This is a genomic window from Thiovibrio sp. Mzg5, assembly GCF_055379285.1.
The window spans coordinates 169162-226832 of the sequence record NZ_AP022872.1 but is presented as its reverse complement, the minus strand read 5'-3'; the positions used below and the strand labels follow the sequence as shown (position 1 = coordinate 226832).

The following is a 57671-nucleotide window of genomic DNA, read 5'->3' as shown; positions in this document are numbered from 1 at the left end:
TCTAACCTTGCAGATCCACGACATCTTCGGTGTCGATGGATTTGTAGTTCCGATAGACGGCGATGATTATGCTCAGGGCAATGGCACACTCGGCAGCGGCAATGGCCATGATGAACAGGGTAAAGACCTGGCCCACCGTGGGGTCGGGCGCCAGAAAACGGTTAAAGGCCATGAAGTTAAGGGAGGCCCCGCTCAAGATCAGCTCCGCGGAGATCAACATCCCGATAAAGGTCTGGCGCTGCACCAGACCGTAAAAGCCGATGCCGAAAAGCAGGGCGCCGATTACCAGATAGGTGTGCAGACTGTTACTGAGCACCAGAATCTCCATTATTTATCCCTCCCAGCCCGGGCCAGAACCAGCGAGCCGACCACCGCCACCAGCAAGACCACGGAAATCAATTCAAAGCTCATGCTGTATGTGGTGAGCAAAGACTGGCCAAGATCCTCAACCGTGCCGCGATTGACCAGGCAGGGGGCCGCAAGCCATTCTGTTTTCAAGGCCAACCCAGCCAGGGCAAAAACCAGAAGCCCGCTGACCAGAAAGGCCAGGGGGCCGACCAGCACGTTGCGCCGGGTCACCTGCTTGAGCTCGGAAGACTCGGCCAGCATCACGGCAAAGATGATGGTGACGCAGACGGCGCCGACATAGATGAGGATCTGCATCAGGGCGACAAAGGGGCTGTTGAGATAGTAGTAGAGCCCGGCCACCCCGAGAAAGGAGAGGGCCAGCCCAGCCACGCTGCGGATCAGGCTGCGGGCGGAGGTGGCAATCAGGGCCCCGGCCAGGGTGATGCCGATAAAAGCGAAAAATAAGAGGCCGGACAGGCCTTCCATCGAGAACAGGGACACCATCAGTTCTTTGCCTCCAAACGTTTTTTGAGATCAAAGATGTACGCTTCCTTTCTGACGCCCGCGAGGCTGTAATCCTTGGAAAAGGTGATTGCCGCGGTCGGACAGCTTTCGACACAGAGCCCGCACAGACTGCATTTGGTGAAATCCAGGGTGTACTCGGTCAACACCTTGCCCTTGACCCCTTCCCGCTTTTCGCCATTCACCGTAATGCAGTTCGAGGGACAGGCCTTCTGGCACATGCCGCAGACAATGCACTTGGTCTCGCCGGTTTCCTCGTCCTTGACCAGCTCGATATGGCCCCGAAAGCGCGGGGTCATGGGCAAGGTCTGGTGCGGATACTGCACCGTCACCACCGGCTGAAAAAAATACCGGATGGTAATCCCCAGGCCGACAAACAGGCTCCAGGTCCCGCTGATAATCTCTCTGAGATAGTCGATCATGGTTAAAACACCTTCAACATGGCACTGGTAAGAATCAGGTTAAAAAAGGAGATCGGGATCAAAATCTTCCAGGAAAGATTGAGCAGCCCATAAAAGGTTGTTCGAGGAAAGGTCCAACGGATCCAGATGACGGTGAAGATCAGGAAATACATCTTGATCAGGAACCAGTGCACCCCCGGAAAAAGCCCGAAGGGGCAATCCCAGCCGCCCAGGAAAAGGATGGTCGCCACACTGGCGCCGATGACGATATTGGCATACTCGCCCATGAAAAAGACGCCAAAGCCCATGCCCGAGTACTCGGTAAAGGCGCCGGCCACCAGCTCGCTCTCCGCCTCGGCCATGTCGAAGGGGGCGCGGTTGGTCTCGGCCAGCATGCAGACAAAGAAGATCAGGAAGGCTACCGGCATCAGGGGGCTGGCGGAAAGGTTGAGGATGTTCCAGTGCCAGAAGCCGCCCATCTGCAGGGTGACAATCTTACTGAGATTCATGGTGCCGCTGATCATCACCAGGGTCACCACCGTGACCAGCATGGGAATCTCGTAGGCCACGTTCTGGGAAACCACACGGGCCGCGGAGATAACCGCGTACTTGTTGCGCGAACCCCAGGCGCCAAGAAGGAGGCCGAGGACGTTCACCGAGGCAAAGGCAAAGATGGCAAGCAGGCCGATGTCGAGATTCCTGGCCACCAGGGTGTCGCTGAAGGGGATGGTGACAAAGCTCATGATCGCCGGGACCATGACCAGGATCGGGGCAATCTTGAACAGGACGGGATCAACCCCGGCCGGAACAATGAGCTGCTTGGTCATCAGCTTGATGCCGTCGACCAGAGGCTGGAACAGGCCAAAGGGACCAACCTCCTTGGGACCGATCCTCCGCTGGATGTGCGCGGCCTCTTTCCGTTCCAGCCAGACCAGGTAGGCGGCGTTCAGGGCGGCAAAGGCGATGACTCCAATAAGGAATGCCAGCAGCCGTATTATTTCAGGATCCACATACATAACGAAGCTCCTTACCTGTCTATCTCGGGGATGACCAAATCCAGGCTTCCCATCAGGGCAAGGGCGTCAGGCAACAGCATACCCCGACAGGCCTCGCCGAAAAGGCTCAAATTGGAAAAGGTTGGGGAACGGAGTTTCAGGCGATAGGGGGTGTTGCTCCCGTCGCTGACCACCCGCACGCCGAATGAGCCGCGCGCCGTTTCCACGGCATGGTAATAATCGCCCTTGGCAGGCTTGAGGATCTTGGGAACCTTCTCCGCCATGACCGGGCCTTCGGGCAGTTTATCCAGCGCCTGTTCCACAATGCGCAGACTCTGCTCGATCTCGTCCATCCGCACCATGTAGCGGGCCATGGAATCGCCCTGCTCGTACACCGGCACCTCAAAGTCCATTTCCGGGTAGATGGAATAGGGCTCGTGCTTGCGCACATCAAAGTTGATGCCCGAGCCCCGGCACACCGGGCCGGTTGCCCCGTATTTGCGGCACATCTCCACAGAAATCGGGCCGACCTCCTGGAGTCGTTTCATCAGGATGATGTTCTTGGTCACCAGATTATGGTACATGGGCATCCGCTCACGCAACCGCTTGATAAAGGCGCGGGCTCCGGCGACAAAATTTTCATCGATGTCGTTGTACACCCCGCCGAAGCGGAAATAACAATAGGTGAGGCGGGAACCGGTCACCGATTCCAACAGGTCCAGGATATGTTCCCTGTCGTCAAAGGCGTAGAGCAGCGGGGAAAACCCGCCCAAATCCAGGATGAAGGCGCCAAACCAGAGGAGATGGCTGGAAACCCTGTTCAGTTCGGAGGTGATCACCCGCAGGTATTCAGCCCGCTCCGGCACCTCAATGCCTGCAGCCCGTTCCACCACCGCGACATAGCCATGATTGAAGGCCAGGGCGTGGAGATAGTCCATCCGGCCGGTGTTGGGCAGGAACTGAGCCCAGGTCCGGTTCTCCCCCATCTTCTCGTGCATGCGGTGGATGTAACCCAGAACCGGCTCCGCCTCGACGATGTACTCGCCGTCCATGGTCAGCTTGACCCGCAAAACCCCATGGGTGGCAGGATGCTGCGGACCGAGGTTTAAGACAAATGTTTCACGGGCTTGACTTTCGGCAAAGGGACTCATGGGCGGAAATCCTTCAGCAGGGGATGATAATCAGCATCTTCCGGCAACAGCAATGGCACTAGATAGGGGTGGCCGACAAAGGTGATTCCGAAAAAATCATGGGTTTCCCGCTCATGCCAGTTGGCCCCGGGATAGACCTGCGAAATGGTGGGGACCTCCGGCTTGCTGCGGGGCACCCGGGTTCTGATCGTCACCCGGCAAAGCGATTCGTAATGATTGAAATCGTACACCGCCTCCAGCGCGTCTTCAGGAAGCTCGCTCTGTTCGGCTGGCACTGCGGCTGGGGCCGGTTCTTCTCCCGCAGCTGCGGCGGCCTCAGCTTTGGCCTTGGCCTCGGCTGCGGCTTTTGCCTCCGCATCTTTGCGCAGGGCAGCCTGCTCACCCAACCAGTCCACGCCGGTAACAGCCTCGATGAAAAATCCTTCCGCGTCCAGCACCGAGACTGCGGCGACAAGCTGATGGGGGGCAACCTGCACGTCCAGAGCAAAGCCTTTGCGGGCATACTCCGTTTCGGTTATTGCTTCAGCCCCAATGACGGCCAGTTTCTGTTTGATCGCACCACAGTTCATGATCAACCCACCTCCACTCTTGGCCATCTGCGGGAACCCGTCACCTTTTCTTCAAGCTCTAAAATCCCCTCGATCAAGGCCTCGGGCCGGGGTGGGCAGCCGGGGATGAAGACATCCACCGGAAACAATTTATCCGCGCCCTCGACAATGCCGTACTGGCCTTCAAAAACAAAAGGGCCGCCGGAGATGGCGCAGTTGCCCATGGCGATGACCCATTTGGGTTCGGGCATCTGGTCGTAGAGGGTTTCCACGGCAGGGGCCATCTTCTTGCTGATGGTGCCGGCGACAATCATCACGTCGCACTGACGGGGGGAGGGCCGAAACACCTCAGCGCCGAACCGGGCCAGATCAAAGCGGGAGGCGCCGGTGGCCATCATCTCGATGGCGCAGCAGGCAAGACCGAAGGTCATGGGCCAGAGAGAATTGGCTCTTCCCAGGGCAAGCAGTTTGTCAAGCTGGGCAAACTGAACTATCGCGGGTTGTATATTTTGCGTTCCCACTTGAACACTCCCTTTTTCCAAGCATAGATGATTATCAATGACAGGATTCCGACAAAGATCAGGATCTCGAGAAAAGCCCGGAGGTCGCCGATATTGAACCCGGCCTGCCCTGCCCTGTTATAGACGAGCGCCACCGGAAACAAAAAGAGGATGTCCACGGCAAAGGCCACAAACATCAGGGCATAGAGATAATAGACAATGCCGAAACGAATCCAGGCGTCGCCGATGGGCTCCATGCCGCATTCAATAAGCTGTTTTGTTTTCCCCTGGGTGTTTCTGGTGGACCGGGGGGCAAGGAGGAGGGCGATAATAAACGGCCCCACCGCAAAGCCCAGGCCGCCCAAGAAAAAGGCTGCCACATAGAGAAGATCAAGAGTTGCCTGCTGTTCCACGACTGTATGCTCCTTAGGTTGAAGCGCATTATGCGAATAGCTTCCGGTCTAAATAGCCCTATCAAAAATCGATGTCAAGCAAATACTGAATGGGTATTCAGAAAAAGCAAGGCGCCAAAAAACAAGGCGGAAAAGCCCTATTTTTTCCATTTTTTCAAGAAGTTAAAAGCAGAGATTCAGGCCTGGATTTCTTCTGGGCCTGCGGGAGGAAAGGACTGGAAATAGACACAAATTCAAATCGTTAGCCAAGGTATAAATACTGTGGCGACAACTACCTAGCCCGCGCTTTTTTTATCGTTTTTTTTACATCCGTGCGGGAACAGTCCGACCCAGCAACTCGAGAAGCCGCTGATGGATGTTGTCAAACCCGCCATTGGACATGATGACCACCACGTCGCCCTCGCGGGCGCTGCCATCAAGATAGGAAAGGACCTCTTCGGTAGTGGAAAAATACCTGGCGCCCAGGCCGCGGCTTGCCAGATCCTCCACCAAATGGCGGGAGGAAAACCGGTCGGCCTCCGGGATATTGGCAAGGGGGGCTGGCTCGCGCACCAAAACCTCTGTCGCGGCATCAAAGGCAGAGGCGTAGGCCTCCTGAAAGACCTTGCGTCGGCTGGAGTTGGTTCGGGGCTCGAAAACAGCCAGCAGACGACGGCCGGCATAGGCAGCAGCCAGAGCAGCCAGGGTTTCCCGGACTGCCGTCGGATGATGGGCAAAATCGTCGATCACCGTCACCCCCCGCGCCACGCCACGCACCTCCTGCCGCCGCCGTACCCCTTGAAACTTTCGCAAGCCCTGGGCCACGTCCTGTTGGGCAAAACCCAGGATATCAAGAACTGCAATCACGGCCAGGGCGTTGAGCGCATTGTGGCGCCCGGGCAGGACATTCTCAAAACCGCCAAAGGGGACGCCATGCTTGCTGACCTGAAACGAGGTAGATTCCGGGCGAACCAGCAGATCAGTCACCCGCCAGTCGCATTCTTCGGAACAGCCGTAGCCGACCACCGTACACCCGGCCCCCTGGCAAACCTCCCGAACAACCGGGTCATCCCAGCAGGCCACCAGAAAACCATCCGGGGGCATACTGGCGACGAGCTTGGCAAAGGAGGTCTTGATGGCGGCAAGATCCGCGTAGATATCGGCGTGGTCAAACTCGATGCTGGTGAGGATGGCGATCTGCGGCCGATAATGGAGAAACTTGGGCCCCTTGTCGAAAAAGGCCGTGTCATACTCATCGCCTTCGGCAACAAAATATCTCCCCTCAGCCACATTGAAATTCCGGCCAAAGGCCTGGACCAGACCACCGATCATAAAACTCGGCTCCGCCCCGATCTCGCGAAGCAGGCTGGCTAAGAGTGAAGAAGTTGTGGTCTTGCCATGGGTTCCGGCAACAACCAAAGAGGTCTTGTCGCGGATAAAGAAATGGCTCAGGGCCTGGGGAAAGGAAACATAGGGGATACACCGCTCGGCCAAGGCCTGGGCTTCCGGATTTTCCCGCCGGATGACATTGCCGACCACCACCAGATCCGGACGCGGCTCAAGGTTGTCCGGGGAGTAGCCGGACTGCACACCAATACCCTGGCCGGCCAGGAAATCACTCATAGGGGGATAGACCTGCTGATCCGAGCCGGTCACGGTAAAGCCCGCGCTTTTCAGCATGCCGGCCAGAGCGCCCACCCCGGTGCCGCAAATGCCCATGAGGTGGATGTGCTTGATTGTTTCAGGGAAGCGGTTGAGGGCAGGATCGAGACCCACCGGGGAAACGGACATCATCAGGACCGGACCGTATTCCGCACCGATTGGTAAATGGCGCGGAACATCTCGTCAAAATTGCCCGGCGCAAGCCGACCCACCTCGATAAACTTCACCACGATCTCCTTGGAAACCTTGAGAATGGCGTCCTCGGAAACAGGCTTCAGCGCAGGCTCGGGCGTTTTAGCGGATTGAGTCATAAGAATTCTCGGAGGAGAGGGACACCAAGGGGGGAAATCAAGAAAAAACCTCTGCCATACACGAAGAAGGCCAATTCTTAAGGCTGGCAGAGGCTGACCCGTTGAGAAAAACCGGATAAGCCCTTCCCAAGGGTGCATTTGCGGAAAAAAATGGTGGAGCTACGCGGGATCGAACCGCGGACCTCTTGCATGCCATGCAAGCGCTCTCCCAGCTGAGCTACAGCCCCACATTGTCTTAAAGAAGTGCCGGGCAACGAAAACCCGCCGGACACGCTGGTTCAAATACCACCCGCCGTATTGGATGTCAAGCGTTTTCTCCCTAAAAATCCCCGCCATTTTTCTTGCCAAGGCCAGATGAGTCTGTTACAGTCTGGAAGATTTTTTTCGATGGCCATAACTCTCTGGAAATTAAAGGCATTCTAATAAAACGTAGAGGTAACTGAATTATGTTCTCACCCTTTGACTCGCTGTTCGGATGGCTCTCCAACGATCTGGCCATTGACCTGGGAACTGCCAACACTCTGGTTTTCGTAAAAGGCAAAGGCATTGTCTTACGGGAGCCCTCGGTGGTTGCCATCCGCAAGGATGCCCGCACCAACAAGGTTCTGGCCGTGGGTAAAGAGGCGAAGATGATGCTGGGCCGCACCCCCGGCAATATTGTTGCGGTCAGGCCGATCAAGGACGGCGTCATCGCCGACTTTGAAGTCACCGAGGCCATGTTGCGCTACTTCATTAATAAGGTCCACAATCGCCGCACCCTGGTGCATCCCCGCATCATCATCAGCGTTCCCTCCGGTATCACCCAGGTTGAAAAGAGGGCGGTCAAGGAATCCGCTGAATCGGCGGGCGCCCGCGAAGTGTACCTCATCGAAGAGCCAATGGCTGCGGCCATCGGCGCAGGTCTGCCCATTACCGAGCCAACCGCCAATATGGTGGTCGACATCGGCGGCGGCACCACCGAGGTGGCGGTGATTTCCCTGGCCGGCATTGTCTATTCCAGCTCCCTGCGGGTGGCCGGCGACAAGATGGACGAAGCCATCCTCCATTACATCAAACGCAAACATAACCTGGCCATCGGCGAACACACCGCCGAAGTCATTAAAACCACCATCGGCGATGTCATGCCCGAGCCGCCCTACGACACCATGCAGGTCAAGGGCCGCGATCTTGTTTCCGGTGTACCGAAAACCCTGACCATTACCTCGGAAGAAATCCGCATCGCCATCACCGAACAGGTTGATGCCATCATCGAGGCGGTCAAAATGGCCCTTGAACTCACCCCGCCGGAACTTTCCGCCGATATCGTCGATCAGGGCATTGTCCTCACCGGCGGCGGCGCCTTGCTGCGCAATCTGGACAAAAGGCTCTCCGAGGAAACCGGCCTGCCGATCATTATTGCGGAAGACCCTCTTTCCTCCGTGGTGCTTGGCTCAGGCAAGGCCCTGGAACACATCGAGCTGCTCAGAGAGGTAATGACTCTCTAAGATGAGAGCCCTTCCAGGCCCGTGACCCTGGTTTTTTTATTGCTCAAAAGCAATAGGCGCAGCTTTCCTCCCTTTCATTTTGAGAAAAATATGGCGACATACAATTATTTCCAGAGTCCGAGATGAGGAAAAAAAACAAACGCGCCAGGCAGATCAGACTCTTTCTTTTTTTCGGCCTTCTCCTCACCCTGTTCATTATTTTGATTGTCTCTACGGTGGGCCGTCAGGAGTTTAACGCCCCCCATAAATTAGCCCTTGAAGTCATCGGCACGGCCCAGTATGGCATAACCCGGATAACCGGGAGTTTCAAAAACGGCTGGCATAACTATTCCGCGCTGATCAATGTCCGGGAGGAAAACGCCCGCTTGCGGGAAGAGCTGCAGAAACACAAGGCGGTGAACAACGAATACCGGGAAGCCGTGGCAACCAATGTCCGGCTGGCAAAACTTCTCGAGATGAAAGAAACCCTCCCGACCCCCACCCTTACCGCCGAAATTATCGGGGTGGACCCTTCCCAGTGGTTCAAGACCATCATTATTGACCGCGGCAGCAGCGATGGAGTCCAGGCAGGCATGCCCGCAGTAACGGTGGAAGGCGTTGTAGGTCAGGTCACAAACACCTCTCCCCATTTTGCCAAGATCCTGCTGGCAACCGACCCCAATAGCGCCCTCGACGGCCTAGTTCAGGGGACCAGGGTTCAGGGAATCATCAAGGGAGGCGGTGCGGGCTTCCACATGGAGTATGTGCTCAAAAACAACGAGGTGGCGAAAGGCGACAGAATCGTCACTTCCGGGATCGGCGGCGTTTTCCCGAAAGGTGTGCCCATCGGCACGGTATCAAAGGTCGAAAAGGCAGGCCGGGGAATGTTTCAGGAAATTGAGATAGAGCCCTCCGCGGACTTCTCCCAGCTTGAATATCTGATTATTGTCATGAAAAAGGATCCGCTGGCCAAATAATGCTGCACACCCACCCAAATCACCCAAAAATGACCCTTTCCATGCAGGACACGGCGCGATCCTTCGCAACCCCGGCCCTGCTCCAGGCGAAATCAGGTCCTTTGTTTCCTCCAACCAAAACCCAGACCTTTGCCCAATGGTTCTAAGTTTTCTTTTTCTCTCAGGGACCATCCTCCTCATCCTGCAGACCACTCTGCTCCATTCCTTGCCGGAATGGTTTGGCCGGCCCAACCTGTTGTTTTTGTTTATCGTTTTTCTCGGCACCTACCTCGATGTCTACAAGGGTGCGGTGCTGGCCCTGCTGTTTGGCCTGATCATGGATATCTTCTCCGGGGTTTTTCTCGGTCTCCACCCGGTGATCTACCTCGTGCTCTTCTTTGTTCTCCAGGTTATCTCCAGACACCTGGCCATCAATGAGTCGATTCATCAAATCCCGCTGGTTGCCTTAAGCTATCTTTTTACCGCCAGCAGCATTTTTATCTTCACCTCGATCCTGTCGCCGGAGAACAGACTGTACTGGGCTTGGGGCAATGAAATCCTGCAGGTCCTCATTCTTTCGGTTATCTGCATCCCTTTTTTCAATTTTTTCCATTGGCTCACCACGGTTTTTGACAGCAAGAATGCGAACAATCCATTTCGCCGTGCAAAAACAGGAAATCGCTACCGGATGTAGCCAGGAGCCCTCTCAAAAACCATGCCGCCACGTCCCCTTGCCAAAATAAACAAGATCGATCCCGCCGAGCTGAAGATGCTCAAAAAACGGATCGATATCGCCATGGCTGTGATTATCTTTTCCGCCGCCCTGCTCTTGACCAGGCTCTGGTATCTCCAGATCTACCGTGGCGATGATTTCGCGAAACTTTCAGAGATCAACCGCATCCGTATCCAAACTATCGCCGCCCCCCGCGGCAATATCCTAGACCGGACCGGCCAGCCGATTATCACCAACCGCCCCCGTTTCAATGTAGTCTGGAGCCGGGAAGACGCGCCCAACCCCGATGCGGTTATCAAGGATCTCGCCAAAATCCTCAAGGAAGATGTTTCCGTGCTGCTGGACAGAATCCGGGCCGCCACCGAAAATCCCCGCTACATGCCCACCAGACTCAAGGAAGATATCGACTGGGAAACCCTGGTCACCATAGAGAACAAACATCTCTTGCTTCCCGGGGTCCACATCGAGGTCATGCCTTCCCGGGACTATCTCTACGGCGACTTTGCCTCCCATTTCGTCGGCTACCTTGGCGAAATAAGTCCGGCGGAGCTGGAGGAAAAACGCTACGCCAAGTACCAAAGCGGCGATCAGGTCGGCAAACAGGGGATTGAAAAGGTCTTTGAAGAGTTTCTCAAGGGCGAAAAAGGCCGCAACTACCTGGAGGTTGACGTCCACGGCTTTGAACAGCGCCAAATGCAGTTGCAGGAGCCTTTCCCAGGCAATGACCTGCACCTGACCCTCGATATCGAGCTGCAACGCGCGGCGGAAGAAGCCATGGGAGACAAGGCCGGAGCCGTGGTGGTCATGGAGGTGAACACCGGCAATCTGCTGGTCATGTGCAGCACCCCACCGCTGCACCTCCAGGAATTTGTCGGTGGTATTTCGACCTCTGCTTGGAACAAGCTGCTCAACGACCCGCTCAACCCCTTGCTCAACAAAACCATCCAGGGGCAATATCCGCCCGGCTCGACCTTCAAGATCATCACCGCCCTGGCGGCTATCTCCGAAGGAGTTATCACCCCTGACGCCACCTTCTTCTGCGGCGGCTCCCTGAACTTCGGCAACCGGAGGTACGGCTGCTGGAAGAAAGGCGGCCACGGGACGGTGGATTTCCACCGAGCCCTGGTCGAATCATGCGATGTCTATTTTTATTCGGTTGGAATGCGGCTGGGGGTCGACAATATCGCCAAGTACGCACACAGCTTGGGCTTGGGCAAGAAAACCGGGATCGAGCTCGAACATGAAAAAGGCGGAATGATTCCTTCAACCGCATGGAAACAGGAACGCTACAAGGAAAAATGGCAGGAAGGGGAAACCCTTTCGGTCGCCATCGGTCAGGGCTATGTGCTGACCACCCCCCTGCAGCTCTGTCGGATGACCGCCGCCGTGGTCAATGGCGGCACCCTCTATCGGCCCCAGATGGTGCATAACATCACGGCTCCGGACGGCAGAGTCCTCAAAACCTTTGCCCCGATCAGCGATGGCAAGATTCTCGGTTCCGCCCACTCCCTGGCGCTCATCAAGGACGCCCTGGTCGGGGTGGTAAATTCTCCGGGCGGCACCGCCAAGGTTGTGGCACTCCCGGATGTGCTCATCGGCGGCAAGACCGGCACAGCCCAGGTAGTGCGTCTCGCCCAGAACGAAGGCTTGAGCGGGAATAACATCCCCTACAAATACCGGGACCATGCCTGGTTTACCTCGTTTGCCCCCGCGGAAAAACCGGAGATCGCCGTAACCGTCCTGGTGGAGCACGGCCAGCACGGCGGTTCCGCAGCCGGCCCTGTCGCCAAGGCCGTGTTCAAAAAATATTTCGATCTAAAAAACGGGAAGAAGACTGCGACGGAGGAAGCCCCGCCCCCGGTTGCCAAGGATGAAAAGGAAGAATAACATGGTACGCTTTGACCGCCGCCTGCTGCTTAATGTCGACTGGGTTCTGATCGGGGCCGTGCTTGTTGTCGCCCTCATCGGCTTGGCCAACATTTACAGCTCCACCCATCTCTACACCAATGTGGGCGCCCCGCTCTACCTGAAGGAACTCACCTATTACCTGTTCGGCGCAGCCATCCTCCTGCTCATCGTCAGCATCGACTACCGGGTGCTGCTCACCCTGAATTACCCGTTGTATGTCGGAATGATCCTTCTGCTCCTTTTCGCTCTGGTCTTCGGCAGAACCATTGCTGGCGCCCAGCGCTGGATCAATCTCGGTTTTTTCCGCCTCCAGCCCTCAGAACCGGCCAAGCTCATCCTGGTTATCACCCTGGCCAGCTATTATTATCGCAAAGAAACCGGGAAAGGCTTCGGCCTGCTTGACCTGGCCGTCCCGGCCCTGCTGACCGGCCTGCCCTTCATCCTCATCGCCAAACAGCCCGATCTCGGCACCGGTCTTTTGCTGGGGTTCATCTTTATTTCCATGACCCTGTTTGTCAAACTCCGCTGGACCACCCTGGCGACCCTCTTGTGCGGCGGGCTTTCCATCATCCCCATCGCCTGGAAATTCTTCCTAAAACCCTACCAGCGCCAACGGGTTGAAACCTTTCTCAATCCGGAAAACGACCCCCTGGGCACAGGCTACCATATCATCCAGTCAAAAATCGCCGTGGGCAGCGGTTTGATCTTCGGAAAGGGATATCTGAAAGGAACCCAGGGCCAGCTCGATTTTCTGCCGGAACGGCACACCGACTTCGCCTTTTCGGTCTGGGCCGAGGAGTGGGGTTTTTTCGGCTCTGCCCTTCTGGTGGTCTGCTATTTTTTCATGATCCTCTGGGGGCTGAACATCGCCATCTCCGCCAGGGATAAATTCGGGGTGCTGCTTGCCTTTGGCGTGGTCTCGCTCATCTTCTGGCAGGCATTCATCAACCTGGCCATGGTCATGGGGTTGATGCCCGTGGTGGGCGTGCCCCTGCCCCTTATCAGCTATGGCGGCTCTTCGCTGCTCACCAACCTGGCAGGCCTTGGCCTCCTGATGAATATCCGGATGCGCCGCTACATGGGCTCCAGCTGATCACTGCAAGTTACAGCCAGCCTCTTTGCCGACAGGAATCAGAGACAAGGGTGTGCAACCCCCGGATGAACGCCGGACTGGTGTTGAGGGAGCTCGTGCGCTCAAGACGCAGCCCTAAGGACTCGGCCAGTTCCCGATACTGGATGTCGATCTCGTAGAGAGTCTCCACGTGATCGGAGACAAAACTGATCGGCACCATCAGAACATTTTTCACTCCTTCTCCGGCCAATTGCGCCAGCATCTCCGGGGTGGAAGGGGAAAGCCACTCCACCGGCCCGCTGCGGCTCTGGAAACAGAGCCGCCCGTTCATGCCGGTAATTTTTTCCACCGCCGCGATGGTCCGCTTGATCTGATCCAGATAGGGATCGCCTTCCCTGATAAAGGAAACCGGCAGGCTGTGCGCACTGTAAACCAGCTGCACCGATTCGTTGCCAAATCCCGTCAGCCCCTCTCGAATGCCCTGCGCCAGACACGCAACATACTCCGGCTGCTCCGGCCATTCCCTCACCTCGGCAAGCTCGAAGGCATGCCCCGAGGCAGCCACAGCCCGGCGCAGCGCATCCAGGGATGAACCGGTGGTGGCGCGGGAATAATGGGGATAGAGGGTCAGGGCCACAATGCGACGGACCCCGGCCTGGGCGAATTCCGCCAGGGCCGCCTCCGCCCCTGGGTGCCAGTAACGCATGGCCATGCGCACCACGAAACGGCCGTCCGCAGCCAGGGCCGCTTCGAGCGCCCTGCCCTGCTCCCCGGTGATTCGCGTAAGGGGCGAGCCGCCGCCGATCAGGCGATAGGCCTCCCGGCTCTTCGGCGCCCGTTTGGCGGCGATCCGTCCGGCAATGAATTTCTGGAGAAAGGGAAAGGGAGAAAGCCGGATGATCTCGCGGTCGGAGAAGAGATTGACCAGAAACGGCTCCACATCGGCCAGGGTTTCAGGGCCGCCGAGATTGAGCAGAATGACGCCGACTGGTTCGCTCATCGCGGAAACGCCTCCAACAGAAAGAGATCCCTGCCCAGCCGTTCCCCCAGCTCCTCCGGGGAAAAATCAAGCTCGGCAAAAAGACGCTCTTCAATGGCGTGGGCCTGGGAGAAGTTTTGCCGGATTCTGACGTGGAGATCCTCGTCCCCGTTGCCGTAGCGGTGGATAATGTAGTCGAGCCGCGCCTCAAGGGTGACCACTTCATCGTGGAGCACCCGCTTGTCCGCGTAATAGACGATTTCCTTTTCCGTGCAGCGCTCCGGGGCACCGCCTTTTAAGACAACATGCTCGGCCACGATCTCGGCCAGCTCGTCCAGGCCGTGTCGCAGGCAGATTTCCCGACCCAGCTCATCGTGCCGCAACTCCGTCTCCAGGGTGGCGGTCTTGGCAATATCGTGCAACAGGGCGGAGCTGACGATGAGTTCCAGGGATAGCCTCCTCCCGGCCCGCGCCAACTCGCTGCCGATGAGCCCGGCCACCCGGCTGACCATCACGGAATGCTCCCGAATATTGGGCAGCATCGCATACTGCTCCATAAGCTCGAAACATTGGGCAATGGAGGGAATCATTCCTATCCTTTTTTGCTCAGCCGATGCACCGCCTCAACAAAAAACTTTGCCTGTTCCGGCGGAATTTCCGGCACTATGCCGTGGCCAAGGTTGAAGATATGACCCCGCGCGCCCCGGGCCTGATCAAGGATATCCTGGATCAGCCGCTCCATCTTCGCCGGCGGCAGCAGCAGAGCGATGGGGTCCATGTTGCCCTGGAGCGACACCTTCTGCCCCACCACCTTCACCGCCTCGTCGATCGTGATCCGCCAGTCAAGCCCCAGCACGTCGGCCCCGCTTTCAAGCGACTGGGGCAGCAGGGTGGCGCCGTTATTGGCGAAATAGATGATGGGCACCGTCACGCCGCTCGCCTTGAGGGCGGCGATGATCTTCTTCACGTAAGGAAGGGCGAACTCGGCGAAATCGCAGGGCGCCAGCACCCCGGCCCAGGAATCGAAGATCTGCAACGCTTGGGCCCCGGCCGCAGCCTGGGCCTTGAGATACTCGATGGTACAGTCGGTGATTTTGTTCAACAGATCGCGGTACAGTTCCGGATCCGTGTACATCATCTTCTTGGTCAGGAAGTAGCCCTTGGACGAGCCGCCCTCAATGAGATAGGTGGCCAGGGTGAAGGGCGCTCCGGAAAAACCGATGAGCGGCACCCTCCCTGCCAGCTCGCGGCGCAGGATGCGGATGGTCTCCATAACATAGCCAAGCTCCGCTTCCGGGTCGGGCACATGCAGCTTCTCCATCCCGGCCCGGTCCCGGATCGGCTCCAGAAAAACCGGGCCCCGCTTCTCATGGAACTCCAGGGGCGCGCCCATTTTCTCTAGCGGCACCAGGATATCGGAGAAGAGGATGGCTGCGTCAACCCCCAGAATATCCACGGGCAGGATGGTCACCTGCGCCGCAGCCTCCGGGGTCTTGCACATCTCCAGGAAGGTGTATTTGCTGCGGATCGCCTGGTACTCGGGCAGAAAACGCCCCGCCTGCCGCATAATCCAGACCGGGGTGTAGTCAACCGCTTCTCCGCGGCAGGCCTTCAAAAAGGTATCGTTCATTGCTTCCTCTCTCCTGATTCCTGATTTCTCATCTTCATGGGCACATAGGTGCAGTAAGGCTCTTCCGCCATGTAATCGCCGGTCACGGCATAGGCCCTGGCCCGGCACCCCCCGCAGACATTGACATATTCGCAGGAGCCGCAGCGCCCCTTATAGGCCTTGAAATTGCGCAGATCGTGAAAAAGCTCCGATTTCTCCCAGATCTCCTTGAAGGATTTCTCGCGGATATTGCCAGCGGCCAGGGGGAAATAACTGCACGGCAGCACATTGCCATCCACATCGATCAAGGAGATAAGCTGGCCGGCCAGACACCCCTTGGAGCCGCCGGTGGAAAACTGCAGGGTCCGCCGCTCATAGTCATCGCCCTTTTCCTTGGCCTGCTGGAGCACGACCCGATAGTAGTTCGGAGCGCAGGTGGGCCGGACCAGGATATCCTTTTCCCCTTTTTCCATTTCGTAATGCCAGACCAGCAGCTTCTCGTAATCCTCCGGGGCAATCAATTCGTCCATGATATCCTCCCCCCGACCGGTGGGCACGATCATGAACATGTACCAGGCCGTGGCCCCAATTTCCTTGGCCAGATGGTAGATCTTCGGGATCTCGTCCTGGTTGCGTTTGGTGAAGGAGGAATTGATCAAAAAGGAAATGGAATTTTCGCGAAAGAGCTTGGCCGCGTTGAGGGTGCCGGCAAAGGCGCCGGGCTGGCAGCGAAAATCATCGTGCACCTGGGCGCTGGCGCCGTCCAGACTCAGGGAAACCATTTTGATCCCGGCGTCCTTGATTTTGCCGCAGATTTCCTGGGTCACCAGGGTGCCATTGGTGGCCAGACACATCCGCAAGCCAAGACCGGTGCCATAGGTGGCGATCTCGAACACATCGGGCCGCAACAGGGGTTCGCCCCCGGAAAGAACCACCACCGGTTTGCCGTAGGAGGCGATATCATCGAGAACCCGTTTGGCCTCGTCCAGAGTGAAATCAGGGTGCCCTTTCGCCTCAAGCCCGGAGGAGGAGCGACAATGCACACACTTGAGATTGCAGCGCCTGGTGATCTCCCAGGCTATCCATTTTGGTTCAAATTCCATGGTTCTTCCTCACAACGTTGAATACAGCCACTCACCAGCACGTTGGGACAATATACCCAAAGCCAAAAAAAGAACAAGCAAGGATTAGCAAGGCTGTTAGAGAAAATCATTATCGTTCGCCAAGATATCAAAAATTTCCGGCAGCCTTGGTCTTGCAGCCGTTCCTCAGCGCCGCTTCGCTGCTGCCGCAGATGCGCGGAAGAGGCCCGCGAAGTGTGCTGGTGCACATGAGCCCGCCGATGACAAAGCAGATGCGGTGCTGAGGAACGGTTACAGAAAATCGGCGGCCACGGCAGCCAGCTCGCTCCGCTCGCTTTTGAGCAGGGTGATGTGGCCGTGAATCTTCTGCTCTTTCAGACGCTCCACCGCGTAGGTCAGGCCGTTGCTGCTGCTGTCGAGATAGGGGTTGTCGATCTGGTCGGGGTCGCCGGTGAGCACCATCTTGGTGCCTTCGCCGGAGCGGCTGATAATGGTTTTCACCTCGTGGGGGGTCAGGTTCTGGGCCTCGTCCACGATGACGAACTGCTTGGGGATGGAGCGGCCGCGGATATAGGTCAAGGCCTCCAGCTCCACCACATGGGCCTGGAGGAGCTTGTCCACCTTCTGCTTGGCCGATTCGTCTGTTTCGTGCTCCTTGCGCCTGCTGCCGTCGGCCATCAGATAGGTGAGATTGTCGAAGATGGGCTGCATCCAGTGGGCCAGCTTCTCGTCCTTGTCGCCGGGCATGTAGCCCAGATCCTTGCCCATGGGAATGATGGGCCGGGAAACGAGAATCCGGTCGTAACGCTTGAGGGTGAGCACGCATTCCAGGGCGGCGGCCAGGGCCAGCAGGGTTTTGCCGGTGCCGGCCTGCCCTACCAGGGTCACCAACTGGATGGTCGGGTCCATCAGCAGCTCAAAGGCCATGCGCTGTTCCTTGCTGCGCGAGCGGATGTTCCAGACTGTTTCGTACTCCTCGTGCAGGGGCCCCAGCATTTCGCTGCCCTGGGCGCGGGTCAGGGCGGTGTGCTTTTCATCCGCCTCGTCCCGCAGGAGGACAAACTCATTGGGCATCAGTTTGAGGCCTTCGCTGGCCACCTGTTTCTTCTGGTAAAATTCGTTGATCACGCTGCCCGGCACCAGCAGCTCCCGCTGACCGCTGTAAAGCTCATCGATGTTGACCTTCTGTTTCTCGAAATCCATCACCTCGATGCCCAGGGCATCGGCCTTGAGCCGGGCATTGATATCCTTGGAAACGAAGATGACCTTTTCCCCTTTTTGCAGCAGGGTGAAGGCCACGGCCAGAATCCGGTTGTCCGCCACATGCATGTCCAGGCCCGTGTCGACGCATTTGCCCTTTTCCATATAGATCATCAGGGTGCCGCCGTGGTCCATGGGCACCCCTTCGCCCAATTTGCCCTTCTGACGCAGCACATCGAGCTGACGGATCACATGCCGGGCATTGCGGCCCAGTTCGTCGTTATGGCTCTTGAACTTGTCCAATTCCTCGATGACCGACATGGGCAGAACCACGATATTGTCGGCAAAGGAGGTGATGGAATCAGCGTTGTGCAGGAGGACGTTGGTGTCGACAACAAAGTATTTTTTCAAGGGCAGCTCCTGAAATGGATGATCTGGCCTGCGGACAACCGGTTGTTTCGAGCAGGGTAGCCGGTTCGAGGGCCTATTGGCAAGGGAAATGATACCTTCGTCTTGATACATTCTTGATGGTTTTCGACCGCCTTTTAACCCCGTCTTGATGCCGATTACGCTATAATAGCGGAAAAAGAGGCACACCGCCCCGTGCGGACCATTGCGGAACATTATCAGAAGGAAAGAACCTGCCATGACTCTTCCAAACGACCTACTCCAATTTTTCGGCCTGCTTGGAGTCTTACTGCTGCTGGCCCGCCCCCTGGGCACCTTCATAGCCCGGGTTTACAACGGCGAACGCACCTTCCTCTCCTCTGCCCTGGCCCCCTGCGAAAGCCTGTTCTACCGCATCTGCGGGGTGGACCGAAACGACGAGATGAGCTGGCAGCGTTACGCCCTGGCCATGCTACTCTTCAACCTGGTGCTTTTCCTGACCCTGATGGGCATGCTGCTGGCCCAGCCAGCCCTACCCTTCAATCCCCAAGGGCTACCGGGCCTCTCCTGGCCCCTGGCATTCAACACTGCGGTCAGCTTTGTCACCAACACCAACTGGCAAAACTATTCGGGCGAGTCCACCCTCAGCTACTTTACCCAGGTGGTGGGACTCACGGTGCACAACTTTGTCTCCGCCGCCAGCGGCATGGCCATCGTCATCGCGCTGATCCGAGGCTTTGTCCGGCGCACCACCGCCACCATCGGCAACTTCTGGGTGGACCTGACCCGCTCCGTGCTTTACATCCTGCTGCCGCTATCGCTGGTCGGCGCTGTTTTCCTGGTCTCCCAAGGAGCGCTCCAGAACTTCAGCGCCTACAAGACGGTACCGCTCACCCAGTCACTCAGCTACGACAAGCCGAAGCTGGACGAACAGGGCAGCCCCATGCTGGACCGGACAGGTAAGCCGCTCACCGAACGAGCGACCGCCAAAGAAGTCTCCATCCCCATGGGGCCTGTGGCTTCCCAGGAGGCGATCAAGGAGCTGGGCACCAACGGCGGCGGTTTTTTCAACGCCAACTCGGCCCATCCCTTTGAGAACCCCACCCCGCTCTCCAACTTCATCGAGGTTCTGTTTATCCTGCTGATCCCCGCCGCCTTGACCCGCACCTTCGGGGTAATGGTGGGCAATCCCAGACAGGGACGGGCGCTCCTCGGGGTGATGCTCTTCCTGTTTATTGTCGCCTTTGGCGTGCTCCACTGGAGTGAATTGGCCTCCACCCCCATGCTGCACCAACTCGGGGTCATAGGTGGCAACTTGGAGGGCAAGGAACTCCGTTTCGGTCTGGCTGGCACCAACATGTTCGAGGTGGCCACCACCGCCACCTCCTGCGGCGCGGTGACTGCCATGCACGACTCCCTCACCCCGCTGGGCGGCCTAGTGCCGCTCTCCCTGATTCTGCTGGGTGAAATCGTCTTCGGCGGGGTGGGCTCCGGCCTCTACACCATGCTGGCCTTTGCCATCATCGCCGTTTTCGTCTCCGGCCTGATGATCGGGCGCACCCCCGAATACCTGGGCAAGAAGATCGAGGTCCGGGAGATGTGGATGTCCATCGTTATCATCCTTGTGGCCGGCATCGTGGTGCTGATTTCCTCCGTCCTGGCCATGATCACCCCGTCGGCCACCGCCTCCATGGCCAACCCCGGCGCACACGGCCTCACCGAGGTGTTCTATGCCTTTGCCTCCATGGCCAATAACAATGGCAGCGCCTTTGCGGGTCTTGCCGGCAACACCAACTTTTACAACCTGCTGGGTGCGCTGGCTATGCTGATCGGCCGCTATGTTCCGGCCGTGGCGGTACTGGCCATGGCGGGCGGCCTGGCCGGGAAGAAGTATGTTCCTCCCAGCCTGGGGACGCTGCCCACCGACAAGTTCCCCTTTGCCTTCTGGCTGACCCTGGTCATCCTGATCGTGGGAGCGCTCACCTTCTTCCCGGCCCTGGCCCTCGGACCGATTGTTGAACATCTTTCCATGATGGGAGTAAACTAAAACCATGTCCAAACATCTTCCTGAACAGAAGTCGGTTTTTGATCCGACCTTGCTCCGCGCCGCGTTTATCGAATCCGTCAAGAAACTCGATCCGCGTCTGCTGTGGCGCAACCCGGTGATGCTCTGTGTGGAAATCGCCAGCTGCATCACGGTGATCACCTTCATTATGTCCCTCACCGGTACTGGCCGCGAACCCGCCTGGTTCACCGGCCAGGTCTCGGTCTGGCTCTGGCTGACCGTTCTCTTCGCCACCTTTGCCGAGGCGCTGGCCGAAGGAAGGGGCAAGGCGAGGGCCGCAAGCCTGCGCAAATCCCGCACCGACGTAATGGCAAAACAATTGGCCAACGCCAACCCTGCCGCTAAAACCACCGCCGTGAACGCGACTCAGCTCCGCAAAGGGGACCATATCCTGGTGGAAACAGGCGAGATCATCGCCGGCGACGGGGAGATCGTCTGCGGCGCCGCCCTGGTCAACGAATCGGCGGTGACCGGCGAATCCGCCCCGGTGGTGCGCGAGTCCGGCGGCGACCGCAGCGCGGTGACCGGCGGCACCACCGTGGTCTCCGGCAGCGTGGTGATCCGGATCACCGCCGACCCCGGCGAAACCTTCCTCGACCGGATGATTTCCCTGATCGAGGGGGCCAAGCGGCGCAAAACCCCCAATGAGGTGGCCCTGGAGGTGCTGCTCATTGCACTCACCTTGATCTTCCTGCTGGTCTGCGCCAACATCAGCCCGCTTTCGGCCTACAGCGTCATGGCCACCGGCCAGGGAACCCCGGTTTCCCTCACTATCCTGGTGGCCCTGTTCGTCTGTCTGGCGCCCACCACCATCGCCGCGCTGCTGCCGGCCATCGGCATCGCCGGCATGGACAGGCTCTTCCAGAAAAACGTCATCGCCCTCTCCGGCCGGGCCATCGAGGCGGCGGGCGACGTCAATGTCCTGCTCCTGGACAAGACCGGCACCATCACCCACGGCAATCGGGAGGCAGTGGAGTTCATTCCGGTGGGCCGCCACAGCGAGCGCGAGGTGGCCGAGGCAGCCCTGATGGCGTCGCTGGCCGACGAGACCCCGGAGGGCCGCAGCATCGTGGCCCTGGCCCTGCAGCGGTTTCAACTTGACCGGCAAACCATGCCCGGTGATGGTGAGCCGGTGGAATTCAACGCGCAAACCCGCCTCTCCGGCCTCAACACGGCGGGAAGGCAGTACCGCAAGGGCGCAGCCGATTCCCTGGTCGCCTTTGTCCGTGGGCTGGCAGGGGAATCCATCCCCGTTGAGCTGGCCCAGGTGGTTGATCGGGTCGCCCGGGCCGGCGCCACGCCGCTGGTGGTCTGTTGCGACACCGAGGTCTTCGGGGTGGTCAATTTGAAGGACATCGTCAAGAGCGGCATCCAGGAGCGGTTCCGGCAGCTGCGGGCCATGGGGATCAAGACGGTGATGATCACCGGCGACAACCCGCTCACCGCTGCGGCCATCGCCGCCGAGGCCCAGGTGGACGACTTCCTGGCCCAGGCCACGCCGGAGGACAAGCTCCGCTTGATCAAGGAAAGCCAAGAAGCGGGCTTCATGGTGGCCATGACCGGCGACGGCACCAACGACGCCCCGGCCCTGGCCCAAGCCGACGTGGCGGTGGCCATGAACACGGGTACCCAGGCGGCCCGGGAGGCGGCCAACATCATCGATCTGGACTCCAACCCCACCAAGCTGCTGGACATCGTCGAGGTGGGCAAACAAATCCTGATGACCCGTGGCAACCTCACCACCTTCAGCATCTCCAACGACATCGCCAAGTACTTTGCTATCATCCCGGCGGCCTTGCTCTCCATCTACCCCCAACTGGATGCCTTGAACGTCATGCGGTTGGCCAGCCCGCAGAGCGCCATCCTCTCGGCGGTGATCTTCAACGCCCTGGTCATCCCCTTTCTCGTGCCGCTGGCGCTGAAAGGCACCAAGTTCCGGCCCATGCCGGCGGAAAAGCTGCTGATCTCGAACCTGCTCGTTTACGGGGTGGGCGGCATTATCGTACCCTTTGTCGGCATCAAGATTATCGACCTGGTGGTCGGTTTATTTGTATAATGATTTATCCCGACGCCATTCGGAGAAAAAAAACCATGAAAGAACTGAAACCAGCCATTCTGATGTGCCTGTTGTTCACCGTGCTCTGCGGCGGGTTCTACCCGGCGGTGGTTACCGCCCTCGCCCAGGCCCTCTTCCCACACCAAGCCAACGGCAGCCTGATCACCGATGCCAACGGCCAGGCAATCGGCTCGGCCCTCATCGGCCAGCCCTTTTCCGGCCCGCACTACTTCTGGCCCCGGCCCTCGGCCACCGCCGAGTTTGCCTACAACCCCATGGCCTCGGGCGGCTCCAACAGCGGCCCCACCAATCCGGCCTTTCTCGCCACCGTGGCGGAACGGGTCGAAGCCCTGCGGGCCACCGGCATCACCACCCCCATCCCCGCCGACCTGGTGCTGGCCTCGGCCAGCGGCCTTGATCCCCACATTTCCCTCGCAGCCGCCCGACTGCAGATCCCACGCATCGCTTTAGCCCGCAATCTTTCCGAGGATGCGGTGGCCGGCTTCGTGGCCATCCACACCGAGGGCCGCCAGCTCGGCCTGCTGGGAGAGCCCCGGGTCAATGTACTGCTGCTCAACCGGGCGCTGGATTCCCAACCGTGACCAACAACGACGACATCCGGCCCTCGCCGGAGGCCATGCTCAAGCTGGCCCAGGCCGAGGAAGCCCAGACCGACCAGGGCAAGCTCAAGATCTTCCTCGGCTACGCGGCCGGGGTGGGCAAAACCTTCTCCATGCTGAGCGCGGCCCGCCAACGCAAACGGGAGGGGCGGGACGTGGTGGCGGCCTACGTGGAATCCCACGGACGGGCCGAGACCGATGCCCTGCTTGAGGGGCTTGCCACCATCCCCAAGTTGCAGCTTGAATACCAGGGAGTGGTGCTTTTCGAGCTGGATCTCGACGCAGTGCTAGCCAGAAAGCCCCAGATCGCCATGGTGGACGAACTGGCCCACACCAATGCGCCGGGCTGTCGGCATGAAAAACGTTGGCAGGATGTACAGGAACTGCTGACCGCCGGCATCGACGTTTACACCACGGTCAATGTCCAACACTTCGAGAGCTTAAACGACGTGGTGGAGAAGATCACCGGGGTGGTGGTGCGGGAGACCGTGCCGGACCTCCTGCTCGACCAGGCCGCAGAGATCCAGCTGGTGGACATCCCGCCGGACGAGCTGCTGGAACGGCTGAGCCAGGGCAAGATCTACATCCCCGAGCAGGCGGCCAGGGCCATGGAAAAGTTCTTCCAGCCCGGCAACCTCATCGCCTTGCGAGAACTCTCCCTGCGCCGCGCTGCGGCCCGAGTGGACGACCAGATGCGCTCCTACATGGAGAGCCGCGCCATCCCGGGCCCCCGCACCGTGGCGGAGCGGCTGCTGGTCTGCATCAGCGGCAGCCCGTTCGGCGAGAAGCTGATGCGCACCACCCGGCGGTTGGCCGACGAGATGAAGGCCCCCTGGCACGCACTCTACATCGAAACCCCGGACACCGGCCGCTTCAGCCGCGAAAACCGGGAACAGATCTGGCGCGATCTCAGACTGGCCGAGAGCATGGGCGCCACCGTGGCCACGGTCACCGCAACCACAGTGGCCGAAGCGGTGGCCGATTACGCCGGCCGCCACAACATCACCAAGATCGTGGTGGGCAAGCCCACCCGGCCGCGCTGGCGCGAGTTGCTACGGCCACCCATCGTGGATCAGGTAATCCGGGAAAGCGGCGAGATCGATGTGTATGTGGTCAGCATGAGTGCCGGCGAACGGCGCACGGCAACGCGGCAACACCGCCCGGTCCGGACCATCCCCTGGTCGGGGTATGCGGCGGCCGTGGCCCTGGTAGTCGGAACGACCCTGCTCTGCGGTCTGGTCCAGCCCTTCTTCTCCCCCACCAACATGGTGATGTTCTACCTGCTCGCCGTGGTGGCGGCCGCGGTCCGGCTCGGGCTGCAACCGGCCTTGGTCACTGCTTTTCTCGGGGTACTCGCCTTTGACTTCTTCTTCGTCTCCCCCCGGTTCAGCCTTGCCGTGGCCGACGCCGAATACCTGATGACCTTTGCCGGCTTCCTCACCGTGGGGCTGGTGATCAGCTCCCAGGTGGCCAGAAGCCGCGAACGGGCGAAATCGCTGCAACTACGGGAGGTACAGACCGCCAGCCTCTACTACCTGAGCCGCGATCTGGCCGGTGCCGCCGACCTGGTTGCCGTCACCGGCGCGGTACTCCGCAACCTCCGGGAAAGCCTGCAGGCCGAAATCGTGGTCTTCCTGGCCGATGGGGAGCAACTCAAAATCATCTCCGCCAGCGAGAAACTGACCCTCGACCTCAAGGAACGGGCGGTGGCGGACTGGACCTTCCGCAATCACCAGGAAGCGGGTCGCGGCACCACCACCCTGGGCTCGGCCGGACTCCTTTACCTGCCGCTCAAGACCGCGACCACCATCCACGGGGTGCTCGGGGTCAGACTCGAACAGACAGCCGACTACAACTCCCAGCAGCACCGGCTCCTGCTCGATGCCTTTGCCAGCCAAACCGCCATGGCCCTGGAGCGCGTGCGTTTCTCCCAGCAGGCGGAGCAGGCCCAGATCCTCCAGGCCAGGGAGAACCTGGAACGGGCGCTCCTGAACTCCATCTCCCACGATCTGCGCACCCCGCTGGCCTCCATCACCGGGGCGTTGAGCAGCATGCGGGACCAGGAGGGGTTGGACGAGGCGGCCCGGGCCGAGTTGCTGGCCACCGCCTACGAGGAGGCAACCCGGTTGAACCGCTTTGTCGGCAATCTGCTGGACATGACCCGGTTGGAGGCCGGGGCAGTGCGGCTGAAGTACACGCCCTGCGACATGGAGGAGCTGATCGGCTGCGCCCTGTCGGTGCTCGATCCGCGCTTGGGGAAGCGGGAGATTGTGGTGCGCCTCCCCCCGGACCTGCCGCTGGTGATGCTGGACATGGGCTGCATGATCCAGGTGCTGGTCAACCTGCTGGACAACAGCCTCAAATATTCGCCCCAGGATCGGCCCATTACCATGAATGCCCGGACCGACAGAGAGTGGCTGGTCTTGGAGGTGGTCGACCATGGCCCCGGCGTTGCCGAGGCAGACCTGGAACGGATCTTCGACAAGTTCCACCGGGTGTCGGCGCCGGAAGGGGCGCGCGGCACCGGGCTCGGCCTTTCCATCTGCAAGGGGTTTGTCCAGGCCCACGGCGGCAAGATCAGCGCCGCCATCACACCCGGCGGCGGCCTGACCGTGACGATCAGGCTGCCCCTTACCCCGCCACCCCAGGCAGAGGGTCCAACCCATGAATGAGACAAGACCCAGCGACCATCCCCCCCGCATCCTGGTGGTGGACGACGAGGCCGCCATCCGGCGGCTGCTTGTCACCGTGCTGGGAAGCAGTGGCTTTGCCGTGCATCTGGCGGAAAATGGTCGCCTCGGCCTGGCCGCCGCAGCAGCAGTGCGACCGGACCTGATCCTGCTCGACCTGGGGCTGCCCGACCTGGACGGGGTGGAGGTGATAAGGCGGCTGCGCGAGTGGTCGCCAGCACCGATCATCGTCCTGTCGGTGCGGGAACAGGAGGACGACAAAGTGGCCGCCCTGGACGCCGGCGCAGACGACTACCTGACCAAGCCCTTTGGCGTGCCGGAGCTGCTGGCCCGCATCCGGGGGGCGCTCAGGAGGGTCGTCGGCCAGGCCCCGGAGCCGATCTTCCGCAGCGGCGGACTTGAAGTGGATCTTGCCCGGCGGCTGGTGCTGGTGGCCGGACAGGAGGTGCAGCTCACCCCCACCGAGTACGAAATCCTCCGGCTGCTGGTGACCCACGCCGGCAAGGTGCTGACCCACCGCCAGCTGCTCAGCCGGATCTGGGGCGCCTCCCACCTGGAGCAGCCGCACGTGCTGCGGGTGAACATCAGCAACCTGCGGCGCAAGATCGAACGCGACCCGGCCCGACCCAGCCTGCTGTGCACCGAATCCGGGGTGGGGTACCGGTTGCGGGCGGAATCGTAAGCCAACACCAGCCGCCGGCAATCCCCTCTTTTCCCATGCCAACCGGCAGGGTCTGTGCTATGATATGCCCCTATGAAAATCGCCCTCATCCAATACAACCCGGTTATCGGCGACTTTGCCGCAAATATCGCCGCGATCTCCGGCTGGCTGGACAAGGCCAAGGCAGCGGACTGCCAACTGGCGGTGCTGCCGGAGCTGGCCATCAGCGGCTATCCGCCCCAAGATCTGTTGGAGCGGTCAGCCTTTCTCGACGACCAGGAGCGGGCCTTTGCCCGGCTGGTGGCAAAGGCCCACGACATCGGCATCGGAGTGATCTGCGGCCTGGTCTCCCGCAACCCCACCTCCGTGGGCAAGCCCCTGCACAACAGCGGTGTCCTCTTCAGCGATGGCGAGGTGCTGTTCACCACCCACAAACAGCTCCTTCCCACCTACGATGTCTTTGACGAGGCCCGCTATTTCGAGCCGGGCCATGGGAACGGGACCTTCCGCTACAAGGGTTTGCACCTGGGCCTCACCATCTGCGAGGATATCTGGAACGACAAAAGCCTTTTTCCCTGCCCCCTCTACGCCACCGATCCGGTGGACGGTATGCTGGCCCAGGCCGACAGCCCCTTGGAGCTGTTGATCAACCTGGCAGCCTCCCCCTTCAATCTGGGCAAGGGTACTGTCCGGCAGAAAATCTTCACCAACCTCTGCCAGCGCCACCACCTGCCGCTCATCTACGTCAATCAGGTGGGCGGCCAGGATTCCCTGATCTTTGACGGCAACAGCGTAGCCCTCGACAAAGAGGGCGCGGTTGTGGCCCAGGCCGCCCGGTTCAGCGAAGATATGGTGGTGGTGGACACCGATACCTGGCAGGGGGAGATCCACGGTGCGCCCGGTGATGCGGAACAGGAGACCGGCGAGGTCTGCGAGGCTCTGGTGCTGGGCACCCGCGACTATGTAACCAAATGCGGCTTTTGCAAGGTGGTTATCGGGTTGTCCGGCGGGGTGGATTCTGCCCTGACCGCAGCCATCGCCGCCCGCGCCTTGGGGCCGGAAAATGTGCTGGGGGTCGCCCTGCCCTCGCCCTATTCCTCCCCGGAAAGCTTGGAAGACGCCGAACAGCTGGCCAAAAACCTGGGGATCGATTTTACCATCCTGCCCATCACTGGTCTGTTCGAAGCCTATCTCGCCACCCTGGCCCCCATCTTTGCCGGGGCAAAGCCTGATGTCACCGAACAGAACATCCAGGCCCGCATCCGGGGCAATCTGCTCATGGCCATTGCCAACAAGCAGGGACGGCTGCTGCTCTCCACCGGCAACAAGAGCGAAAACGCCGTGGGCTACTGCACCCTGTACGGCGACATGAGCGGCGGCCTGGCGGTGATCGCCGATGTGCCCAAGCAGCTGGTCTATGCCCTGTGCCGCCATCTCAACCAAAGCCGGGAGATTATCCCCTACCGCACCATCGACAAACCCCCCAGCGCCGAGCTGGCCCCTAACCAGCGCGACGAAGATGATCTGCCGTCCTACCCGGTGCTGGACGCGATCCTTGCCGCCTACCTGGAGGAGCATCGCTCCATCGGTGAGATCGTGGCCATGGGCTTTGATCGACCGGTGGTGGAGGACGTGGTCCGCCGCATCCGGACCAACGAATACAAACGCAAACAGGCCCCCCTCGGCCTCAAGGTCACCACCAAGGCCTTTGGGCAGGGCCGCCGCTACCCCACCGCCGAGGGCTACCGGGAAACCGTCCTGCCATGAAAATCCCCCCTATTTCCCCACGCTGGACCATTCTCTGCCTACTCCTGGTGGTGCTTGCCTTGGTGGTCCGCGAGAACCTGACCAAGAGGCCGGACAAACTCTACCAGCTGGTCAACGGCCAGGTGGAGATGTGCCTCTCCTGCCACAAGGAGGAAAAACTCGACCCGGCCCATGGCCGCGAGGTGCTGGGCTGCTCGTCCTGCCATCTCGGCGACCCGCTGGCCATCGAGAAAAAGGCGGCGCACAAGGGCATCGTCAAGAACCCCGGCGACCTGCGGGTGGTGGAAAAAACCTGCGGGGTCGAGGGGTGCCACGCCCAGGATGTCAAGAAGGTGAAGAACTCGCTCATGGCCACCAACCGCGGCATCCTCGCCACCCTGCTCCACTACTGGGGCGAGGCCCCGAACCAGCACGGCGATTTTTCGGTGGAGGAGCTGAACAGAACCGGCAAGACCTCGCTGGCCATCGACTACTACCGCAAGCTCTGCGCCACCTGCCATCTCTGGAAGCAAAAGGGCGACATGGAAGGCTTCTTCGGCGAGAAGGGCGGCGGCTGCACCGCCTGCCATTACACCCGGCCCCAAGCCCCCACCGCAGTCCGGCCCTGGGAAACCTTTTTCCAATTCGGCCAGCTCAAAAAAAAGCCGCACCCGCTCATCAACAAAAAAATACCCATGGAGAACTGCATCCGCTGCCATAACCGGAGCGGCCGGGTGGGCACCTCGTTTATCGGCGTCTACGAGGGGGAGAGCTATGGCACCCCCTACGAGAAAGGCACCCCCTCCAAAAAAGAGCTGCCCGGCGACCGCTACTATCTTGATCTGGCCCCGGACATCCACCACCAGAAAGGCATGGCCTGCATCGACTGCCACACCCGCGACGAGATCATGGGCGACGGCACCAATTACGCCCATTACGAACAGGCGCTGGAGATCTCCTGTACCATCTGCCATGTGAACCCCAAAGACGGCAAACCCGGACTCACCCGCAAGAACAAACAGCTCAACAACCTGGAACAGGGTCCGGACGGGAAATATCTCCTCATCGGCAAACTCACCGGCAAAAAGCATCCCCTCAACCCGCCCAAGGCAGGGGTCTGCGACTACCCTGGCCACAAGCGCATGGGCTGCGAAGCCTGCCACTCCAGTTGGATTCCGCAATGCTACGGCTGCCACGCCAAGCGGGATATGCGGGAAACCCATCTGGACAAGCTAACCGGCAAGGAAACCGCAGGCTGGTGGGAAGAGGGCCGCTCCTATCTCCGGTTTGAAAAACCCATGCTGGCCATCTGGAAGGACAAGATCGTCACCGTCACCCCCGGCTGCCAGGATGTCGTGACCCTGATCGACAAAGAGGGCAAACCGGCAGGCTCCTTCAACTCGCTGACCATGGCGGCCTTAAGCCCCCACACCACCCAGAAGGCGGGCCGCACCTGCGCCGACTGCCACACCTCCACCAAGACCGTGGGGTTGGGCGAGGGCACGGCCTGGAAGGAAAAGGGGGAGTGGCGGTTCAACGGAGTTGACCAGGGGTTGCAAACCCAGGCCGGACCCACCCCGCCGCTGGACGGTTATGTGAACATCGAGGGCAAGCCGCTGCAAAAAAGCGCCCGGCCCGACCTGCGCCCCTTCAACAAAGGGGAGCTGGCCCGCATCCTGCGGGTGGGGCAATGTTTGCCCTGCCACAAGGATTACAGCGACAAGATCTACACCAATTACACGCCCGAGCGGAAATGCCCGGTGTTTGACGAGGAGTCTGGGACGACGAGGAGATAGCCGCCCTCGCTCTCCTTGCTTGACACGCAACCGTGGAATATGTGATGCTCCATGCAGCCTGTTTGGTGGACAGATAAACCCCGATTAGGAGTTAAAATGGCAACAGGACTTGAAGCGGCATTTGTCAAACCTATCGTCGATGCTCTCTTAGCAATATTTAAAAAATCAAAGACATCGAAATTGAAGAAAGATGCAGAAAATGCCTTGTCCGAAGCCATTCGTGAATTACTCAAGGCTTCTCCAAATATACGATCGGCTGAAGCAAAGATTGCTGTAGCCAAGGCAGAAAAAATTATCAATGCAGATCTCTTATTAGCTGAAGAATTGGCTTCAAAGCACCGTACTGCAGGTAAAGTGGCTTACACAAAAAAGGCTATCACGCCAAGTGCGAAGGCCGCAGCAAAACCGGCAACCGCTAAGAAGTCCGCAGTAAAGCCAGCCGCATCCAAGAAAGCACCGGCAAAACCAGTAACATTAAAGAAGGTACCGGCAAAGCCGCAAACAACAAAAAAAGGATGAAACCCAGATCTAACACTGCGCCCCTGAATTTCGATCTTCGGCCTTTTTTGACTTTGTTTAGGCCATAAACAGAACAAATTACGATCACCCCATATGAAATACAACTATATCGGCAAAAGCGGCCTGCGCGTCTCCAACATCTGCATGGGGACCATGACCTTCGGGAAAAAATGCGATAAAAAAATATCGTTTGAAATCCTTGATAAAGCCTATGCAAATGGCGTCAACTTTTATGATACGGCGGAAGTTTATCCCGTTCCGCCAACGGCAGAAACATATGGGCTCACGGAAGAGATCTTCGGCGAGTGGCTGGCAGGTAAGCCAAGGGATTCAATTATCCTTGCCACGAAAGTCGCGGGTGCGGCCAATGGCTGGTTCGTTCCCCCGGTGCGGCATGGGCTTACGGCCATCGATGCGTTTCATATCACCACCGCCATCGAAGGGAGCTTACGGCGGCTCAAGACCGATTACCTCGATCTCTATCAGGTCCACTGGCCCGACACCGTCGTTCCCATTGAAGAGAGCCTGGAAGCGCTCGATCAACTCGTGCGCAGTGGGAAGGTGCGCTATATCGGGACTTCGAACGAGAATGCCTACGGCCTGACCAAGGCCTTGGAGACCAGCCGTTATCGGGGCTTCAAGCGATTCGAGAGCATCCAGAACAACTTTTCCCTGCTCAACAGGCGCTTCCTGGATGAAATTGCCATCGTCTGCAAAAAAGAGCAGGTCGGGTTGCTCCCCTTTTCGCCCTTGGCCGGCGGAGTGTTGAGCGGCAAGTATAAGCCTGACCACCAGTGGGACGGCTTTCGCTTCGGGGATTACCTGAACAATCCTGATCCGAGGATGAAAGCGCAGGCTGGACGATTTGCCGGAAAGAGATCGATAGCAGCGGCACAAAAATATGCTGCCATCGCCAGAAAACATGGGCTTGCACCGGCAACCATGGCGGCAGCCTGGACGCTCAGTTTTGATTTTGTCCCCAGCACCATCGTCGGGGCAACGCATCCTTCGCAACTGGACGATACCCTCAAAGCCTCGGAAACCGTCCTTTCACCAGAACTCCTGAAAGAGTGCGACAGCGTCAATCAAGAGATTCTGTACCCGATGGGATGAGCGGGATGACGCAAAGACCCTTTTATACTTGGGAAGGCAACGTTCTGGTCCTCAATATCCTCGGCACCCCCAATGCCAAGAAAGATGCCATCGGCAAGGTAAAGGGACATCAACTCTGCGTCAGCGTCAAGGCTGTGCCGCGGGGAGGAAAGGCGACCGACTACATGGTGCGTTTCCTGGCGGATGAGTTTGGTGTTGCGGTGAAAGATATTGAGGTCGTGACCGGCAGGATGAATGTCAACAAGGTGCTCAGGATCAAATCCCCCCAGCGGCTGCCAGGGGTTATCGGGCAGCAGAAATTATTTTAGTATTTTCACATGGATGTCCCAACTTTTTTCCGCCTTTTTCCCCGCCGTTAACCAGCCGCAACAAGCACTCAACAAAAATTCTGGGTGATCAGCACCTTGCCGTTCTTCCCGATGGCGACGCCGATCCCCTCCCGCTGGTAGTGACGGGTCAGGATATTGCGCCGATGGCTGGGGCTCGTCATCCATTGCCTGACTACGGCGGCGGCAAACTGCTCCTCCGCGTCCTCGGAAGTCATTGTCTGTCCATTCCGACGCACGATGGCGCTGGAGAGATGATTATAGGCAATGTTCTCGCCCCCCAGAATGGTGCTCCGGCTGAAGAAGAAGCCCTTTCTGATGGCGCACTTGAATCCGGCCCGCCGGTAACGCTGAACGAAATTGCGGCCTTCCGGATCGGTGTGGGAAAAAAAATTACGCGTCGCCATATCCTGGCTGTAATCGCGGGCGATCTGCTGCAGGGTTTGATTCCATTCCAGATCCGGCAGTCCTGCATTCTTTCGCTCCTGGTTGATGAGGTCATGGATTCTCATTTCCAGCCTGGCAACATCAACGGCGGGTTGTCCAGTGGAGCGCGACTCATTACGGTTGTTCGCCGCGCTCGCGACTGGTCCGGTCAGCCAGCAGCAGCTGAACAGCACAAGAAGCATTGGGATAAGGATTGTTTTTTTTCGCATGGCGACCAGGGGGATGCTGTTTCCTAAACCGGGGTGACAACGTCTATCTGTATTTTCACAGTAGCAGAAACGCGCCTGTTGGGCGAGTTGCGTTCCAGTTTTTCTTCCACAAGGCAGATGCAGCTGGATTGCGGTGGCAATCGCCGTGATCAGCTGCGTCTTGCCCCTTGAACCGGGGAGACTGGGGGCGTGTTTGGCCTCTCTCGGTTCACCGGCCATCCCCGCCTGTTCCCCCTCCCTTCTTTTCCCCAAACCCCAAGGTAATCCAAAAAACCCTGGCCAGGGAACGCAACGGCTGGCTCGGCTGGATCAGATGCCGCAGCTCGTGCAGGGGCGGCTTGCCCTCCTCCGGCGACAGTCCGAACATGAAACCGGCTGCGGCCAGGCCGATACAGCCGGCGATGAGAAAACAGAGGCGGAAGCCAGCCATCCCCCAATAATCAATGAGCAGCCCCGCCAAGATCGGCGGCAACCCGTTGGCAGTGGAGACCCCGAGAATCCAGAGGCTGGTATAGGCCACCCTCCCCTCGTCGCGCACCCGGCAGAGCATGCCGCTGGCGCTGACCATGGTGAAGGCGGCATTGAAGATCGTGGTGAAAACGATGACCGGCACCGCCAGCAGCGCGGTCATCCTGCCACCCGGCAGCAGCCCCCACCAGCAAAAAGCCAGCAGCGCATGCGCAGCCAGGAGCTGGATCATCGCCGGGACGCTGCCGAAGCGGTCGGCGGCCCTGCCCCAGAAATGAACAGTACAGGCCACCCCGATCCCGCCTGCGGCAAGGAGCAGCATGATCTTGGCCTCGGAATAGCAGAGCATGTCGCGCAGATACATCACCGAAGCGGCATTGAGCCACATGACCGAACCGGTGCCCAGCATGGCGAGGAGGAAAAAGCGGCGGTACTCTTGATCCGCCAGCGCCTGTCGCAAGGAAGGGCTCCGGCCGGAGAATCCGAAATCCGTGGCGACGACCCGCTCGCCGCCCGGGATCTTGCCGATAAGCTGCACGCTCCAGAAGCCTGCGCCGATGCCCGCCGCGTAAAGGAGAAAAAAACAGCTCAGCCCCTGCCCCAGGCCGAAGATCAGGGCCATGGCCAGGGCAAGGGCGATGATGATCACCTGACTCATGGCGGCCTCGATGGAGAGGTAGGAGCCGAGAAGCGGCCGGGGGACGATCTCGTGCAGCCAGGGATACCAAGCGCCCACGCCCACGGCCCGGATGAGGGAAAAAGCCAGGGTGGCGAAGAGCAGCACCTGCCAGCCGCCTGCCTCACCCCAGCGGCTTATTGCCCAGGGGACAAGAAAAACCGACAAGGAGAGGACATTTCTGGCAAGCCAGGTCCACAGCAGCAGCTTCCGGGGGCCAAGCCACTCAACGAGCGGCACGGTGAACACCACCAGCAGCATGGAAATAGGGAGAAAGGAAAGCAGCAGCCCCACCCAAGCCGGGGGCATATTGAGGGCGCGGGCAAAGAGGACCATGGCCGGCCCGGCGATACATTGCCAGGAAAAGACATTGACCGCCGTGAAGATCAGAAAAAGACGGGGCGGTCGGGGAAGCTCCCGCACCGCCGTGAGATAGGAACGCAGCATGATGCCCTCGTAAAAATCATTTTCAACTTTCAAAGTATACGCTGCCCAGACTCTTTGCAATGCCAACCACCGCTGCAAATCTTGATCAATTCCGCGAAGAGGGCTTTTCTTCCCCTGTAATCGCTGGTATAGAGAGAAATACGACTAGGCCGTTAACCAACATTATGAAATAATACGGAAAGGCGCAGGTAGCGGCCCCAACGGCACGCTTTCCCGCTGAACAATAGAGGCAAACCATGATCATCACCCCTGTCACCACCACCTCTGCCAAGGGCAAAGAGATCCTGGCCGGATTGCGCGACCGTTTTCAACTGGCCGACCCTGCCTGCCAGCAGACCGTGACCACCATCATCGCCGACATCCGCCAGCGCGGTGACGAGGCGTTGATCGAATACATCCGCAAATTCGACGCGCCGTCCATGAGCGCAGCCCAGCTCCAGGTAAGCGACGAGGAGTTGCACGAGGCCATGCTCTCGGTGGATGACGACTTCCTCGACACCCTGGAACTGGCCATCGAGCGCATCTACACCTTTCACGAGCGGGAAAAGGAACAGTCCTGGATGGTGACGCGGGAAGACGGCGCCATCACCGGACGGCTCGTGCATCCGGTGGATTCCGCCGGCCTTTATGTGCCGGGCGGCCAAGGCGGCAAAACCCCCCTGGTCTCCTCGGTGCTGATGAACGGCATCCCCGCGGCCATCGCCGGGGTGGAGCGGCGGGTAATGATGACCCCGCCCGATGAAAACGGCAAGGTTAATCCGGCCCTGCTGGTGGCGGCCCAGGAAATCGGGATCACCGAAATTTACAAGGCAGGCAGCGCCTGGGCCATCGCCGCCCTGGCTTACGGCACCAAGACCATTGCCCCGGTGGATGTGATCGTCGGCCCGGGCAACCAGTATGTGACCGAGGCCAAGCGCCAGGTTGCAGGGAGAGTGCGCATTGACATGATCGCCGGCCCCAGCGAGGTGCTGATCATCGCCGATGAAACCGGGGAGCCCTCCTATATCGCCGCCGACATGCTGGCCCAGGCCGAACACGACCCGCAGGCTCAAGCCATGTGCATCACCACCAGCGAAAAGTTGGCCGGACAGATCGTGGTGGAACTCAAAGCACAGCTGGCCAAGCTCTCCCGCTCCGAAATCGCCAAAAAATCCTTGAGCGAACGCGGGGTGATTTTGGTGGCAAAAGACCTGGAGGAAGCGATCCTTTTGGCCAACCAGATTGCCGCCGAGCATCTGGAGCTGATGGTCCACGAGCCCTTTCTCTGGCTGACCCGCGTCCGCCATGCCGGGGCGATCTTCCTTGGCCGCCACACCCCGGAATCCGCCGGGGATTACCTGGCCGGTCCCAACCATGTGCTGCCGACCATGGGCACGGCCCGCTTCTCCTCGGCCCTGGGGGTGGAAACCTTCATCAAGAAATCCAGCCTGATCGCCTATTCCGAAGAAGCTCTTCGGGCGGACAGCAAGCATATCCAGCTGCTCGCCAAGCTGGAAGGCCTCACCGCCCATGCCAATTCCGTGGCCATCCGGACCAAGAAAAAATAGGGTGGCAACCCACGAAATTTGCCGGCAGTCCCTTACACATGGCAAGCTGGGAAGGATGGCCGATATTTTTTTTGCCTCCCCCCGGCTTTCGGAGTATATTGCCTACCTAGTATCCCCCGTACCACATTGTTCCCTTACTAGGTTGCGAACAAGGCGCCATGCTAAAAACAATCCTCATAGTCGATGATTCCGCCATGATCCGGCGTATCGTCAGCCAGCTTGTCCAGCAACTGGGGCACCAATCCATCACCGCGGAAAACGGTCTCCTGGGATACGAACTGGCCACCGAGATCCGGCCGGATATGATTATCATGGACATCGAAATGCCGGTAATGGATGGCTTCGAGTCAACCAGCCGGATCAAGGCGGACCAGCGCACCGCCCATATCCCGGTGGCGTTTTTTACCGCCCTGGGAAGCGAGGAGAATATCCAGCAGGCCAGGGAGGCGGGCGGCATCGGCTTTTTAAACAAGCCGATCTGCAAGGAAGAACTTGGCAAGGCCATCCGCGACATTCTCGGGACGGACTGACTGCCATGGCCTCTATTCGGGACTACCTGTTCGATACCGCATTTTTGGACCAATCCATCGCCTATCTGGCCGAGGCGCTTGATCTCGCCATTACCGTGATCGACAGCGAGGGAACGCCCGTGGCAAGCCGCCACACCGAGGGGCGCGACACCCCGGTCAGCCGCGCCTACCCTTTTAGTTTTCCCTCCGACATCGGCTCCCTTGTCTGCGCCGCGCCAAGCCAGGATCTCCTTTCCCAGGCCGAACCGCACATCCTCTATTGCCTGGCCTCCCTGAACAGCCAGCTCCTGCGGGAAACGGAACTCCGGGAAACCACCGAGGAGATGCTGCAACTCTCCAGCCAGCTCAACTTCCTGTTCAAGGTGGCCAAGAAAATCATCGGGATCGATGACCTGAAAAAATGCTACCAGATCATCCTGGATGAAATTTCCCAAACGACCAAGGCGGACAAGGGATTCATCCACACCAAGGGTCGGTGGGACGAGGAAATCCGTGTCACCAACCGGATGACCGACGAGGAAGTGGACTCCACCCGGAACAGCATCTGTCTGAAACATGCGGCGGCAGGCAGCACCATTATCTGCGCCCGTGAAGACGGCGCCTCGCTGCTCTGCTCGCCGATCAAGGAAAAAGACAGCCAGAGCGGCCAGATGGTCTTTATCCGCGTCCCCGGCCACCGGGCTTTTTCCGCCTCGGAAAAACAGCTGGTCGCCATTATCGAAAACATCATCTCCCCGACCTTTGAAACCCTGCGCCTGTACGACAGCCTCCAGGATCTCTACCTGAACACGGTCAAGGCCCTGGCCGCGGCCATTGACGCCAAGGACGAGTACACCCACGGCCATTCCTTCCGGGTGGCCAAATACGCCATGGCCATCGGCGGAGAGCTGGGGATCAACAACCAGCAGCTCAACGACCTGGAAATCGCCGGTTACATGCATGACCTGGGCAAAATCGGCATCTCGGAACTGATCTTAAGCAAGCCCGGCAAGCTCACCCACGAAGAGTTCTGCCTCATCCAGAAGCATCCGGTCTTCACCGACAAGATTCTCCAGCCCATCAAGCTGCCGGCCCACATCCTCGAGGGGGCAACCCAGCACCATGAACGAATGGACGGCACCGGCTATCCCGCTGGCCTGCTGGGCGTGAACATCTCCCTGTTCGGTCGGATCATCGCGGTGGCGGATGTCTTCGACGCGCTCACCTCCAAACGCACCTACCGGGAAGCCTTGCCGGTGGAAGAAGCGCTCCGGACCCTATGCGAGGGCATCGACAGCCTGTTCGATCGCGAGATGATCATCGCCTTCATCTCGGCCCTGCGTTCGGAGCGGAGCAAGGAGGTGCTGGCCGACATCAACATGGGGCTGAGATACGACGACATCCATAATCTAAACCAGTTTCTCGTCGAACTGAAGGATTTCGCCCTGGCCGTCAACCGGAATTGACCCCGTCCGGCCGACGACAACTAAGGAAACCATGCAGATTCTCAAGCATCTTTTCGACAATAACAAAGATTGGGCAGCCAAGATTAAAAATGCTGACCCCGATTTCTTCAGCAAGCTCTCCAACCAGCAGCGGCCCGAATATCTTTGGATCGGCTGCGCCGACAGCCGGGTGCCAGCCAACGAAATCGTCAACATGCTGCCCGGCGAGATCTTCGTGCATCGCAACATCGCCAACGTGGTGGTCCATACCGACCTCAACTGCCTTTCGGTGATCCAGTACGCGGTGGATGTGCTCAAGGTCAAACACATCATTGTCTGCGGCCACTACGATTGCGGCGGCATTACCGCCGCCCTGGAAAACAGCGAGCATGGCCTCATCGACAACTGGCTCAGGCATATCAAGGATGTATACCGGTTTCACCAGAAAGAGATCGATGCCCAGCCCAGCGAAAAGGAACGGCTCGACCTGCTCTGCGAATTGAACGTGGTGGAACAGGTGGCCAACGTCTGCCACACGACCATGGTACAAAACGCCTGGAAATCAGGACAGGAGCTGGCGGTGCACGGCTGGATCTACCGGGTGAGCGACGGCATCCTCAGGGATCTCAACGTCTGCACCACCGGCATTGAGGGTATTCCCCTGATTCAGCGCATCGCCTGATTAGCCTGCTGGGGGCTTCTGCCTTTTCATGCTTCATTTTTCTCTTTTCGCTGCCAAACCATCCCCATGCCTGTTTTCCAACTGAGCGACAGCCTGCTTTTTCCGCCTCCGGCCCTGGCCAGGGAAGACGGCCTGCTGGCGGTGGGCGGCGACCTCTCGGTGCCGCGGTTGCTGCTGGCCTACCAGCACGGCATCTTCCCCTGGTACTCACCCGGCGAGCCAATCCTCTGGTGGTCGCCGGACCCGCGCCTGGTTCTGTTTCCCGAAGAATTCCATCTGGCAAAACGGTTGGCCCGCACCATCCGGCAACAGGTCTTTAGCATCACCTTTGATACGGCTTTTGCCCAGGTGATCCGAGCCTGCGGCCAAACCCGCCGCAAGGAAGGCCAAGGCACCTGGCTGGACGAGGATATGATCGGGGCCTACTGTGCGCTGCACGACCAGGGCTATGCCCATTCGGTGGAATGCTGGCAGGGCGAGGAACTGGTCGGCGGTCTGTACGGGGTGGCGCTGGGCGCGGTGTTTTTCGGGGAGTCCATGTTCAGCCTGGTGTCCGACAGCTCCAAGGTCGCCCTGGCCGGACTGGTTGAGCGCCTGAAAGGTTGGGATTTTGAGTTGATCGATTGCCAGGTCGGCACCGGGCATCTGCAACGGCTGGGGGCCAGGGAGATTCCCGGGGCGGAGTTTTCCTCCCGGTTGGCGGAGGCGGTGGCCAAGCCGAACCGGCTGGGCCCATGGAGTAATCCTTGAAAAAGATGGGGAGAATCTTGCCGTAGTTCCCTTTTTCTTCTTTTGCGTGCCCAAAAGAAGAAACAAGAAAAAGACGCGGCAGGACAAATGGGGGAAAATCCCATTGGCACGCAGCCGAGCACCGGAGAGGCTGCCGAAAAATGGCTTTGCACTGTTTGAGGCGAAAGCCGAGTTTGCAAAGCCACGGCAGCATCGAGGAGCACAGGGCATCCCGCCTTCGGCGGGACAAGAGACACCGGGGGCCCTTTCTTTGGTTCGTTTCTTTGGGCAAGCAAAGAAATGAACATACTAATTTTATCAGGGGATTCCACAAAATCTGAAAAGCAGATCCTCCAGGGTGGCAATCCCGTCCGGCTCAATCCCCACCTGCCTTGCCACGGTCTGATACACCTCCCTCCGCGAACACCCCCTCTCACGCAAGGCGGCCAGGGACAAGGCACCGTCCGACTTGGAGAGCTTCCGCCCATCTTCACCCAGCACCAGGGGATGGTGCCGAAAAACCCCTGCCGCAAAAAAATTGTCCCCGTGCAACCCGGCGAGAAAAAGTTGGGCCGCAGTGGAAGCCAAAAGATCCTGGCCGCGGACAATGAGCGTGATCCGGTCATCCAGATCATCGACCAGGCTGACCAACTGATAGGCCGGCAAATCCTCCTTCCGCCAAAGAACAAAATCTCCCATCGCTTTACAGAGTGGGACCTCCTGCCCATCCACCCGAAAGACGCTGCCCTCCGGAACCCGCACCCGAATCGCCTCCCTGGCCCCTGGCTCGGCGAAACGCTTCCGGCAGAATCCAGGATAAACCCCATCCGGCGCAAGGCTTCTGACCATCCTGCGCGAGCAACTACAGGGATAGAGATGCCCGAGGCGACGAAGCTCGGCCAGGAATTCACGATACCGCTCCAGCCTCAGCTGCTGGGAGAATCGCCGCTGGAAATCATCCACCCCCGACGGCCCTTCATCCCAGGTGATCCCGAGCCAATCGAGCTGCAGGAAGATGTCCTCAAGATATTCTGGCTTGGTACGGAGGCAATCGGCATCATCGATGCGCAGCCGCAGCGTGCCGCCTGCCTTGCGCACCATCAGCCAGGTAAGGATAAAATTGACCGCATTCCCGAGATGAAGGCGGCCACTGGGAGAGGGGGCCAGGCGGGAACGGATTATCATCTTCACTCTCCGGGCCGAAAGAGGGTTAAAATGAACTGATCACAGCCCCCCCCGCAGTAAGCGGCCACAGGGTGCCGCAGATGCAAGGAAGAGGCCTGCGAAGTGTGCTAGTGCACATGAGCAGGCCGATGACACGGCAGATGCGTTGCCCGGTGGCCGCTTACCTAAAAAAGCTTGCCGTCCCGGCTGTGCCTTAGGATGAGCTGGCGAAACATCTCGATGATGCCGCGAGCAAGCAGGTTGATGGATTGGGCGTTGATATTCTCCCCGGCCGAGCGGTCGAGGAGGATGTTCAATTGCGAGGCAAAGCCCTCTTCCGGCTCCCAGTAGTTGATCAGGAAAGGCACCTTGGGCAGGGGCAGGATCAGGAGGGAATGGTCCGCGCCGCCGGACAGGGAGACAGACTTTGCCCCAAAGAGATGGAGCATTTCAAAAATCAGGTCGCGGTGGGCGTCGGCCAGCTGGCGCAAGGGTTCTTCGCAGCGGTGGCTGAAATACTGGCTCCATTCGGCAGCGCCGGGCAAGGTGGCATAGGGCACCCACTCGCCTTGGGGCTCTTTGCCCTGACAAAGCAGGCAATAGTGCAGCAGGGGAACATATATCCAGTGGTTGAGATGGCAGTCGGAAAGCATTTCTCCCGACGGAGTGATGAGAAAATCCTTGCCCAGGCAGTTGATGGCCAGATTCCCTTCCACCAGCCGCGCCCCAAGCCGTGGCGCAAGAGAAGAAAAATCAAGCTCCGCAACCTCCCTCTGTAACTGCTGGATGGCCTGCTGATGGTCATCTTCCAGGGAGCGCCGCCGGACAATCCTGTGGCTCAACTGCTTGGCTGCCGCAGGCTCCAGATAGGGGCAAGCGGTCAGTTTTTTCTGCCCCTGCAGCACTGCGGCGGCAAAGGCCATGCACGAGGGAACCCCGCACTGGCCGCAGTTCGTTTTCGCCAGGGCCGCGTAAATTTCCAGGGGATTTTTTATTTCGGACATGGCTCACATTCTCCCACAAAAAAAAGAGGCCCGCAGGCCTCTTTTTCACCTGCAATCTGCCGTCTCAAACAATCAGACGAACTGGTTCCAGCCTGCGGATTTCTTGAAACTGCCATCCTGGGCAACGACAAAACATGCGCAGCCGGGCTGGCTGTCGGCAAAACGGACCCCTTCCGCCGGCGGCATGACCATGATCCCGGTGGCCAGACCATCGGCATCCATGACCGAATGCGCCTTAACCGTGACACTGGTTGCCAGCCTGGGCGAATGGCCGGTCTGGGGGGTGACAATGTGGTGGAACATCTTCTCCCGGTCGTAAAATATCTCGTAGCTGCCGGAGGTGGAGATGGCGCCGGTGGCCATGGCCAGCACCTCGGGGTAGGCTTTCTGCTTGGCCGGATCCTGAATGGCCACGGTCCATGGTTTGCCCTTGGCTGCGGTACCGCTGGTGCGGATGTCGCCGCTGCAATTGATGAGATGGTTGGTAATCCCTTTGGCCGCAAGCAACGCGGAGACCCTATCCACAATATAACCGGGGGCGATGCCATCCAGGGTGATGCCCATGCCCTGCCGAGCAAAGGAGATATCGCCGGCGGTAAACCGGATCTGCTCGGAACCCACCCGGGGCAGAAGCGCGGTGATCTCGGCCTCTGAGGGGGTCACCCCGACAGCAAAACGATCCTTGAAAAGATCCACCAGGGGCTTGACCGTGATGTCGAAGGCACCGTTGGTCTGCTTATAGAGGTAGAGGGAGCGGGCCACAACCTCAAGCACCTCGGGCGGCGCCTTGCGCAGGGTGCCGGTGCTGTTGAGCTGGGAAACCGGGGTGGAGGAATCGTGGCGGCTCAGGAGCTTGCCCAACCGGTCGATCTCTTCCCAGGCAAGACCAATAGCGTTTTCTGCCTCATCCTTGGAGGGATGGATGGCGGTGATGGCCAGAAAAGAACCCATGGTCAGCCGGGTCGAGGAGACCTTGTATTCCTTGGGGCCGAAAAAAACCGCCTCCGCCTGGGAGGTGGGCAACAGGGCCGCACCTGCCGCCCCGAGGCCGAGCAGGCCGGAAAGCTTCAGAAAGGATCTTCTCTGCGGATTACAAATCGTCTGCACCATGGTCGATTTCGCCTTCATTTCTTCCCTCTCTTTACGCGATAAAAAAGGATTCGAGGACACATACTCCCCCTGTGCCTTTCATTTTTCACTATTTAAGATGCCATCTTCAGGCCTTCCGCCTGACGGGCAATGGCTACTCTTCCCTCATATTTCCGCATGATGTTGCGGGGGCATTTTTCCACGCAGATCTCCTGACATTCAGGACCGTAGGCAATGCATTTCGGATGGTCGATCTTGATCAGGCCGTCCACGTAGGCAATGGCTTCCGCCGGGCATTTCTTCACGCACATCTGGCAGGAGATGCAGCCCACTTCGCAGACCTTGCGGACATTCTTGCCCAGATCCTTGGTGCTGCAGGGCACATGCACCCTGGCCTTGAGGCTCATCAGTTCGATGACCTTTTTAGGACAGGCCCGGACGCAGGTGCCGCAGGCCACGCACTTGTCTGGGTTCACCACCGGGAAGCCGTCCACCATGGCAATGGCGTCAAAGGGGCAGCTCGCGGCACATTCGCCAAGACCGATGCAGGCATAGTTGCAGGCCGATGGCCCGCCAAAGCCGAGGTTGGCTGCGGTGCAGGAGGCAAAACCGATGTACTCGTGCTTGTGGCTGACCCTGCCTTCCTTGCGGGAGCAGCGGACCAGGGCGATCATATCCTCCACCTCAGTCATCTTCTTCCCGGTGAGCTGGGCCACCCGCTCGGCCACCTTTTCCTTGCCGGGAAAGCAAAGATTGGGCGGCACTTCGGGGTTGGTGACCACCGCGATGGCATAGCCCTCGCAGCCCGGATAGCCGCAGCCGCCGCACTGGGCGCCAGCCAGGGACTCCAACACCTCTTCGATCAAGGGGTTGGCCTCCACGGCAAAGCGATGCGCCGCCAGGGCCAGGCCGATGCCAAAGAAAAGGCCGATGCAGCCCAGGAGGGCGATGCCGCCCAGGGCGAGTTTTACTAATGCTGGATCCATTTCCACACCTATCCCACGTAAACCGCAGAAAATTATTCTAAATCACTAAGCCGTTACAGCAAAACCAAGTTCTTTCCTTACGGCTTCTAAAAAAGAGTCAGCCCGGAGAATCCCAGAAACGCCAAGGCAAACTGTCCGGCGACGATAAAGGCGATGGGCACGCCCTTGAAGGTCCGCGGAATATTGGCAAGCTCCATCCTCTCCCGTACCGAACTCATCAGATACAGGGCCAGGAGAAAGCCGCCGCCTGCCCCCAGGGCAAGCATGAAGGACTCCCAAAAATTGTATTCGTTGTCGGCGAGAATCAGCGGCACCGCGATGATCACGCAGTTGGCGATGACCAGCACCAGATACACGCCAAAGGCGTTGAACAGCGCCGGGTTCACCTTGCGCAACACCGTGTCCACCGCCTGCACGGTAAGAGAAACCAGGCCGATAAAAACCACAATCTGCAAAAAGTTCAGGCCATAGGGCTTGAGGATGAACTGGTAAAAAAACCAGCTCATGATGGCGCTGACCACCATGACCATGGTGAAGGTGAGCCCCATCCCCTTGGCCGTGTCCTTGCGCTTGGAGGTGCCGAAAAAGACGCAGAGCCCCAGATACTTGGTGAAGACAAAGTTGTTGATCAACAGGGCGCTGATGAGAATGGAAAACAGATAGCCGAGGTAGGGCTTCATCACCTTAAAGGTAGCCGCGGCCCCGCTTTCGGCAAGGCGGCTGACGGAGACCACGTGGGGCAGCTTGGAATTGAGCGGCTCCCTGAAGGTCAGGGTGACTGTTTTCTGGTCATCGGCCAGGACCACGCTTTCCAGCTCCAGCTTGATGTCCGGATCCTGCTCCTCGTAGACCCGGTAGTTGGCCGGATCCTCGGCCTTTGCCCGGTCCACGGCAGCACCGAAGGTGACGACGATCTCGTTTGCTGCCTTGCCGAAGGACTTACCGGCAATCAGCTCCTGGGCCTGGGCCAGAACAGGCAGGGCCAGGACGAGAACGAGGAAAAGCAGTATCCTTTTAATAGTGTAAGTATGCATGGTTCAGGCCCGTTTGGCTCGCTTGTAGACGATCTCGATATAGTTGAAAAAGGCCATCATCAGGCCGACGCAGAAGAACCCGGCCAGAGGCAGCACGAAAAAGAGCATCGGCTTAAAGCCCAGCACGTCATAGCCCAGAAGGGTGCCCATGCCCAGCAGCTCCCGGACAAAACCCAAGGCCATCATCCCCAACATGAAGCCAAGCCCCATGCCGATGCCGTCCCAGAACGAGGCGTTGACGCTCTCCTTGGAGGCGAACATCTCCAAACGCATGGTGATGATGGCAAAGGCCACGATGAGCTTGATGAAGATGCCCATCTTGGCGTAGGCCTCGGGCAGATACGCAGCCAGGACCATGTCGATCACCGTTACCCAGGTGGCAATGGTCAGGGTGTAGGTCGGGATCCGGATCCGGGGATGGATGACGTTCTTGAACAGGGCAATGGTACAGCTTGAACAGACCTGAACAAAGAGCACGGCGATCCCCAGCATGAAGCCGTTCATCACCGTGGTGCTGATCCCCACCGCCGGGCACATGGAAAGCACCAGCCGGAAGATGGGGTTCTCGTTCAGTATCCCGTTGACCACCAGTTGCAGGTTTGTTTTGTCAGTCGCCACTGTCACATTCTCCTAAAAAGGCGTCGCGATATGCTGTTCGACCAGAACCCGGTCCAAAATCGCCAAGCGGTAAGCGAATTTCTTCACCATCGCCTTGACCCCGTTGGTCACCGAGCGGCTGGAGATGGTGGCGCCGGTGAGAGCGTAGATATCGTTATCCTGGTATTGCTCCTGGATGCGCGCCACCTCTTCCGGACCGAGACCGAACTTGTCCGCCTCCAAGGCCTGGAGATACTCCTCCGGCAGAGGCGTTTTCACGACCTCCAGCTTTTTGACCGTTTCCAGGGGCTTGCCCTTGAACTGCTTCTTGAAATAGTTCTGGACGATTTCGCCCCCCAGACCAGGGTCTTCCTCATGCTCCATGATCTCAAGACCAAGGATGGTGAAATTCTGATCCAGAGCCAACATCGCACCGATAAAGGTCTTGAAGCCGGGAAACCTGCCGGGCAGCAGATAGGCCGTTCTTTTTCCGCCAGTGGTGACCACGATGGTCTGGTCGGCATAACGAAGGGTCTTGCCTGCGCCGATGGCAGCCTCAATCGCCGGGGTGCGCTCGCCCGCCTCTCCTGCCTTTTCCGCGGCAAGCGCCACCGGGGTCTGGGCCACAAACCCGCCCGCCAGGTCGATGGTCACAAAGGAGAAGGAGCCGTCCCGCAGGGGCAGGAGATAGCCCATGGCCAAATCCTCGCCTTCGCCGACGAGGTAGCGATACACCTCATGCATGGCCACGGTTTCCGGGGCCGGGTTCTTTGCCGAATAGCCCAGGAGGCTGAGCATAACCTTCTGCTCATGCACATGGGCGTTATGCTTTTTCGCCTTGTTGGTGGCGATGAAGGCAGCGCCCATGACCAGCCCGGCCAGCAGGCAGGCAACGGTCAACCGAAAAATGATGGTGAGAATATCCTTCATTTCGCACCTCCCTGGAGAGGCGCAAAGCGCTTGGGCTTAAAAAATCCGTCCAGCACCGGGCTCACCGGATTCATGAGCAGGATGGCGTAGCAGATTCCCTCGGGGTAGCCGCCTTTGAGCCGGATGAGCACGGTGAGCGCGCCCACGCCCACGCCGTAAATAAGCTGGGAGGTCTTGTTGGTGGGACAGGTAACGTAGTCATTGGCCATAAAAAAGGCGCCGAGCAAAGCGCCGCCGGAAAGCACAGCCAGCAGCGGATCGCCGCTAAACAGGCTCTCGCCGCCAAAACCCCAGGAAAGCAGAGCGATGGTGCCAAGCACCGTAACCGGGATATGCCAGGTAATGTAGCCGCGATAGAGCAGATAAAGCCCGCCCAGCACGATGAGCAACCCCGAGGTCTCACCGATGGAACCGGGCCGCCAGCCGAGGAAAAAATTGGTGTAGAGATTGGCTCCCACGCCGAACTGCTCACTGAATGCGCCAAGCCCCTGAGTCTTGAGCACTGCCAGCGGGGTGGCAGTGGCAATGGCGTCGATGGGGGTGCCCAGATAGGAAAAGATCGCCAGGTCGGAAAGCGGCGGCAGCCAGGCCGAGGTCATGGCCACCGGAAAGGTGGCCAAAAGAAAGGCCCGGGCCAGCAGGGCTGGATTGAAGATGTTGTAGCCGATCCCACCCAGCAGATGCTTGCCGATGGCAATGGCCATGACCGCGCCCAGCACCGGGAGCAACGACGACACCCCCGGGGGGATGACAAAGGCGATGAGCATGCCGGTGATCACCGCGCTGCCGTCGGAAATGGTGATCCGGCGGCCCAAGGCCTTCTGGGTTGCGGCCTCCACCGCCACGCAGCTCAGGACGCTGACTGCGGTGATGAGCAACGTTTGGATGCCGAAGATAAAAACGGAAAGAACCAGGGGCGGCACCAGGCAGGCCACCACGGTCCACATGATTTTCTCGACCGACTCGCCGCTCTTCACATGGGGGGAGACGGAAACCTTCCACAGATGTGAAGTAACGGAGGACTGGTTCTCGGAAGCGTGCTCGTTAATGACTTTTCTCCTTGATGACGTTCTAAAAAATCAACGCTTGGCCTTCATCTTGGCCAGCCGGACAAACTGGACCAAGGGCCGTTTGGCCGGACAGACATAGGCGCAGCAACCGCATTCAAAGCACTCGAACACCCCGAACTGCCCGGTATCCTGCGGACGACCCGCCTCCACATAGAGACCGATCTCCTTGGGCTCTAACCCCATGGGACATGCCTCCAGGCACCAACCGCAACGGATGCACTGGGAGTGGGGGGTGGTGTCGATCTCTTCCTCGGCAAGAAACAGCACCGAGGAGGTGGTTTTGGTCACCGGGATGTCCAGGCTGGAAACGGCAAAACCCATCATCGGCCCGCCCATGACGACCTTGGCCAGCTCAGGCGTTACCCCGCCCAGGTACTCGACAATGTCGCTGACCTTGGTGCCCACCTTGACCAGCAGATTGGCCGGCCGCGTGATCCCCTTGCCGGAGATGGTCATGACCTTTTCGTACAGGGGTTTGGACAGCACCACCGCATCGTAAATCGCCCGGGCGGTGCTCACATTGTGAACCACCACGCCCACAGCCGAAGGCAGGGCAAAGCCGGGAACCTTCCGCCCGGTAATGGCTTGGATGAGCTGTTTTTCCGACCCTTGCGGATACTTGACCTCCAAGGGCTGAACAACAACGGTGTATTCCGGGGTGGAGGCAGCGGCCGCCGCCTCGGTCATGATCGTGATGGCGTCGGGCTTGTTGCTCTCGATGCCGATGAAGCATTTCTTGATCCCGAGAATCTTGAGGATCACCAAGGCGCCCTCGACAATCTCCTTGGCATTTTCCAGCATCTGGCGATGGTCCGCCGTGATGTAGGGCTCGCATTCGGCGCCGTTTAAAATCAGGGTATCCACCGGGTTGTCCGGGGGCGGGTTGAGCTTGACGTGGGAGGGAAAGCCTGCGCCGCCGATGCCGATGATTCCGGCGCCATGCACCTTGGCCAGCAATTCTTCCTTGGCGAGCGCCCGCCAGTCGCAGCGGGCATACTCTACGGCCGCAGCCTCGTGGTCGGTCTGGATGGTAATGGAGGGCGCGCTGACCCGCATGGGGTGGCCGGACATGCCGAAACCCTTAATGGTCCCGGAAACAGGGGCGTGCAACGGCACTCCCAGCCCCTTGGTCACCTCACCGATGACCTGGCCCTCCCGGACCACATCCTTGACGGAAATCGTGGGAGTGCAGGGAGCGCCGATATGCTGGCCCAGGATGATCTCCAGTTCGTCAGGAACCGGCATCACCTCGATGGCCAGGCCGGAGGTCAGATTTTTTGCTGCCGGCGGATGCACCCCGCCTTTTGGGAAGGTCAATAACGATGTCATGTTCCCTGCTTGAAAATGAATTCGCGCCCCAAACAATGGTCCCGCGCAACTTAATGAAATAAAAGAACTTTTATCAAAAAAACACCAACGGAAACGGTCAACAATGCTCCCCTTTGGGAGGATTCCTGATATTCGGTTTATCTTCTTTTGTCAAGGGGAAATGGACCTTTTTCCCTTGTCGCGCGCAGGCCGGATATCCTGCGCGCAAATCATCCCGGCAAAACACAGCCAGCGCAAAAAACAACCTCCCGGCACAGAAAAGTTTCCTGGCCCCAGGCCTGCGCAAGGCCCGGTTTCCCCCCTTGACAATCCATTTATTGTGGTGTAATGCAGTGAGTCGCTAAATTCGCCTTGTACGGTTGAAATTTCTCGCTATAATCATTAGTTTTAACCCTGATCCACAGGCGCATATTATTTTCAATAAGCACAAGGACGCTGGCTGTGCCTTGGCTTATGACGAAGCCAATTTATAGCACCAAAAGGAGTGACACATGTGTCGGTTAGCCATGAAAACCGCAAGTGAGCCTTTCTCTCCCTTCTCGGTTCTGCAGGCCATGGAAGCCATGCAGGAAGGGTATGACGGCAGCGGCCTCGGCCTGTTGCTGAGGGGGCTCAAGTTCGCGGATTACAAATACAATGCCCAGGACCCGATCCTCTCGGGCATCGCCCACACCGAAGGCGCGCTCACCCGTCTCGACCATATTATGGATAAGGCAGGATTCACCCTCAAGTACGATCACGAATTTGAGGTGAAAAAAACCATGATCGAGGCCCAGGACCGGCACAAGTATGTCCTCCGGGTATACAAGAATCCCGCGGCCTGGAGCAAGCTCACCGCCCAGCAGGTCGAACATGAGCTGATGCTGACCCGCTTGGCCCTGCGCGCCGACGGCGAGGCCCACAACAACGACCTCACCGCCTTTTCCCTGTGGCCCGACGTGGCCATGATCAAGGAAGTGGGCTGGCCCCTGGATATCGGCCTCGCGCTGGGCCTCGATTCCGGCCGGATCACCAGCCGGATCTGCATGGCCCAGGGCCGGCAGAACACCAACTACGGCATCAACCTCTATGCCTGCCACCCCTTCTTCATCCAGGGCGTGGCCACCATGACCAACGGCGAGAACACCGCCTTTATCCCCATCAAAGACTGGCTCACCGGCCGGGCCTTTCCCGGCTACATCGGCTACCAGTCCGATTCCGAGGTCTTCGCCCATATCCTCCACTATGTAACCAAGCAGCTCATGCTGCCGCTGGAAGCATACAAGCATGTGATCACCCCGCTCAAAAACGAAGAGCTGGCCGTGCATCCCCAGGGCGATTTTCTTCGCGGGTTGCGGGATGCCTGCCGCCGTCTGATCATCGACGGCCCCAACGCGGTGATCGGCACCCTGCCCGATGAAACCTCCATGCTGGTCATGGATGCCAAGAAGATGCGCCCCGCCACCGTGGGCGGCAAGCCCGGCGAGTGGGCCATTGCCTCTGAGATGTGCGGGGTTGACGCCATGATCCCCGACCGGGATCGCTCCAAGGATTTCCAGCCCATGCGGGAACACACCGTTATTATTCCTCCAGACAGACAGGAGTTGCAGATATGGTCTCAGTTCGATCAATTGCCAATACCCCAAGCAGCCTAACCCCCAACGATCTGCCTTGGATCATTGAGCACCGCGAAGACCGCTGCACCCTGTGCGGCCAGTGCGCCGCGGTCTGTCCGGTGAACACCCTGAAGCTGGCCTACATGCGCAAGCGCATGCCCCATCTGGTGCTTTCCGCCACGGAACGGGGCAGCTCGTACAAGACCTTTGTCGGCATCCGCCAGTCCACCGAGATCGGCAAACGCTGCATCGGCTGCGGCACCTGCGCCATGGTCTGCCCCAACGAGGCGATCCATCCGGTGCAAAACGGCGAGCGCGACCGCTTCCGTTTCCTTAACACCCAACAGGGCGAACCGGCCAAACGCGGCGGCCGCCGCAATGCGCCGGGCGCGAGCCTGCTTGACCGGATCATCTTCGACCGAATCTCCATGCTCACCGATCCGGCTCTCGATGCAGGCCGCCATGAGTTTTCCTGCAACACCTTGCTCGGCCGGGTACTGCCGCCGGAAGAATATGTCCGGCGCAAGCTGGCCGGGGAATGGATTCCGCCGGTGCGGGAGATCTTCCCCTTTGTCATCGGCTCCATGTCCTTTGGCGCCCTCTCGCCCAACATGTGGCTGGGTCTTTTGCAGGGCGTGGCCTATTGCAACGAGGTTCTGGGTATTCCCGTGGTCATGGCCACCGGCGAGGGCGGCTGCCCGCCCTGGGTTCTGCGCAGCCCGTTTCTCAAATACATCATCCTCCAGATCGCGTCCGGCTATTTCGGCTGGGATGAGATCATCCGGGCCATCCCCGAGATGCAGTGCGATCCGGCGGCCATCGAGATCAAGTACGGCCAGGGCGCCAAGCCCGGCGACGGCGGCCTGCTGATGTGGTTCAAGGTCAGTAAGCTCATCGCCCGGCTGCGCGGCGTACCCGAGGGCGTGGATCTGCCCTCGCCGCCCGTGCACCAGACCCTCTACTCCATTGAGGAGTCGGTGATGAAGATGATCCAGACCATGTCCATGGCCTGGAACTTCCGGGTGCCGGTCTATCCGAAGATTTCCGGCTCCACCTCGGCCAAATCGGTCTTGAACAACCTGGTGCGCAACCCCTATGCCGGGGCCTTAATGATCGACGGCATCGACGGCGGCACGGGTGCGGCCTACAACATCAGCATGGACGCCACCGGCCATCCCATTGCCGCCAATGTCCGCGAGTGCTACCTCGACCTCTGCGCCCAGGGCAAGCAGAATGAAATCCCCATCTTCGCCGCAGGCGGGGTGGGCAAGAACGGCAATGTCACCCAAAACGGCATGGCCCTGATCATGTTGGGCGCAAGCGGTGTCCACATGGGCAAGTTCATCATGCAATCGGCGGCAGGGTGTCTCGGCACCGAAAGCAATCGCTGCAACGTCTGCAACATCGGCCTGTGCCCCAAGGGCATCACCAGCCAGAACCCTAAGCTCTACCGCCGTCTCGACCCGGATCAGGTCGCCCAACGCGTGGTGGAGACCTTCATGTCCATCCGCACCGAGATGAAGAAGATCATGGCGCCCCTGGGCCGCTCCCAGAGCCTGCCCATCGGCATGTCCGACGCCCTGGGCATCGATGACAAGGATGTAGCCGAACGTTTAAATATCAGATACGTCTGTTAAGAAGGAGCACGCTGTGAGCAAAGCAATTGTCGTAAAAGGGCTTGATACCAATGGCCAGCGGATCAGCTCCAAGAATTTTGAAGAACTGGTCCAGAAGGCCTTTGCCAAATCCAACCGCTTGAAGCTGGAAACCTACGGCCAGCACAATGTGGGCGGTCGGTTGAAAAACGGCGGCAAGAAGGTGGAGATCGAGGTCAGCGGCCCCTGTGGCCAGCGCTTGGGCTGCATGGGCATGCCCGGCACCACCATTGTCTGCGACGGGCCTGCCTCCGATGACGTGGGCTACCTCAACATCGGCGCGGAGATCACCGTCAAGGGCGACGCCACCAACGGGGTCTGCAACGCCATGGCCGAAGGCAAGGTCTATATCGGCGGCTCCATCGGGGCGCGCGGCCTGACCATGACCAAATGGAACCCCGAACACCAGCGCCCGGAGCTGTGGGTGTTGGGCTCGGTGGGCGACACCTTTGCCGAGTTCAACTGCGGCGGCATCGGCATCATCTGCGGCATCGAGGCCAAGAACCCCAAGAACATCCTGGGCTACCGCCCCTGCGTCGGCATGGTCGGCGGCTGGCTCTTCTATCGGGGCAAAAACGATGGCTCCTACGACAAGAAGAGCGTCATGGCGGTGCTGCCGGACGACGCTCAGTGGGCCTGGCTCATGGAGCGGATGCCCGTCTATCTCAAAAAGATCGGCCGCACCCGGCTGCTCAAAAAGCTCTCCGTCCGCAAGGAATGGATGATGCTGGTTTCCATCCCGCCCCAGGACCGGGCCCTGATGTTTTCCGGCCCCATGCCCATGGCCGAGTTCAAGCAAAAGATCTGGAATCCGGGCTTTGGCGGCGGCGATCCCATCCGCGATCTGGCCCCAGGCCTGGACCGCAGCCCCATCGGCATGATCGAGACCGGAGACTTGCGGCGGCGGCAGCCCTTCTGGGCCAACCGCGACAAGGCCGCGCCCTGCGCCTACTACTGCCCGGTGCACATTCCCACCATCGACCGCTTGCGGCTGATCCGCGAAGGCAAAGGGGATGAGGCTTACAAGATGCTGCTCGATTACACCCCCCTGCCAGCCTCGGTTTGCGGTTATGTCTGCCCGAACCTCTGCATGCAGAACTGTTCCCGGCAACTGGTGGACGAAAAAATCGACGTGCAGATGCTGGGCCGCGCAGCCCGCGACGCCAAGCCGCCCAAACCCGCCAAGTCGCTGGGCAAGAAGGTCGCCATCATCGGCGGCGGCCCGGCCGGCATGAACGCGGCCTGGCAACTGGCCAAGGCTGGGGTTGAGGCGCACATCTTCGAGCGCGACCAGCAGTTGGGCGGCAAACTAGGCCAGGTCATCCCCTGGGAGCGACTGCCCAAGGCCATCTGGGACGCGGAGATTGCGCGTTTCCTCTCCATGCCCAATATCAAGGCCAACTTCGGTGTGGCCATGACCAAGGACAAGTTTGCCGAGCTGAAGAAAAAATACGACCATGTCATCGTGGCCGTGGGCACCCATCAGCCGCGCACCATTCCCTTCCCCGGCCATGAACGGGTCGTTCCCGCCCTGGACTTCCTGAAGAGCGCAAAAAGCGCCAAGCCGATGAAGGTCGGCAAACAGGTGGTGATCATCGGCGCGGGCAACGTGGGCTGCGATGTGGCCTGCGAGGCGTACCGGTTGGGAGCCCAGCAGGTTACTTTGGTGGATATCCAGAAGCCCCTGGCATTCGGCAAGGAAAAAGCGGCAGCCGAGGCATTGGGCGCCACCTTCCAATGGCCGGTGCAGACTAAAGAGGTCACCGCCGAAGGGCTCATCGATGCGGCAGGCCAGCTCATCCCGGCCCAGACCGTGATCATCTCCATCGGCGATGTCCCGGCCCTGAAGTTCCTCCCGGACACCGTTGAGGTTATCACCGTGGGCGGCGCAGGCTGGATCAAATGCAATGCCGCAGGCCTTACCAGCGACCCGAAGATCTCGGCCATCGGCGATGTGGAGCGGCCGGGTCTGGCCACCAACGCCCTGGGCGCGGGCAAGAAAACAGCGGAAGCCATTGTGGCCGGATTCAAAGGCGAGGAGTGGAAGGACTTCGGCCAGCAGCTCATCCCCCACGCCAGCCTGACCGCAGCCCATTACAACCCGGAGCCCTGCCCCGGTTCCTCCGAGGCGGCAGAGGCGGAACGCTGCATGAGCTGCGGCACCTGCCGCGACTGCCACCTCTGCGAGACCATCTGCCCCACCCAGGCCATCTCCAGGCAAAAGCTGGATGGCAAAAACTACCAGTATGTCTCGGACCCGGACAAGTGCATAGCCTGCGGTTTCTGCAGCGACACCTGTCCCTGCGGCATCTGGGTGATGCGGCCCTTTTAAGTTCCTTCCCACTGCACTGCAATACAAAAGCCCTGGCTGAAAAGCCGGGGCTTTTTTTTGTTTTAAGGATAGGGCCACCCATTCATCCGGCCAGCGCTATTTGTCACCTTCAGCATTGAACACCGCCCTTCGACAGGTTCAGGACGAACGACAAAACTATTTTACTATCCGTTCGTCCTGAACCTGTCGAGGGGCAGTCACTTTTGCCGCATCCTCAACTGAAACAAAAAAAGGGGAGGCCCCGATAACCGGGAACCTCCCCTACTTACTTTTCAGATACGGTACTGCTACTGCTGCTTACGGCCTAGTATATATGGCAGACCGTGCAGGCTTTCCCCTGCTGCAGATGTCTCTTGTGCACCGACTGAGAGCTACCAGTCTGCAGACTGTGACACTGTTTACACAGAGTCGAAGTCGGCGCGACCAGGCCAACCGGAGCCTTGCTATGACATGCGTAACATTTCAGAGCACTCCGATGCTTGGAGTGCGCCGACTCCCAGCTCAGGGTCTTCTTGCTGTGACACATGGTGCAGCCTTTCGCCGAGGCCGGCATCTCATGGTAGCCAAGGGCAGTGAAAGGAATCATCAGGTTGTTGTGGCCCGTCTTTGTGCCATGACAGGTGGCACATGTAGGCGCCATGGTCTTCGGCTCAACCCCATGGGTGACCAGCATCTCTGCGTTGGCGGTCACATAGGTGTAGCTGCCAGTCATGCCTGCGGCTTCCATGCCTTTCTGCACGGCCTGGTTATAATCGCCGGTCATGAACATCCAGAGAATCGCAGGCGGAACAAGCCGACCGTCTGCCATGATGGGCATGATGGTCTTGTGGTTCTTGATGGGCACAAGCTTGGATTTGCCATCGAAGATCTTACCGTTGGCCCTGGCCATGGTGTAGGTGCCATCGGCATTGGCGGCAATGGTTTCGCCAACGTTGTAGACATAGGAGGTACCGTCAAAGAAACGGTACTCCGGCGTCACGTTGGAGGCCGCGATCTCCTCGCCGACAAAGCCACCCTGTCCGCCGAGCTGGCTCGCACGCCATACCGGAATCCGGAAATCGCGGGACATCTCGGTGGCACCACCCTTGCCAAAGGTCTTGATATGGCAAGTCTGACAGGCAACCTGGCCTGCGGCGTGGCGATTCATATTGATACCGGTGGTGGAACTGCTGTGCGGTGCGGTACCGTGACAATCCGTACACTTGGGATCAGTGGCCTCGGTCTGACGCAGGTCAATGCCACGACCAGCAATCTTGTGGCCGCTGACGGCATGGCAGGCAGAACAGGTGAGGTTGCCGCGGGTTGGGGACATATGGACATCCTGGGCATCAGTTGCGGCGGCAGCCGTGTTCAAGCCGATATCGCCGCGCTTGGTCCAATCCGCACCACCAGCTGTGGCATGACAACGCAGACAGGATTGCCGAGTGGGCTTGTGAACGTTCTTGGCGATATCAACCATGGTGGTGCCTACCGGCATGGCCGCATAGTTGGGCTCGGTGAAGAAGTTGCCATCGACATCGGTCAGACCGAAGATATAGGTTTTGATCTGGCCAAGGATATTGGTCACCGTGATGGTCTTGGTCGGATCCATGGTGAATTTCCGCTGATAGGTGTCGTTATGACACATGAGGCAATCCACGTCATTTGCCGAAGCAGCATGCGGAGCATTGCCATCGGCCCGAACGTGGCAGGTAAAACAGGTATTCCCAGAAGACATGGCATAGGTGCAGAAGGAGTTGATCCCCTTCACCGCCTTGCCCAGATTCTGGGTGGGGGCGTTGGTCAGCTCCGGAGTGGGGCCGGACCACTTCATGTGCAGGCTGTTGAGCATGTTCGTGGCCTGCGTCGGATGGCAGGCAATACAGGTGGCCGGGCCGTTGTAGGCCGTGATGCCCGCGTGGGCAGCTAAAACCACTGCCTGGGCCTGCGTGGCGCCGCACAGGATTGCCAGTGCGGAGGTCGCAAATAAAAATTTCTTCATAGTGTCTCCCCTTGCATTTTTTTTCACAAAAAAACTTTTTCCCTCGTTTCCACTGCTAGATTTCCACTGCTACCCCTGCACCGCACCTCCTGGTCTCTTGGCGGCTTTGTCGGCGGGGCAGAATCGGCTTCAATCCTTACAACGGGAAAGCACGCATTACGCCCCAATAGTACTAGGAAATATACCCAATCAGACGGATTATTACCACCTGCGACATTTTGCCGCAACAAAAAAAGGGGAGGCCCCGGAAACCGGGAACCTCCCCTACTTACTTCTCAGATACGGTACTGCTTATGCTGTTACGGCATGATATGACAGGTCGTGCAGGCATAGCCCTTCGGGATATGCTTGCCATGTACATATTGAGAAGTTCCGGTCTTCAGACTATGACAGGTCTTGCACAGAGTCGAAGTCGGGCTCTTCAGAGCCGTCGGAGTTGCGCTATGGCAACCGGTACAGGCGAACTTAGAGCGATGCTTGTCGTGCGTCCCTTCCCAGCTCAGGGTTTTCTTGCTGTGACACATGGTGCAACCCTTGGCTGAGGTCGGCAGCTGATGGTAGCCCAACTGGGTGAACGGCACCATCAGGTTGTTGTGACCGGTCGAGGTACCATGACAGGTGGCGCAGGTCGGGGCCATGGTCTTGGGCTCAACCCCATGGGTGATCAGCATCTCGGCATTGGCATTCACATAGGTGTAGGTGCCGGTCATGCCCTGATCGAGCATGCCCTTTGCCACAGCCTGGTTGATGTCGCCGGTCATGAACATCCACATGATCGCAGGCGGAACAATCCGGCCATCGGCCATCAGCGCGATCTTGGTTGTGGTGTGGTTCTTGATGGGCACGATCTTGGACTTGCCGTCGAAGATCTTACCGTTTGCCTTGGCCATGGTGACGGTACCATCGGCATTCTTGGTGATGGTTTCGCCCACGTTGTACACGTAAGAGGTGCCGTCAAACCAGCGGTACTGCGGGGTTACGTTGGCGAGCTTGACTTCCTCGCCCACATAACCGCCCTGACCGTTGCAGAAGGCAGGATTCCAAACCGGTGTACCCCAATCGCGGGACATCTCGGTGGCGCCGCCCTTGCCAAAAGTCTTGATATGACAGGTCTGACAGGCTACCCGGTTCGCGGCATGGCGGTTCATCTTAACACCGGTGGTGGTAGTGTTGTGCGGTGCGGAGCCGTGGCAATCCTGACATTTCGGATCAACCGCCTCGGTTGCACGCAGGTCAATACCACGACCGCCGATCTTGTGCTTGCTGGTGGTATGACACGCAGCACAGCTCAGGTTGCCGCGGGTCGGGGACATATGCACGTCCTGGGCATCGGTGGGAGCCGCAGTATTGACGCCCATATCACCGCGCTTGGCCCAATCGGAACCAGCAGCCTTGGCATGGCAGCGCAGACAGGATTTCCGGGTGGGCTTGTGCACATTCTTGGCAAGATCAACCATGGTGGTGCCTGCCGGCATCAATGCGTAATCAGGCTCGGTGAAATAGTTACCCTGCGCATCGCGCAGACCAAAGATATAGGTCTTCAGCTGACCCAGGTAGTCGGTCACGGTCATGGCCGTAGACGGATCAGGCGTTGTTTTCCGCATATAGGTGTCGTTATGGCACATCAAGCAATCCACATCATTCACAGAAGGCGAATGTGGGGCATTGCCGTCGGCCCGGACATGACAGTTGAAGCAGGCGCCACCAGAAGACATGGCGTAGGTACAGAAGGTGTTGATACCCTTCACGCCCTTGCCCAGCGACTGGCCGGGGGCGTTGGTCAGCTCCGAAACGGTGCCTTTCCATTGCATGTGGATACTGTTGAGCATGTCCGTACCCTGCGTCGGATGACAGGCGATACAGGTGGCCGGCCCGTTGTAAGACGTGATGCCCGCGTGGGCCGCTAGGACCACTGCCTGGGCCTGCGTGGCTCCG

General features: G+C 59.2%; 52 protein-coding genes and 1 tRNA gene (1 of these 53 running past the window's edge). 24 read left to right on the top strand and 29 right to left on the bottom strand.

The features are described 5' to 3' along the window. Position 1: 1 nt before the first annotated feature. The 8 genes from nuoK to ACZ46D_RS01005 are packed head-to-tail and all read right to left on the bottom strand — an operon-like array spanning position 2 to position 4878. Positions 2–328 (bottom strand): NADH-quinone oxidoreductase subunit NuoK, encoded by a 327-nt coding sequence (nuoK, locus tag ACZ46D_RS01040; RefSeq protein WP_423125454.1) that lies wholly within the window; start codon positions 326–328, stop codon positions 2–4. Beyond that, the gene (locus ACZ46D_RS01035; RefSeq protein ID WP_464928184.1) at positions 328–852 is read right to left on the bottom strand and encodes an NADH-quinone oxidoreductase subunit J family protein; all 525 of its coding nucleotides are present in this window, start codon (positions 850–852) and stop codon (positions 328–330) included. The genes nuoK and ACZ46D_RS01035 overlap by 1 nt, the downstream gene beginning before the upstream one ends. Next, positions 852–1292 carry a NuoI/complex I 23 kDa subunit family protein gene (locus tag ACZ46D_RS01030; RefSeq protein WP_464928183.1) on the bottom strand — a complete coding sequence of 147 codons (441 nt, stop codon included), beginning with the start codon at positions 1290–1292 and terminating at the stop codon, positions 852–854. The genes ACZ46D_RS01035 and ACZ46D_RS01030 overlap by 1 nt, the downstream gene beginning before the upstream one ends. 2 nt (positions 1293–1294) lie before the next feature. Continuing rightward, positions 1295–2287, bottom strand: a complete 993-nt coding sequence (gene nuoH / locus ACZ46D_RS01025) for an NADH-quinone oxidoreductase subunit NuoH (protein ID WP_464928182.1) — start codon at positions 2285–2287, stop codon at positions 1295–1297. Positions 2288–2298: 11 nt separating this feature from the next. Next, complete coding sequence (locus ACZ46D_RS01020) at positions 2299–3417, bottom strand: NADH-quinone oxidoreductase subunit D (RefSeq protein WP_464928181.1); 1119 nt, start codon at positions 3415–3417, stop codon at positions 2299–2301. Then, positions 3414–3986 carry an NADH-quinone oxidoreductase subunit C gene (locus ACZ46D_RS01015; RefSeq protein WP_464928180.1) on the bottom strand — a complete coding sequence of 191 codons (573 nt, stop codon included), beginning with the start codon at positions 3984–3986 and terminating at the stop codon, positions 3414–3416. Before ACZ46D_RS01015 ends, ACZ46D_RS01020 begins: the two co-directional genes overlap by 4 nt. A gap of 2 nt (positions 3987–3988) precedes the next feature. Next, a complete protein-coding gene (locus ACZ46D_RS01010; protein ID WP_307631876.1) occupies positions 3989–4486 on the bottom strand; it encodes an NADH-quinone oxidoreductase subunit B in 498 nt (165 codons plus the stop codon). Further along, positions 4456–4878, bottom strand: coding sequence for an NADH-quinone oxidoreductase subunit A (locus ACZ46D_RS01005; protein WP_464928179.1), 423 nt, complete (start codon positions 4876–4878; stop codon positions 4456–4458). Before ACZ46D_RS01005 ends, ACZ46D_RS01010 begins: the two co-directional genes overlap by 31 nt. An 89-nt stretch (positions 4879–4967) precedes the next feature. Between ACZ46D_RS01005 and ACZ46D_RS01000 the strand changes: the two genes are divergently transcribed. Next, entirely contained in the window at positions 4968–5123 is a 156-nt protein-coding gene (locus tag ACZ46D_RS01000) for a hypothetical protein (RefSeq protein ID WP_464928178.1), read from the top strand. A 58-nt stretch (positions 5124–5181) separates the two neighbouring features. On the opposite strand, the gene mpl is transcribed toward ACZ46D_RS01000, so the two are convergent. The 3 genes from mpl to ACZ46D_RS00985 form a co-directional block, all read right to left on the bottom strand. After that, positions 5182–6651, bottom strand: coding sequence for a UDP-N-acetylmuramate:L-alanyl-gamma-D-glutamyl-meso-diaminopimelate ligase (gene mpl / locus ACZ46D_RS00995; protein ID WP_464928177.1), 1470 nt, complete (start codon positions 6649–6651; stop codon positions 5182–5184). Next, positions 6651–6830 (bottom strand): hypothetical protein, encoded by a 180-nt coding sequence (locus ACZ46D_RS00990; protein ID WP_464928176.1) that lies wholly within the window; start codon positions 6828–6830, stop codon positions 6651–6653. Before ACZ46D_RS00990 ends, mpl begins: the two co-directional genes overlap by 1 nt. 151 nt (positions 6831–6981) lie before the next feature. Next, positions 6982–7057 (bottom strand) — tRNA-Ala (locus ACZ46D_RS00985). Positions 7058–7276: 219 nt separating this feature from the next. Here ACZ46D_RS00985 and ACZ46D_RS00980 point away from each other — a divergent pair. The 5 genes from ACZ46D_RS00980 to rodA all read left to right on the top strand — a co-directional run bounded on the left by ACZ46D_RS00980 (position 7277) and on the right by rodA (position 12983). Further along, the gene (locus tag ACZ46D_RS00980) at positions 7277–8314 is read left to right on the top strand and encodes a rod shape-determining protein (RefSeq protein ID WP_464928175.1); all 1038 of its coding nucleotides are present in this window, start codon (positions 7277–7279) and stop codon (positions 8312–8314) included. A 122-nt stretch (positions 8315–8436) separates the two neighbouring features. Continuing rightward, positions 8437–9270 carry a rod shape-determining protein MreC gene (gene mreC, locus ACZ46D_RS00975; RefSeq protein ID WP_464928174.1) on the top strand — a complete coding sequence of 278 codons (834 nt, stop codon included), beginning with the start codon at positions 8437–8439 and terminating at the stop codon, positions 9268–9270. A gap of 136 nt (positions 9271–9406) precedes the next feature. Continuing rightward, a complete protein-coding gene (gene mreD, locus ACZ46D_RS00970; RefSeq protein ID WP_464928173.1) occupies positions 9407–9943 on the top strand; it encodes a rod shape-determining protein MreD in 537 nt (178 codons plus the stop codon). 21 nt (positions 9944–9964) lie between these two features. Further along, complete coding sequence (mrdA, locus tag ACZ46D_RS00965) at positions 9965–11869, top strand: penicillin-binding protein 2 (RefSeq protein WP_464928172.1); 1905 nt, start codon at positions 9965–9967, stop codon at positions 11867–11869. A 1-nt stretch (position 11870) separates the two neighbouring features. Then, a complete protein-coding gene (gene rodA / locus ACZ46D_RS00960) occupies positions 11871–12983 on the top strand; it encodes a rod shape-determining protein RodA (RefSeq protein WP_464928171.1) in 1113 nt (370 codons plus the stop codon). Positions 12984–12993: 10 nt separating this feature from the next. On the opposite strand, the gene hemH is transcribed toward rodA, so the two are convergent. The 5 genes from hemH to ACZ46D_RS00935 all read right to left on the bottom strand — a co-directional run bounded on the left by hemH (position 12994) and on the right by ACZ46D_RS00935 (position 18243). Beyond that, entirely contained in the window at positions 12994–13962 is a 969-nt protein-coding gene (hemH, locus tag ACZ46D_RS00955) for a ferrochelatase (protein WP_464928170.1), read from the bottom strand. After that, complete coding sequence (locus tag ACZ46D_RS00950; RefSeq protein ID WP_464928169.1) at positions 13959–14531, bottom strand: HD domain-containing protein; 573 nt, start codon at positions 14529–14531, stop codon at positions 13959–13961. Before ACZ46D_RS00950 ends, hemH begins: the two co-directional genes overlap by 4 nt. 2 nt (positions 14532–14533) lie before the next feature. Continuing rightward, positions 14534–15571, bottom strand: coding sequence for a uroporphyrinogen decarboxylase (hemE, locus tag ACZ46D_RS00945; RefSeq protein ID WP_464928168.1), 1038 nt, complete (start codon positions 15569–15571; stop codon positions 14534–14536). Beyond that, a complete protein-coding gene (locus ACZ46D_RS00940; RefSeq protein ID WP_464928167.1) occupies positions 15568–16653 on the bottom strand; it encodes a radical SAM protein in 1086 nt (361 codons plus the stop codon). The genes hemE and ACZ46D_RS00940 overlap by 4 nt, the downstream gene beginning before the upstream one ends. A gap of 270 nt (positions 16654–16923) precedes the next feature. Then, entirely contained in the window at positions 16924–18243 is a 1320-nt protein-coding gene (locus tag ACZ46D_RS00935) for a PhoH family protein (protein WP_464928166.1), read from the bottom strand. Positions 18244–18478: 235 nt separating this feature from the next. Here ACZ46D_RS00935 and kdpA point away from each other — a divergent pair, with 235 nt between their 5' ends. The 10 genes from kdpA (at position 18479) to ACZ46D_RS00885 (ending at position 31793) form a co-directional block, all read left to right on the top strand. Next, positions 18479–20266 carry a potassium-transporting ATPase subunit KdpA gene (kdpA, locus tag ACZ46D_RS00930; RefSeq protein ID WP_464928165.1) on the top strand — a complete coding sequence of 596 codons (1788 nt, stop codon included), beginning with the start codon at positions 18479–18481 and terminating at the stop codon, positions 20264–20266. 4 nt (positions 20267–20270) lie between these two features. Further along, positions 20271–22340 carry a potassium-transporting ATPase subunit KdpB gene (kdpB, locus tag ACZ46D_RS00925; protein WP_464928164.1) on the top strand — a complete coding sequence of 690 codons (2070 nt, stop codon included), beginning with the start codon at positions 20271–20273 and terminating at the stop codon, positions 22338–22340. A 35-nt stretch (positions 22341–22375) separates the two neighbouring features. Continuing rightward, positions 22376–22942 carry a potassium-transporting ATPase subunit KdpC gene (gene kdpC / locus ACZ46D_RS00920; protein ID WP_464928163.1) on the top strand — a complete coding sequence of 189 codons (567 nt, stop codon included), beginning with the start codon at positions 22376–22378 and terminating at the stop codon, positions 22940–22942. Further along, positions 22939–25632 (top strand): DUF4118 domain-containing protein, encoded by a 2694-nt coding sequence (locus ACZ46D_RS00915; protein WP_464928162.1) that lies wholly within the window; start codon positions 22939–22941, stop codon positions 25630–25632. The genes kdpC and ACZ46D_RS00915 overlap by 4 nt, the downstream gene beginning before the upstream one ends. Next, on the top strand, positions 25625–26332 hold the full coding sequence (locus ACZ46D_RS00910) for a response regulator (RefSeq protein ID WP_464928161.1): 708 nt from the start codon (positions 25625–25627) through the stop codon (positions 26330–26332). Before ACZ46D_RS00915 ends, ACZ46D_RS00910 begins: the two co-directional genes overlap by 8 nt. Positions 26333–26404: 72 nt before the next feature. Beyond that, entirely contained in the window at positions 26405–28078 is a 1674-nt protein-coding gene (locus ACZ46D_RS00905; RefSeq protein ID WP_464928160.1) for an NAD+ synthase, read from the top strand. Then, positions 28075–29853: a hypothetical protein gene (locus tag ACZ46D_RS00900; protein WP_464928159.1), complete on the top strand. Its 1779-nt coding sequence runs from the start codon at positions 28075–28077 to the stop codon at positions 29851–29853. The genes ACZ46D_RS00905 and ACZ46D_RS00900 overlap by 4 nt, the downstream gene beginning before the upstream one ends. A gap of 96 nt (positions 29854–29949) precedes the next feature. Next, entirely contained in the window at positions 29950–30372 is a 423-nt protein-coding gene (locus ACZ46D_RS00895) for a hypothetical protein (RefSeq protein ID WP_464928158.1), read from the top strand. Positions 30373–30465: 93 nt separating this feature from the next. Continuing rightward, positions 30466–31485: an aldo/keto reductase gene (locus ACZ46D_RS00890; protein WP_464928157.1), complete on the top strand. Its 1020-nt coding sequence runs from the start codon at positions 30466–30468 to the stop codon at positions 31483–31485. A 5-nt stretch (positions 31486–31490) separates the two neighbouring features. Continuing rightward, positions 31491–31793 (top strand): DUF167 domain-containing protein, encoded by a 303-nt coding sequence (locus ACZ46D_RS00885; protein WP_464928156.1) that lies wholly within the window; start codon positions 31491–31493, stop codon positions 31791–31793. A gap of 68 nt (positions 31794–31861) precedes the next feature. Here ACZ46D_RS00885 and ACZ46D_RS00880 read toward each other — a convergent pair whose 3' ends face one another. Next, positions 31862–32686 carry a CAP domain-containing protein gene (locus ACZ46D_RS00880; RefSeq protein WP_464928155.1) on the bottom strand — a complete coding sequence of 275 codons (825 nt, stop codon included), beginning with the start codon at positions 32684–32686 and terminating at the stop codon, positions 31862–31864. Further along, complete coding sequence (locus tag ACZ46D_RS00875) at positions 32676–34091, bottom strand: MFS transporter (RefSeq protein ID WP_464928154.1); 1416 nt, start codon at positions 34089–34091, stop codon at positions 32676–32678. Before ACZ46D_RS00875 ends, ACZ46D_RS00880 begins: the two co-directional genes overlap by 11 nt. A gap of 203 nt (positions 34092–34294) precedes the next feature. Between ACZ46D_RS00875 and hisD the strand changes: the two genes are divergently transcribed. The 5 genes from hisD to aat all read left to right on the top strand — a co-directional run bounded on the left by hisD (position 34295) and on the right by aat (position 38991). Further along, complete coding sequence (gene hisD, locus ACZ46D_RS00870; RefSeq protein WP_464928153.1) at positions 34295–35605, top strand: histidinol dehydrogenase; 1311 nt, start codon at positions 34295–34297, stop codon at positions 35603–35605. Between the two features lie 158 nt (positions 35606–35763). Next, positions 35764–36135 carry a response regulator gene (locus ACZ46D_RS00865; protein WP_464928152.1) on the top strand — a complete coding sequence of 124 codons (372 nt, stop codon included), beginning with the start codon at positions 35764–35766 and terminating at the stop codon, positions 36133–36135. 5 nt (positions 36136–36140) lie between these two features. After that, complete coding sequence (locus ACZ46D_RS00860; protein WP_464928151.1) at positions 36141–37580, top strand: HD-GYP domain-containing protein; 1440 nt, start codon at positions 36141–36143, stop codon at positions 37578–37580. Between the two features lie 31 nt (positions 37581–37611). Beyond that, on the top strand, positions 37612–38241 hold the full coding sequence (gene can / locus ACZ46D_RS00855; RefSeq protein WP_464928150.1) for a carbonate dehydratase: 630 nt from the start codon (positions 37612–37614) through the stop codon (positions 38239–38241). A 66-nt stretch (positions 38242–38307) separates the two neighbouring features. After that, positions 38308–38991 (top strand): leucyl/phenylalanyl-tRNA--protein transferase, encoded by a 684-nt coding sequence (gene aat / locus ACZ46D_RS00850; protein WP_464928149.1) that lies wholly within the window; start codon positions 38308–38310, stop codon positions 38989–38991. Between the two features lie 297 nt (positions 38992–39288). Here the strand turns inward: aat and ACZ46D_RS00845 are convergent, their stop codons facing one another. The 9 genes from ACZ46D_RS00845 to rsxC all read right to left on the bottom strand — a co-directional run bounded on the left by ACZ46D_RS00845 (position 39289) and on the right by rsxC (position 48173). Continuing rightward, positions 39289–40155: a glutamate--tRNA ligase family protein gene (locus ACZ46D_RS00845; RefSeq protein WP_464928148.1), complete on the bottom strand. Its 867-nt coding sequence runs from the start codon at positions 40153–40155 to the stop codon at positions 39289–39291. A 164-nt stretch (positions 40156–40319) separates the two neighbouring features. Continuing rightward, on the bottom strand, positions 40320–41138 hold the full coding sequence (locus ACZ46D_RS00840) for a DUF3786 domain-containing protein (RefSeq protein ID WP_464928147.1): 819 nt from the start codon (positions 41136–41138) through the stop codon (positions 40320–40322). A 72-nt stretch (positions 41139–41210) separates the two neighbouring features. Further along, entirely contained in the window at positions 41211–42266 is a 1056-nt protein-coding gene (locus ACZ46D_RS00835) for an FAD:protein FMN transferase (RefSeq protein ID WP_464928146.1), read from the bottom strand. 74 nt (positions 42267–42340) lie between these two features. Continuing rightward, complete coding sequence (gene rnfB, locus ACZ46D_RS00830; protein ID WP_464928145.1) at positions 42341–43213, bottom strand: RnfABCDGE type electron transport complex subunit B; 873 nt, start codon at positions 43211–43213, stop codon at positions 42341–42343. Between the two features lie 86 nt (positions 43214–43299). Then, positions 43300–44247, bottom strand: coding sequence for an electron transport complex protein RnfA (locus ACZ46D_RS00825; RefSeq protein ID WP_464928144.1), 948 nt, complete (start codon positions 44245–44247; stop codon positions 43300–43302). 3 nt (positions 44248–44250) lie between these two features. Further along, positions 44251–44865, bottom strand: coding sequence for an electron transport complex subunit RsxE (rsxE, locus tag ACZ46D_RS00820; RefSeq protein WP_464928143.1), 615 nt, complete (start codon positions 44863–44865; stop codon positions 44251–44253). Positions 44866–44877: 12 nt separating this feature from the next. Continuing rightward, positions 44878–45774, bottom strand: coding sequence for an FMN-binding protein (locus ACZ46D_RS00815; RefSeq protein ID WP_464928142.1), 897 nt, complete (start codon positions 45772–45774; stop codon positions 44878–44880). After that, complete coding sequence (locus ACZ46D_RS00810) at positions 45771–46778, bottom strand: RnfABCDGE type electron transport complex subunit D (protein WP_464929241.1); 1008 nt, start codon at positions 46776–46778, stop codon at positions 45771–45773. Before ACZ46D_RS00810 ends, ACZ46D_RS00815 begins: the two co-directional genes overlap by 4 nt. Before the next feature lie 75 nt (positions 46779–46853). Continuing rightward, positions 46854–48173 carry an electron transport complex subunit RsxC gene (gene rsxC, locus ACZ46D_RS00805; RefSeq protein WP_464928141.1) on the bottom strand — a complete coding sequence of 440 codons (1320 nt, stop codon included), beginning with the start codon at positions 48171–48173 and terminating at the stop codon, positions 46854–46856. Positions 48174–48664: 491 nt separating this feature from the next. Between rsxC and ACZ46D_RS00800 the strand changes: the two genes are divergently transcribed. The 3 genes from ACZ46D_RS00800 to ACZ46D_RS00790 are packed head-to-tail and all read left to right on the top strand — an operon-like array spanning position 48665 to position 53755. Further along, entirely contained in the window at positions 48665–49807 is a 1143-nt protein-coding gene (locus ACZ46D_RS00800) for a class II glutamine amidotransferase domain-containing protein (RefSeq protein WP_464928140.1), read from the top strand. Beyond that, the gene (locus tag ACZ46D_RS00795) at positions 49765–51405 is read left to right on the top strand and encodes a glutamate synthase-related protein (protein WP_464928139.1); all 1641 of its coding nucleotides are present in this window, start codon (positions 49765–49767) and stop codon (positions 51403–51405) included. The genes ACZ46D_RS00800 and ACZ46D_RS00795 overlap by 43 nt, the downstream gene beginning before the upstream one ends. 13 nt (positions 51406–51418) lie before the next feature. Continuing rightward, entirely contained in the window at positions 51419–53755 is a 2337-nt protein-coding gene (locus ACZ46D_RS00790) for an FAD-dependent oxidoreductase (protein ID WP_464928138.1), read from the top strand. A gap of 304 nt (positions 53756–54059) precedes the next feature. Here the strand turns inward: ACZ46D_RS00790 and ACZ46D_RS00785 are convergent, their stop codons facing one another. Next, positions 54060–55736, bottom strand: coding sequence for a multiheme c-type cytochrome (locus ACZ46D_RS00785; protein WP_464928137.1), 1677 nt, complete (start codon positions 55734–55736; stop codon positions 54060–54062). 299 nt (positions 55737–56035) lie between these two features. Further along, a protein-coding gene (locus tag ACZ46D_RS00780) for a multiheme c-type cytochrome (protein WP_464928136.1) crosses the window boundary here: on the bottom strand, positions 56036–57671 show its 3' portion. Its footprint extends 44 nt past the window's final position; the window shows 1636 of its 1680 coding nt (coding positions 45–1680); its start codon lies beyond the right edge, outside the window — the gene reads right to left on this strand; the stop codon is at positions 56036–56038.

Bases quoted from the DNA above. Each gene is read 5' to 3' on its own strand.
- nuoK (WP_423125454.1), bottom strand. From the start codon at position 328: ATGGAGATTCTGGTGCTCAGTAACAGTCTGCACACCTATCTGGTAATC.
- ACZ46D_RS01035 (WP_464928184.1), bottom strand. From the start codon at position 852: ATGGTGTCCCTGTTCTCGATGGAAGGCCTGTCCGGCCTCTTATTTTTC.
- ACZ46D_RS01030 (WP_464928183.1), bottom strand. From the start codon at position 1,292: ATGATCGACTATCTCAGAGAGATTATCAGCGGGACCTGGAGCCTGTTT.
- nuoH (WP_464928182.1), bottom strand. From the start codon at position 2,287: ATGTATGTGGATCCTGAAATAATACGGCTGCTGGCATTCCTTATTGGA.
- ACZ46D_RS01020 (WP_464928181.1), bottom strand. From the start codon at position 3,417: ATGAGTCCCTTTGCCGAAAGTCAAGCCCGTGAAACATTTGTCTTAAAC.
- ACZ46D_RS01015 (WP_464928180.1), bottom strand. From the start codon at position 3,986: ATGAACTGTGGTGCGATCAAACAGAAACTGGCCGTCATTGGGGCTGAA.
- ACZ46D_RS01000 (WP_464928178.1), top strand. From the start codon at position 4,968: ATGGGTATTCAGAAAAAGCAAGGCGCCAAAAAACAAGGCGGAAAAGCC.
- mpl (WP_464928177.1), bottom strand. From the start codon at position 6,651: ATGATGTCCGTTTCCCCGGTGGGTCTCGATCCTGCCCTCAACCGCTTC.
- ACZ46D_RS00990 (WP_464928176.1), bottom strand. From the start codon at position 6,830: ATGACTCAATCCGCTAAAACGCCCGAGCCTGCGCTGAAGCCTGTTTCC.
- ACZ46D_RS00980 (WP_464928175.1), top strand. From the start codon at position 7,277: ATGTTCTCACCCTTTGACTCGCTGTTCGGATGGCTCTCCAACGATCTG.
- mreC (WP_464928174.1), top strand. From the start codon at position 8,437: ATGAGGAAAAAAAACAAACGCGCCAGGCAGATCAGACTCTTTCTTTTT.
- mreD (WP_464928173.1), top strand. From the start codon at position 9,407: ATGGTTCTAAGTTTTCTTTTTCTCTCAGGGACCATCCTCCTCATCCTG.
- mrdA (WP_464928172.1), top strand. From the start codon at position 9,965: ATGCCGCCACGTCCCCTTGCCAAAATAAACAAGATCGATCCCGCCGAG.
- rodA (WP_464928171.1), top strand. From the start codon at position 11,871: ATGGTACGCTTTGACCGCCGCCTGCTGCTTAATGTCGACTGGGTTCTG.
- hemH (WP_464928170.1), bottom strand. From the start codon at position 13,962: ATGAGCGAACCAGTCGGCGTCATTCTGCTCAATCTCGGCGGCCCTGAA.
- ACZ46D_RS00950 (WP_464928169.1), bottom strand. From the start codon at position 14,531: ATGATTCCCTCCATTGCCCAATGTTTCGAGCTTATGGAGCAGTATGCG.
- hemE (WP_464928168.1), bottom strand. From the start codon at position 15,571: ATGAACGATACCTTTTTGAAGGCCTGCCGCGGAGAAGCGGTTGACTAC.
- ACZ46D_RS00940 (WP_464928167.1), bottom strand. From the start codon at position 16,653: ATGGAATTTGAACCAAAATGGATAGCCTGGGAGATCACCAGGCGCTGC.
- kdpA (WP_464928165.1), top strand. From the start codon at position 18,479: ATGACTCTTCCAAACGACCTACTCCAATTTTTCGGCCTGCTTGGAGTC.
- kdpB (WP_464928164.1), top strand. From the start codon at position 20,271: ATGTCCAAACATCTTCCTGAACAGAAGTCGGTTTTTGATCCGACCTTG.
- kdpC (WP_464928163.1), top strand. From the start codon at position 22,376: ATGAAAGAACTGAAACCAGCCATTCTGATGTGCCTGTTGTTCACCGTG.
- ACZ46D_RS00910 (WP_464928161.1), top strand. From the start codon at position 25,625: ATGAATGAGACAAGACCCAGCGACCATCCCCCCCGCATCCTGGTGGTG.
- ACZ46D_RS00905 (WP_464928160.1), top strand. From the start codon at position 26,405: ATGAAAATCGCCCTCATCCAATACAACCCGGTTATCGGCGACTTTGCC.
- ACZ46D_RS00900 (WP_464928159.1), top strand. From the start codon at position 28,075: ATGAAAATCCCCCCTATTTCCCCACGCTGGACCATTCTCTGCCTACTC.
- ACZ46D_RS00895 (WP_464928158.1), top strand. From the start codon at position 29,950: ATGGCAACAGGACTTGAAGCGGCATTTGTCAAACCTATCGTCGATGCT.
- ACZ46D_RS00890 (WP_464928157.1), top strand. From the start codon at position 30,466: ATGAAATACAACTATATCGGCAAAAGCGGCCTGCGCGTCTCCAACATC.
- ACZ46D_RS00885 (WP_464928156.1), top strand. From the start codon at position 31,491: ATGACGCAAAGACCCTTTTATACTTGGGAAGGCAACGTTCTGGTCCTC.
- ACZ46D_RS00880 (WP_464928155.1), bottom strand. From the start codon at position 32,686: ATGGCCGGTGAACCGAGAGAGGCCAAACACGCCCCCAGTCTCCCCGGT.
- hisD (WP_464928153.1), top strand. From the start codon at position 34,295: ATGATCATCACCCCTGTCACCACCACCTCTGCCAAGGGCAAAGAGATC.
- ACZ46D_RS00865 (WP_464928152.1), top strand. From the start codon at position 35,764: ATGCTAAAAACAATCCTCATAGTCGATGATTCCGCCATGATCCGGCGT.
- ACZ46D_RS00860 (WP_464928151.1), top strand. From the start codon at position 36,141: ATGGCCTCTATTCGGGACTACCTGTTCGATACCGCATTTTTGGACCAA.
- can (WP_464928150.1), top strand. From the start codon at position 37,612: ATGCAGATTCTCAAGCATCTTTTCGACAATAACAAAGATTGGGCAGCC.
- aat (WP_464928149.1), top strand. From the start codon at position 38,308: ATGCCTGTTTTCCAACTGAGCGACAGCCTGCTTTTTCCGCCTCCGGCC.
- ACZ46D_RS00845 (WP_464928148.1), bottom strand. From the start codon at position 40,155: ATGATAATCCGTTCCCGCCTGGCCCCCTCTCCCAGTGGCCGCCTTCAT.
- ACZ46D_RS00840 (WP_464928147.1), bottom strand. From the start codon at position 41,138: ATGTCCGAAATAAAAAATCCCCTGGAAATTTACGCGGCCCTGGCGAAA.
- ACZ46D_RS00835 (WP_464928146.1), bottom strand. From the start codon at position 42,266: ATGAAGGCGAAATCGACCATGGTGCAGACGATTTGTAATCCGCAGAGA.
- rnfB (WP_464928145.1), bottom strand. From the start codon at position 43,213: ATGGATCCAGCATTAGTAAAACTCGCCCTGGGCGGCATCGCCCTCCTG.
- ACZ46D_RS00825 (WP_464928144.1), bottom strand. From the start codon at position 44,247: ATGCATACTTACACTATTAAAAGGATACTGCTTTTCCTCGTTCTCGTC.
- ACZ46D_RS00815 (WP_464928142.1), bottom strand. From the start codon at position 45,774: ATGAAGGATATTCTCACCATCATTTTTCGGTTGACCGTTGCCTGCCTG.
- rsxC (WP_464928141.1), bottom strand. From the start codon at position 48,173: ATGACATCGTTATTGACCTTCCCAAAAGGCGGGGTGCATCCGCCGGCA.
- ACZ46D_RS00800 (WP_464928140.1), top strand. From the start codon at position 48,665: ATGTGTCGGTTAGCCATGAAAACCGCAAGTGAGCCTTTCTCTCCCTTC.
- ACZ46D_RS00795 (WP_464928139.1), top strand. From the start codon at position 49,765: ATGGTCTCAGTTCGATCAATTGCCAATACCCCAAGCAGCCTAACCCCC.
- ACZ46D_RS00785 (WP_464928137.1), bottom strand. From the start codon at position 55,736: ATGAAGAAATTTTTATTTGCGACCTCCGCACTGGCAATCCTGTGCGGC.